At 70.9% G+C, this 40,508-nt stretch carries 29 protein-coding genes and 1 pseudogene (1 of these 30 cut by a window edge); 25 read left to right on the forward strand and 5 right to left on the reverse strand.

Annotated elements, in window-relative coordinates; translation table 11 throughout:
- The 8 genes from ABTY62_RS30105 to ABTY62_RS30140 form a co-directional block, all read left to right on the forward strand.
- Window positions 1–880 carry the final stretch of a hybrid non-ribosomal peptide synthetase/type I polyketide synthase gene (locus ABTY62_RS30105; RefSeq protein WP_352132565.1) on the forward strand. Its footprint begins 6,251 nt before the window's first position, so 880 of the gene's 7,131 nt are visible here — the last part of the coding sequence; its start codon lies off the left edge, out of view; the stop codon is at window positions 878–880.
- Window positions 877–1,908: a MupA/Atu3671 family FMN-dependent luciferase-like monooxygenase gene (locus ABTY62_RS30110; RefSeq protein WP_352132566.1), complete on the forward strand. Its 1,032-nt coding sequence runs from the start codon at window positions 877–879 to the stop codon at window positions 1,906–1,908. The genes ABTY62_RS30105 and ABTY62_RS30110 overlap by 4 nt, the downstream gene beginning before the upstream one ends.
- 56 nt (window positions 1,909–1,964) lie before the next feature.
- Entirely contained in the window at window positions 1,965–2,711 is a 747-nt protein-coding gene (locus tag ABTY62_RS30115) for a thioesterase II family protein (protein ID WP_352132567.1), read from the forward strand.
- A 10-nt stretch (window positions 2,712–2,721) separates the two neighbouring features.
- Window positions 2,722–4,104, forward strand: a complete 1,383-nt coding sequence (locus ABTY62_RS30120; RefSeq protein ID WP_352132568.1) for an MATE family efflux transporter — start codon at window positions 2,722–2,724, stop codon at window positions 4,102–4,104.
- Window positions 4,105–4,223: 119 nt separating this feature from the next.
- On the forward strand, window positions 4,224–5,969 hold the full coding sequence (locus tag ABTY62_RS30125; protein ID WP_352132569.1) for a non-ribosomal peptide synthetase: 1,746 nt from the start codon (window positions 4,224–4,226) through the stop codon (window positions 5,967–5,969).
- Window positions 5,970–5,995: 26 nt separating this feature from the next.
- The gene (locus tag ABTY62_RS30130) at window positions 5,996–7,207 is read left to right on the forward strand and encodes an ATP-grasp domain-containing protein (protein WP_352132570.1); all 1,212 of its coding nucleotides are present in this window, start codon (window positions 5,996–5,998) and stop codon (window positions 7,205–7,207) included.
- Window positions 7,208–7,227: 20 nt separating this feature from the next.
- Window positions 7,228–8,406, forward strand: coding sequence for an argininosuccinate synthase-related protein (locus ABTY62_RS30135; RefSeq protein ID WP_352132571.1), 1,179 nt, complete (start codon window positions 7,228–7,230; stop codon window positions 8,404–8,406).
- Between the two features lie 33 nt (window positions 8,407–8,439).
- On the forward strand, window positions 8,440–8,871 hold the full coding sequence (locus ABTY62_RS30140) for a VOC family protein (RefSeq protein ID WP_352132572.1): 432 nt from the start codon (window positions 8,440–8,442) through the stop codon (window positions 8,869–8,871).
- 18 nt (window positions 8,872–8,889) lie between these two features.
- On the opposite strand, the gene ABTY62_RS30145 is transcribed toward ABTY62_RS30140, so the two are convergent.
- Window positions 8,890–9,642, reverse strand: coding sequence for a TetR/AcrR family transcriptional regulator (locus ABTY62_RS30145; RefSeq protein WP_352132573.1), 753 nt, complete (start codon window positions 9,640–9,642; stop codon window positions 8,890–8,892).
- A gap of 87 nt (window positions 9,643–9,729) precedes the next feature.
- Between ABTY62_RS30145 and ABTY62_RS30150 the strand changes: the two genes are divergently transcribed.
- Both ABTY62_RS30150 and ABTY62_RS30155 read left to right on the forward strand, forming a co-directional pair.
- A complete protein-coding gene (locus tag ABTY62_RS30150; RefSeq protein ID WP_352132574.1) occupies window positions 9,730–10,644 on the forward strand; it encodes an NmrA family NAD(P)-binding protein in 915 nt (304 codons plus the stop codon).
- Window positions 10,645–10,775: 131 nt separating this feature from the next.
- Complete coding sequence (locus ABTY62_RS30155; RefSeq protein ID WP_352132575.1) at window positions 10,776–11,510, forward strand: alpha/beta fold hydrolase; 735 nt, start codon at window positions 10,776–10,778, stop codon at window positions 11,508–11,510.
- 42 nt (window positions 11,511–11,552) lie between these two features.
- Here the strand turns inward: ABTY62_RS30155 and ABTY62_RS30160 are convergent, their stop codons facing one another.
- A complete protein-coding gene (locus ABTY62_RS30160) occupies window positions 11,553–12,071 on the reverse strand; it encodes a GNAT family N-acetyltransferase (protein WP_352132576.1) in 519 nt (172 codons plus the stop codon).
- Between ABTY62_RS30160 and ABTY62_RS30165 the strand changes: the two genes are divergently transcribed.
- The 6 genes from ABTY62_RS30165 (at window position 12,070) to ABTY62_RS30190 (ending at window position 19,312) form a co-directional block, all read left to right on the forward strand.
- Window positions 12,070–12,660: a helix-turn-helix domain-containing protein gene (locus tag ABTY62_RS30165; protein ID WP_352132577.1), complete on the forward strand. Its 591-nt coding sequence runs from the start codon at window positions 12,070–12,072 to the stop codon at window positions 12,658–12,660. The genes ABTY62_RS30160 and ABTY62_RS30165 overlap by 2 nt on opposite strands.
- Window positions 12,657–14,078 (forward strand): MFS transporter, encoded by a 1,422-nt coding sequence (locus tag ABTY62_RS30170; RefSeq protein ID WP_352132578.1) that lies wholly within the window; start codon window positions 12,657–12,659, stop codon window positions 14,076–14,078. Before ABTY62_RS30165 ends, ABTY62_RS30170 begins: the two co-directional genes overlap by 4 nt.
- Window positions 13,984–15,009, forward strand: a complete 1,026-nt coding sequence (locus tag ABTY62_RS30175; RefSeq protein ID WP_352132579.1) for an alpha/beta fold hydrolase — start codon at window positions 13,984–13,986, stop codon at window positions 15,007–15,009. The genes ABTY62_RS30170 and ABTY62_RS30175 overlap by 95 nt, the downstream gene beginning before the upstream one ends.
- A 104-nt stretch (window positions 15,010–15,113) precedes the next feature.
- Window positions 15,114–16,787 carry an NAD-dependent malic enzyme gene (locus tag ABTY62_RS30180; protein WP_352132580.1) on the forward strand — a complete coding sequence of 558 codons (1,674 nt, stop codon included), beginning with the start codon at window positions 15,114–15,116 and terminating at the stop codon, window positions 16,785–16,787.
- A complete protein-coding gene (gene fumC, locus ABTY62_RS30185; protein ID WP_352132581.1) occupies window positions 16,784–18,244 on the forward strand; it encodes a class II fumarate hydratase in 1,461 nt (486 codons plus the stop codon). Before ABTY62_RS30180 ends, fumC begins: the two co-directional genes overlap by 4 nt.
- Window positions 18,245–18,358: 114 nt before the next feature.
- Window positions 18,359–19,312 carry a DUF5996 family protein gene (locus tag ABTY62_RS30190; RefSeq protein ID WP_352132582.1) on the forward strand — a complete coding sequence of 318 codons (954 nt, stop codon included), beginning with the start codon at window positions 18,359–18,361 and terminating at the stop codon, window positions 19,310–19,312.
- On the opposite strand, the gene ABTY62_RS47555 is transcribed toward ABTY62_RS30190, so the two are convergent.
- Complete coding sequence (locus tag ABTY62_RS47555; RefSeq protein WP_502997546.1) at window positions 19,300–19,824, reverse strand: alpha-L-rhamnosidase N-terminal domain-containing protein; 525 nt, start codon at window positions 19,822–19,824, stop codon at window positions 19,300–19,302. The genes ABTY62_RS30190 and ABTY62_RS47555 overlap by 13 nt on opposite strands.
- Here ABTY62_RS47555 and ABTY62_RS30205 point away from each other — a divergent pair.
- The 7 genes and pseudogenes from ABTY62_RS30205 (at window position 19,816) to ABTY62_RS30235 (ending at window position 27,317) form a co-directional block, all read left to right on the forward strand.
- The gene (locus ABTY62_RS30205; RefSeq protein ID WP_352132583.1) at window positions 19,816–20,853 is read left to right on the forward strand and encodes a mandelate racemase/muconate lactonizing enzyme family protein; all 1,038 of its coding nucleotides are present in this window, start codon (window positions 19,816–19,818) and stop codon (window positions 20,851–20,853) included. The genes ABTY62_RS47555 and ABTY62_RS30205 overlap by 9 nt on opposite strands.
- A gap of 1 nt (window position 20,854) precedes the next feature.
- Entirely contained in the window at window positions 20,855–21,901 is a 1,047-nt protein-coding gene (locus ABTY62_RS30210; RefSeq protein WP_352132584.1) for a LacI family DNA-binding transcriptional regulator, read from the forward strand.
- Window positions 21,902–21,956: 55 nt separating this feature from the next.
- Window positions 21,957–23,327, forward strand: a complete 1,371-nt coding sequence (locus ABTY62_RS30215; RefSeq protein WP_352132585.1) for an MFS transporter — start codon at window positions 21,957–21,959, stop codon at window positions 23,325–23,327.
- A gap of 32 nt (window positions 23,328–23,359) precedes the next feature.
- Window positions 23,360–24,529 carry an aldehyde dehydrogenase family protein gene (locus ABTY62_RS30220; RefSeq protein ID WP_352132586.1) on the forward strand — a complete coding sequence of 390 codons (1,170 nt, stop codon included), beginning with the start codon at window positions 23,360–23,362 and terminating at the stop codon, window positions 24,527–24,529.
- 26 nt (window positions 24,530–24,555) lie between these two features.
- On the forward strand, window positions 24,556–25,479 hold the full coding sequence (locus tag ABTY62_RS30225) for a transketolase (protein ID WP_352132587.1): 924 nt from the start codon (window positions 24,556–24,558) through the stop codon (window positions 25,477–25,479).
- Window positions 25,476–26,417, forward strand: a complete 942-nt coding sequence (locus ABTY62_RS30230; RefSeq protein WP_352132588.1) for a transketolase family protein — start codon at window positions 25,476–25,478, stop codon at window positions 26,415–26,417. The genes ABTY62_RS30225 and ABTY62_RS30230 overlap by 4 nt, the downstream gene beginning before the upstream one ends.
- 118 nt (window positions 26,418–26,535) lie before the next feature.
- Window positions 26,536–27,317 (forward strand): annotated as a pseudogene (locus ABTY62_RS30235) (SDR family NAD(P)-dependent oxidoreductase).
- A gap of 49 nt (window positions 27,318–27,366) precedes the next feature.
- On the opposite strand, the gene ABTY62_RS30240 reads toward ABTY62_RS30235, so the two are convergent.
- Complete coding sequence (locus ABTY62_RS30240) at window positions 27,367–28,533, reverse strand: acyltransferase family protein (protein WP_352132589.1); 1,167 nt, start codon at window positions 28,531–28,533, stop codon at window positions 27,367–27,369.
- Between the two features lie 133 nt (window positions 28,534–28,666).
- On the reverse strand, window positions 28,667–29,425 hold the full coding sequence (locus tag ABTY62_RS30245) for an SDR family NAD(P)-dependent oxidoreductase (protein WP_352132601.1): 759 nt from the start codon (window positions 29,423–29,425) through the stop codon (window positions 28,667–28,669).
- A 764-nt stretch (window positions 29,426–30,189) separates the two neighbouring features.
- Here ABTY62_RS30245 and ABTY62_RS30250 point away from each other — a divergent pair.
- The gene (locus ABTY62_RS30250; protein ID WP_352132590.1) at window positions 30,190–38,694 is read left to right on the forward strand and encodes an SDR family NAD(P)-dependent oxidoreductase; all 8,505 of its coding nucleotides are present in this window, start codon (window positions 30,190–30,192) and stop codon (window positions 38,692–38,694) included.
- Window positions 38,695–38,709: 15 nt separating this feature from the next.
- Window positions 38,710–40,508, forward strand: a 1,799-nt coding sequence (locus tag ABTY62_RS30255) for a condensation domain-containing protein (protein ID WP_352132591.1), incomplete at its 3' end; no start/stop codon positions are given.

The following is a 40,508-nucleotide window of genomic DNA, read 5'->3' on the forward strand; positions in this document are numbered from 1 at the left end:
GTGTCAGGCCCTCGTCGACGCGTACCGGGATCCCGGGGCCCGGCGGCGGCCGGACGACGGGTTCCTGAGGTACCTCGCGTGGCGGAGTACGCTGACCGGCGGCGAGCGCGCGGCCGAGGCGGCGGCCCTGTGGCGGCGGCTGCTGCCGCCGGCTGCGGCGGTCAGCACCGTGCGGCCGCCGGCGCCCGACGGCCCGGTCCGCCGTCGGAGCTGGGTCCCGGGGGAGGCATTGCACCAGGTGCTCCGCGCCCGGTGTGCGGAACACCGGGTCACCCCCTTCGTCCTGCATCTCACCGCCTTCGCCGCGGCCTTGTCGTGGGCCCGGGGCAGCGAGCGCGTGTGCCCGGCGGTGCCGCTGGACGGGCGGCCCGGCCCGTCGCTGGACACCGCGGTCGGCGGCTTCGCCAATGTCGTGCCCCTGCCGCTGAACGTGCGGGCCACGCAGCCACTGATCCGGACACTGGACGCCGTGCGCGAGGTGTTCGACCAGGTGCACAGCGTGCGCACCCTGCCGTACGCCGATCTGGCCGCGGACGATCCGGGCCTCACCGGCTTCGACGACCTGCCCGTGGTGTTCAACTACGCCAGGGACGACGAGGAGACCATCCGCCTGGAGGGACACTCCCTGCGGGCGGTGGGCCCCGATCCGCTCATGCCCGGCCAACGGCTGCACTTCACCGTCGTGGACTCCTCCGCCGCGTTCCGGGCCCTGGTCAAGTACCGGCACGGCACGGCCGGGCCGGACGACTCCCGGCTGCTGGGCCTCTACCGCCATGCCCTGTACGCACTCGCCTTCGAGCCCGAAGCGACCCCCGCGGTACTCGGCGGGATGGCACAGACGCCGGTCGCGGAATCCGACAGCGTCATGGAGCGGATATGAGATTCAGCCTCTTCTTCTTCGCCAACGGCGACGACGCCGCCGAGCAGTACCGGCTGCTGCTGGAAGCGGCCAGATTCGCCGACGCCGAGGGCTTCTCGGCGGTGTGGACCCCCGAGCGGCACTTTCACGACTTCGGGGCCCCCTTCCCCAACCCCGCCGTGACCGGGGCGGCGGTCGCGGCCGTCACCTCCCGCGTGGGCGTCCGGGCGGGGAGCGTGGTGCTCCCGCTGCACGACACCTTGCGCGTCGCCGAGGAATGGGCCGTCGTGGACCAGATCTCCGGCGGCCGGGCCGGCGTCGCGATCGCCTCCGGGTGGAACCCACAGGACTTCGTCCTCGCCCCCGACAACTTCGCCGGTAACAAGCGCGCCATGCGGGAAGGCCTGGCGGAACTGCGGGCCCTGTGGGCCGGGGAGGCGGTGGAGCGCCAGGGGCCGCAGGGGCGGGCGCGACAGGTCCGCACCCATCCCGGGCCGCGCCAGGCGGACATCCCGCTGTGGATCACCGCGGCGGGCTCCGAGGAGACCTTCACCTGGGCGGGCAGCCAGGGCTGCGGCGTGCTGACCCATCTGCTCGGCCAGTCCTGGGAGCGCCTGGAGGACAACCTCGTCGCGTACAGCGAGGCGCTGGAGGCGGCGGGACACGGCATCGCACGGGAGAGGGTCAGCGTCATGCTGCACACCTTCGTCGCCGCTGACCAGCAGGGAGCGCTGGCCACCGCGCGGGGACCGCTGACCGAGTACATGCGGTCCTCCATGAGCCTGTTCGGGCTCAAGTCGCCCGAAAGCGCGCCGGGGGAGGTGGCGCCGGAGGCGCTCGCGGAACTGCTGGACCACGCCTATCAGGAATACGCGCGGACCCGCTGCCTCATCGGTTCCGTCGACAGCTGTGTGCCGCTGGTCGAGTCGCTCGCGGAGCTGGGTGTCGACGAGATCGCCTGTCTCATCGACTTCGGGGTCGGCACGGACCAGGTCCTCGACGGGCTGCGGACGCTGAGCCGGCTCAGGGCGAGGTGCGCGGAACTGTGAATCCCCGGTCTCCGTTCAGAGAGCTGCGCGCTCGGCCCGGGCAAGGCCGGGTCCGGGTGTCGCGGCCGGACGTCACGTGCTTCCTCATTCATCACGCGGGGGGCTCCTCGGCCGGTTTCGCCGATTTCGCCCAGTTCTTTCCACCGTCGTGGCGGCTGTGCGCCGTTGAACTCCCCGGCCGGGGGCTGAGCGCCGGCGACCCGCCGTGCCGGAGCGCGGCCGCGGCGGTTCAGGCGCTGGCGCCCGCCTTCCTGGACGAGAAGATCCGGCCCTATGCCGTCTTCGGGCACAGCATGGGCGGTCTCGTCGCCTATGAACTGGCCCGCGAACTGGAGCGATCCGGCACACCGCCGGTCTGGCTCGGCGTCTCGGGAATCCCCGCCCCGCGGCTGGTGAGCGACTGCTTCACCGAGCGCCGTGATCTGTGGTCACCAGAGCGGCTGGTCGCCTTCATGCGACGGCTGGGCGGCACTCCGGAGGAGTTGCTGGAGAGCCCTGACGTCGTCGAGTACATGGTGGAGGTCCTGCGCGGCGACCTGGCCATCGTGGACACGTACGCATACGCGGACGGCCCCCCTCTGGGAATTCCGCTGTCCGTGTACGCGGGCGAACAGGATCCGCTGACGACACACGACATGCTCGAAGGCTGGCGCGCGCAGACCACCGCGCGGGTGGACTTCCACTCCTGGCCGGGCGGCCACTTCTATCTGTACGAGCGGACCGGAAGTATCGCTCGGCGCATGGCAATGGACATCGATACGGCACTCACCGGAGATCGTGACCCGGCGGGAAGAAAGGCATGAGTGAGCAGCTGTGACTGAGGGAAAAACCGCTCCACGCGACGGCAACGGCGCCGGTAACGGCGAAGGCGGCGGCAAGGCGAGGAAGATCGCGGGCGCCGCCCTTCCGCTCTATCTGACGATGATCGCGTCATCCGCCGGCTCTCTGGTGGACACCGCGTTGCTCGGGCGGCAGGGGGCGACCTCGCTCGCGGCGTTCGCGGTGACCGTGGCGGTCTTCAGCCCCGCCGTCGCCGCCATCTCCGGCGCCATGCGCGGGGTGATGCCGTTCGTGGCCGCCAAGGACGACGATCCGGACGGCCTGTTGCCCGTCGTGCGCAACGGCATGTGGCTGGGGATCTGCGTGGGGCTGCTCGGAGCCCTCGCCGTGGCCTCGGTGCCCTTGATCAGCAGGCTCAGCGGTGTGCCCGACTCCACGCTCGACGCGCTGGGCGGCTTCCCCTACATCCTCGCCTGCAGCGCGCTGGTCACCTCCATCGGTGCCACGGCCACCTCGACACTGGTCGGTCTGGGGCAGGGGAAGCTGGTGATGCGGGCCGGCCTGACCGGCACCGCCGCCGCCGTCGTGCTGTCCCTGATCCTGGTCGGCGGCATCGGGTCGTTCGACGGCCTGGGCCTGCCGGGCGCCGGCATCGCGATGGTGGCATCCAGCCTGACCAACGCCACACTGGCGCATATCGCCCTGCGCCGGTCCACGGTGCTGGCCGGCCGGCCACTGCGCATCGGACGGCCGCACCTGCGCGAGGTGATCAGGCTCGCCGGGGTGGGCATCCCGCTCGCGGCGACCGTGCTCATCAAGTTCGCGGTGCTGGGCGTCCTGTCCATCGCCGTGGCCCGGATCGGCAGCGACGACGCGGCGGTCCACAGCATCTCGGTGTCGCTGGTCAACCTGATGTTCACCGCCGCCGTCGCGGTGGGGCAGGCGACGGTTCCCCTGGCGGCGAAGTACGTCAAGACCGGTGATGTGCCCGAGGTGCGGCGTGGCGTGCTCGCGGGCATCTGGGTGACGTTCTGCGCGGTGTTCGCCCTCGGCACCCTCCTCGTGGTGCTGCGGGACCCCGTGACCTCCCTGTTCACCAAGAACGCCGGCCTCCAGGACGACGTGCTGGCGATGCTTCCGTTGGTGCTCCTCGTGGTGGTGACCGACGCTTTTCAAGCGGTCTTCGGGTTCGGCCTCATCGCGATCAAGCGGACGGTGCCGAGCCTGGTCACCTTCGCGGCGTGCTACGGAGTGCTGGCCCTGGCCGCCGTACCCGTTGCCACCGCGGGCGGAATCCACGCGCTCTGGGCCACGCTGGCCTGCGCCAACGCCCTGCTCGTCGTGGGCCAGGCGTTCTTCTTCCATCAGCGCAGCGGCAGGCTGCGCGCGGTGGAGCCGGAACCGGTGAACGCCTGACCGGACACCGCGCCGTATCCGTCCCGTCACCCGTCACGTCATCCGTCACGTCACGAACCCGGGAGAACCCAGTGCCCGACATCGCCCATGCCCTTGAACCGCCACGCAGCCTCGTCGACATGTTCGAGGCAACGGCAGCACGCCACCCCGATCGGCCCGCGGTCAGCGACGACGAACAGACCCTCACCTACCGCGAGTTGAGCGAGCGGTCCGACGCCCTCGCCGCCTATCTCAGCGAACGCGGGGTGACGAACGAGGACCGTGTGGCGGTGTACCGCCCCCGGTCGGCGGAGCTGTTCGTCGCGCTCCTGGGCATTCTCAAGGCCCGTGCCGCCTATGTGGCGGTGGACATCCGATACCCCGACAAGCGCCGCGACCTGATGATCGAGCGGTCCGGCGCGAAGGCGGTCGTCACCGCCCCCGGCTGGGCCGGCCGCCTGGCACACCTCGGCGCCGACGTCATCGAGTGGAACAGCGAGCCGGGCAGCCCCTCCCGGCCACCCGGCGCGCGGCCCGCGCCCGACAACGCCGCCTGTGTGCTGTTCACCTCGGGATCCACCGGGATACCGAAGGCCTTCATACTCGAACACGGGAACCTGCTGGCCTTCGCGCGCAACCCCGTCATGCCGGAGCTCCTGCCCACCGACCGGACCAGCCAGATAGCCAGCGTCTCCTTCGACGCCTTCCACTTCGAGACCTGGTGCAGCTTCGCCTACGGGGCGCAGATCACCGTGATGCCCTCCATGCCGGAGCTGCTCGCCTCCGATGTGCGGCAGGAGCTGGAGAGCCGCGGCATCAGCGTCATGATCGCCCCGACGATGGCGTTCAACCATGTGGGGCGCGAGACCCCCGAGACCTTCTCCTCGCTGCGTGTGCTCCAGGTCGGCGGTGGCGTCATGCACGCCTCCGCCTGCCGCGATGTGCTGGGCGGGGGCTTCCGGGGGTCGCTGTGGAATCTCTACGGACCGGCCGAGACCACCACCGGGTGCAGCGTCCACCATGTGGAGACGGTCGGTCCCGACGAGGACTCGGTGCCGATCGGGCGCGCGCTGGAGGGCTTCGACCTCTATGTGCTCGACTCCGCCCGACGCCCGGTGCCGACCGGAGAGGCGGGGGAGCTGTACGTCGGCGGCCCCGGCGTCTCGCGCGGCTACATCGACCAGCCGGAACTGACCGAGCAGCGCTATCACCTGGACCCGTTCGCGGCCGACGGCAGCCGGATGTACGCGACCGGGGACCTGGTGCGCGAACGGCCGGACGGAGTGTTCGAGTACATCGGACGCGAGGACGACCAGGTGAAGATCCGCGGCTACCGGGTGGAACCCGCCGATGTGGAGCGCACGCTGTCGAACCATCCCGCCGTCAAGGAGGCCGTGGTCGTCGTCATCGGCACCGGCCTGGATCTGAGCCTGGTCGCCTTCGCGGCGGCCGAGGACGGGGTCACGCCGCAGGAGCTCACCCGGTACGCGGAGCGGGAACTGCCGGACTTCATGGTGCCCAGCCGCGTCCTGGTGCTGCCGATGCTCCCTGCCAACGAGAACGGCAAGCGGGACGTGGCCGTACTGGAGCGGCTGCTCACCGAAGACCTGCACCGGCGTACGGACATGAGCCCTCCGGCCGAGGGGACCCAGCGCTATCTCGCCGATCTGTGGCAGGAGTTGCTGGGGGTCGAAGAGGTCGGCGCGCAGGACGACTTCTTCGGCGTGGGAGGGAACTCCTTGCTCGCCTACCGGACCCGCCAGCGCGTCCAGCGGGATCTGGGGATCTCGATCGGCTTCCGCGAGATCATCAACCACCCGGTCCTGAGCGACCTGGCCGGACGCATCGACGCGGCGCGCGCCGACGATACCGGCCAGGGGGCGTGATGCGACGCGTCGCAGTCGTCCACGACATGGGCGCCGCGAGTGTGCTCGATGTCGCCGCGGCCTTCGAGGGATTCGCGATTCCGGTGTTCGTGTGCCCGGAATCGCAGAACCTGGAACAGCCGAGGGAGCTCATGGACGAGTTCGGCGTCCTGTGCGATATCGCGGGGCTGGACCTGGGCGAAGCGGTCGCCCGGCTGAGAGCATGCGCCCCGGACGCCATCGTGACCTACAACGACTACCAGCTTGAGACGACGGCTGTGCTGGCCGCGGAGCTGGGGCTGCCCTTCCACTCCCTCGACGTCGTACGGGCCCTCACGCGGAAACACCTCCAGCGTGAACTGCTCAATGCGTGCGGAGCCTCCGCGATTCCGACGCGATTGGTCACTGACCGGGCATCGGCTCTGCGCGCCTTTGCGGAAATCGGCGGCCCGGCGGTACTGAAGCCGAACGTGGGCACGGGCAGCCGCAGCACCTACCGGATTCGCGACCCGGAGGAATTACGAGACGCCTGCGCGGAGATCTTTCCGCAGGGGGAAGGGGCCACGCACGAGGACTTCGTTCTGGAGCGGGAGATCCCCGGCGACCGCGGAAGCGGGCCGTGGGGAGACTATGTATCGGTGGAATCCGCGATCCAGGGCGGGCGGATCGAACACATGGCGGTGATAGGGAAATTCCCCCTGGCCAAGCCCTTCCGGGAATCCGGATCCTTCCTTCCCGCGGCACTCGCGGAGCGGGATCGGAAAGCGGTGCTGGACATCGCGACGCTCGCCCTCCAGGGCCTGGGCGTGAGCGTCGGAGTGTGCCACACGGAAATAAAGCTCTCTCCTCAGGGGCCCCAGGTGATCGAGGTCAACGGGCGGCTCGGAGGCCTCGTCAACGATCTGCTGACGCGCACCGGTGAGCTGAACGCCGTGGAGATCGCCGCTCGCCTGGCCCTGGGCGACGAAGACGCGCCGACCGGCATCGACGCGTGGGAACCGAACCAGGTCTCCTTCGTCTTCGCGAAGGCGCCGCCGGTGGAGGCGACACAGCTGCTGAGCCTGCGCGGAGCGGACGATCTCCAGGCCATGCCGGAGATCTCACGCGTGATGGTCCAGCAGGAACCCGGGGCGCGCATCGACTGGAGACAGGGGAGGCTGGCACACACCTATGTGTGCTACGGAGCGACGCGCACCCATGATGATCTGGCCCGATTGCTGACGACAATGGATAACACGGTGCAGGTGGCATACAAGTGACGGGTGGAGAGCTTCAGCCGATGCGCGGCAAGGTCGTGAGATCGTTCTCGGGAATATTCCCGGAGGGTGCCGATCCGGCCCTGCCGGTGGTGACGTTGTTCAGCGGCGGCCTGGACAGCACATACTTACTGAACCGCCTGGTCGCGATGGGCGCGACGCATGTCCACGCGGTCACCGTCGAGCTCGGTGAAGGAGAATCACACGAGGCCAAGCAGGAGATCGCGGACCGGTTGGGAGTCCGGCTGCACGTCATGGACGGCAGACAGGAATTTGTTGATGAATTCATTCGGCCCGCTATAGCCGCCCAGGCGGTCTATCTCGACACTCACCCCATCAGCTCCTCGTTGAGCAGGCCGCTGATCGCCAGGCTGGCCATGGGCCTGGCCGAGGAGCTGGGTGCCCGGACGATACTGCACACCGCCAACCGGTCGCAGAACACGCTGCGCCGCCTCAACGGCGCTTTCGAATTGCTCGGCTTCCCCGGACGGTACGGCAGCCCCTACGACCTGGACCCGGTGGACCGGGAACAGAAGATCCGAGAGCTCAAGGATGTCGGACTGGCACACATGGGCGAGCGCGTGGTCAGCGGCGACTCGAACCTTTGGTGCCGCGAATTCGAGTCGGGATTCCTGGACGACCCCGAGGACTACGAGGTGCCCGAGGACCTCTACCAGTGGAGCAGACCCGGCGACACCGATGTGCGGGAGCGCCTGGAGATCGGCTTCGCCGGCGGCGTCCCGGTCTCCGTCGACGGAAACCCCCTTCCGCTGGCGGAGCTGATCGCGGCGCTGAACCTGCGTGTGGGAGCCCATGGCCTGGGGCGCTACACCGGCCTTGAACACCTCGACAGCGGAGTGAAGGTCCTGGAGATCCGCGAGATGCCGGCGGCATGGCTGCTGCTGCGCTCGTATCGGCATCTGGAGAGCGCTGTTCTGCGAGCCGAGACGATCCGCGAGAAGATGCATATCGAACAGCTGTGGGTGCGCGAGGCCATAGAAGGCCGTTGGTACGGTGAATTGCGGCGCAGCGCCCAGTCGTTCATCGACACCTGCGCGGTGGAGGTGACCGGAACCATTCGGTGGCGGCTGAACGGCGCCCGCGTGGAAACGGACGCCATCATCGCGAAGCGGCCGCTGTATCTGCGAAACCGCGAGGACTGGGAGAAGGCTTCGGTTTCGTGTGAGCGATCCGAAACTTAGGTCAATCCGGGCCGACCAAGGAGAACATCCGCCATGACAACCTCGACCACCGGACCGGCGGACCCCGCCGCCGATGTTCCGCAGTTGTTCAGGCTCACCGTGGAAGTCGGTGATCTCGAAGAGGCCGTCGCCTTCTACGGCAGGCTGCTGGGCCTGGAGGGGAGCAGACAGCCCGGGGCGCGCTGCTACTTCCAGTGCGGACCGGTCACCCTCTCCATCCAGGACGTGTCCGCCCTGGCAGCGCCGCCGCATCCGGCGGCGAAGGCCCTGTACTTCACCGTCACGGACCTCGATGTCGTCTTCGGACGAGCCGAGGCGCTGGACTGCCTGTCCACGGAACTGGTCCACGATGCCCCGGCGGGCGCGATCGCCGTCCGCCCGTGGGGCGAACGATCGTTCTACGTCCAGGACCCCTGGGACAACCCGCTGTGCTTCGTGGAAAACGACACCGTCTACCCCGGCTAGGCACCTCCACTGATGCGCCTAGTCGACGAGACGGCGTCGGCGGGCGCGCTGGCGGCAGGTCGGACCGCAGTAGCGGGGTGGCCGCCCGGTGGCGCGGACACGCAGCCGTGCGCCGCATTCCACGCAGTACCTCAGGGCGGTGTTTTCGTGACGCGGCAGGGGAGACGTGTCACGGAACGCTTCGGCTTTCGTGACGGCCTGCGTGCGCAATCCGTTCAGCAGCAGCCGCACCAGCCATGTGCCGCGTGCCGGGTCCCGATGTGCCGAGCGCAGTGCGACACCGCCGAAGGCCAGCGCGGACAGATCGTCGGCCCGTATGTCGGCGCGTATCGCACCGGCCAGCTTCGCGTCGCGCAGCAAGCGCTCCAGCGCCTCGCGGAACCGCTGCGCCGCGGCGTTCAGCATGGCGCGCGGCCAGCCCTGGTCGGCGTTGAGCACCTCGCAGAAGCGCTGGCGGTCCATCGACCTCTCGGCCACTTCGAGCAGGAACCCGAACAACGCGTCGCCAGGCGCGGTGCGGGCGGCCCACCGCTCGGCGGCGGCCACCAACCGCTCGATGTGTTCGGCGAGCACCGCCTCGACGAGGATCTCTTTGGTCGGGAAGTGCCGGTAGACCGTCCCGGCGCCGACCCCGGCGCGCTGCGCGATCCGGCCGAGTGACACCTCCAACCCCTCCTCGGCGAAGACGCGCATCGCCGTGCTCAGTACGATCTCGCGGTTGCGGCGGGCATCGGCGCGCCCGGCGGGTGCCGCATCTGGTGCTGCTGTCATGTCACGAAATCCTTGCCCGAGGCCTTGAAGCGGGTGGAGCATCCCGGATCACGTCCAGGATCCTCCATCAACCCCGGAGAGGGCACCATGACCACCGCGACACCCGCCAACCCCGACTCCCCGATCCTCGTCACCGGCGCCACCGGCAAGCAGGGCGGCGCCACCGCCCGGCGGCTGCTTGCCGGAGGCTGGCCGGTGCGAGCCCTGGTGCGCGACCTGACCGCGCCCGCCGCTGCCGAGCTGGCCGCCGCGGGCGCCCAACTCGTGCGCGGCGACTTCGACGATCCGGCGAGCCTGCCGTCCGCGCTCGACGGCGCCGCCGCCGTGTTCGGCATCCCGCCCGTGGCCTTCGGGCCGACCGGACCCGAAACAGCTCTCGAAGTGGCCCGCGGCCGGGTGCTGATCGACGCCGCGGCCGCGGCGGGGATCGAGCAGGTCGTGTTCAGCACCGTCGCCTCGGCAGCGGCCGCATCACGGGGCTCGGAGGGGAAAGTGTTGATCGAGGAGTATCTGCGCGACCACATCGCGCTGCCCACCGTGCTGCGCCCGGTCCGGTTCATGACCAACTATCTCGGCGTCGGGGTGACCGGCATCGACGGGATTTCCCACGGCGTACACCGGCATATCTTCCCTCCGCACGAGCCCATGCAGATCATCGCGCTGGAGGACATCGCGGAGTTCGCCGCCCTCGCGTTCGCCGACCCGGCCCGGTTCGCCGGACGAACCCTGGAACTGGCCGGCGACGAGCCGACCCCGGTGGCGGCCGCCGCCACGATCACCGAGGCCACGGGCCTTCCGATCCGGTACGAGCAGCTCACCGACAGCGAGGCCGCCGCGCTCAGCCCGGAGATCGCCGAGACCAAAAAGCGCTGGCAGGCCGGTGACCGCTGGCACGCCGACATCGAGGCACTGCGCGTCATCCACCCCGGCCTGCGCACGCTCGGCGACTGGCTCACCGCATCCGGCGCCGCCGCCATCCGCAGGCGGTTCGCCACCTCCTGATCTCCGCGCTGGTTCAGGTGGCGCGGCGAGTACGTGTGCCATGCCGTCCAGCCGTCACTGGACATTTCCGGACGGGATCTGTCCTGTATCGGCTCTACGCTCCCCGCGGCACCTCACTTCAGGGAGATCACATGGCCACCTTCGTACTCGTTCCCGGCGCCTGGCTCGGGGCCTGGGCCTGGGACGACACCGCCCGCGCTCTGCGGGAGCGCGGTCACACGGCGCTGCCGTTGACGCTGACGGGCCTGGGCGAGCACGCGGACCGGGGCGGACCCCAGACGGACCTGGACACGCACATCGCGGACATCACCGGGTTCGTCGAGCGCCACGGTCTGCGCGATGTCACGCTGGTCGCCCACAGCTATGCGGCTGCCCCGGTGACCGGGGCGGCCGGACGTCTCGGCAACCGGCTGGAGCGCGTGGTCTACGTGGACAGCGCCCCGTTCACCGCGGGCATGTGCATGCTCGACCTCATGCCACCGCAGGCGGCGGACCAACTGCGCCACCAGGTCGCCGCTTCCGGTGACGGGTGGCGGCTGCCGATGCCGCCCTTCGAGGTCCTGGCCTCGTCCAGCAGCCTCGACGGGCTCGACGAGGCCGAGCGGGACGTTCTGCGCGCGCGTGCCACCCCTCAGCCATTCGGCACCTACACTCAGCGCCTCGCCGGCCCGGCCGAGCCTGTTCCCGGCGCGGACCGAGTCCTGGTCGCCTGCCATGACTTCATGGGCCTGCTGGATGCCGGGGTGCCGATGCTGGCCTCACTGAGCATGCCGCCGTGGCGGCGCTTCGACCTGCCGACCGGCCACTGGCCGATGCTGTCGGCGCCCACGGAACTCGCCGACGTCCTCGACACCGCCGTCTCCTGACCTCGCGTCGCAGGGTTCCGCAGGGCCGGCCGACGCGGCGGCTCAGGTCAGGGGCAGCCGCATGATCGTCAGGTCGAGCCATCGGCCGAACTTGGTGCCGACCTCCGGCACCGTCCCGACGTGGTGAAACCCGAACCGTTCATGCAGCCGGATGGAGGGGGCGTTCTCGGCCTCGATATCGGCGATCACGACATGGTGGCCGGCCTCGCGCGCCGAGGTGATGAGGGTGGCCAGCAGTGCCGAGCCGATGCCGAGGCCGTGCCGGCCCTCGCGGACGTAGACGGAGTCCTCCACCGTGTGCCGGTATCCGTCCAGGTTCCGCCACGGGCCGTAGACCGCGAACCCGGCCGGCTCGCCCTCCACCTCGGCCACGAACGCCGATCCGCGCTCCAGGTGCGCGGCCAGCCAGGCGGCCCCCTCGGCAGGGGACTGCGGGGTCTGCGTCCACAGGGCCGTGGAGTGCGCGATCGCGTGGTTGCGGATCGCGCGTATGGCCTCCGCGTCGTCGGGGCGGGCCGGGCGCACCGCCACGGCCCGGTTTCTCTCGTATATTAGATTCATGTCCAACATAGTAGATCCTCTGGTGGGGCAGATCGCGGCCCGTGTCCGCACCGAACGCGAACGCCGCAGGTGGACCCTGGCCCAGCTCGCGGATGCCTCCGGGGTCTCCCGCGCCATGATCAACCGGATCGAGCGCGGCGAGAGCAGCCCCACCGCCGTCGTCCTCGGCAAACTGTCCGCCGCCTTCCAGCTCAGTGTCGCCTCCCTGCTCGCCCTCGCCGAAGGGGCCCCGGACGACACGGACACAACCGCGGGAGTGCGCCGACAGACCGACGCGGCCGAGTGGTCCGACCCCGCCACCGGCTACCGCCGCCGCCAGATCACCGGCCCCCACTTCCCCGCGGAGATCGCCGAGATCCGCCTGCCCCCCGGGGCCCGGGTGCCGTATCCGGCCGCCGCCTTCGCCTTCATCCGCCAGGTCGTCTGGGTCCTCGACGGCCGCCTGACCTTCCACGACGGCGACACCGTCCACGAACTCGAGCCCGGAGACACCATCGAACTCGGCGATCCCACCGAGCGCGTCTTCGCCAACACCACCGACACCGAGTGCCGCTACGCCGTCGTCCTCACCCGTGGCACGACACCGTGACCCGCCCCCTCACCCGGGGCGGCACGCTCCTCCTCGCCTCCATAGCCGGAACGGCGATCGCGAACAACTACGCCATCCAGCCGGCGCTCGCCGAGGTCGCCACCGACCTGGGCGTCCCGCTCTCCGTGATCGGCCTCGTTCCGACCGCCGCGCTCGCCGGCAGCATGGCCGGGTTCGCCCTCCTGCTTCCCTTCACCGACCACCTCGCCGCCAACCGCCTGGTGACCGCACAGCTCACCGCCCTGGCCGCCGCCCTCGCCCTCGGCGCGGCCGCGCCCGGCGCGGGCGTGCTGCTGGCCGCCTACCTGCTCATCGGCGCGGCCGCCGGCGTCGCGGCCCAGGCCGGCAGCATCGCGGGCCGCCACGCCCCGCCCGGGCGCCGTGGAACCGGCGTCGCCACGGTGGCCGCCGGCATGTCGGCCGGCATCCTGCTCAGCCGCCTGGCGGGAGGAACACTCACCACCGTCCTCGGGTGGCGGCGGATGCTCCTCGTCTTCGCCGCTCTCGCCCTGCTCGGCGCGATCGCCGCCGCCACGCTCCTGCCCCGGCAGCGGCCGCACGCCCGCCGCGGTTACCGCGCCACCCTCACCGCGCTTCCCCCGCTCCTGCGCCACCATCCGGAGCTGCGCCGCGCGGTGGCCACCGGTGGGCTGTGGTACTTCGCCTTCAACCTCGTATGGGTCGCTCTCGCGCTGGCCCTGGCCCGGCCGCCCCACTCCCTCGGCCCGACCGCCATCGGCCTGTACAGCCTGGCCGGACTCCTCGGCCTCGCCGCACTCCCGCTCACCGGACGCCTCACCGACCGGTACACCCCCCACACCGTGATCACCACCGGCATGCTGGCCGCCGCGGCCGGGGCCGCCCTGCTGGCCACCGGTCTCGACTCCCCGCCCGCCATCGCGCTCGGGCTCGCCCTCTTCGACGCCGGCTGCTTCGTCGCCCAGGCCGCCAACCAGAGCCGCATCATCGCCCTCGACCCCCAGCGCTCCGGCAGCCTCAGCAGCGTCTACCTGGTGCTGTACTTCACCATCGGCGCCATCGGCACCGCCCTCGCGGCACCCCTCCTCAACACCCTCGGCTGGCAGGGCACCGCCCTCACTGCCCTCGCCGCCCTACTCCTCGCCGCGGCCCTCGGGCGCACCGGCGCGGAACCACTCGGGTGGAGCAGCATACGGCTCGCCAGTGTTGCGCCGTCACTCCGACGGATGTTGAGTGGCGGCGAGAAGCCCGAGTCCGGACGCCGGGCGAACGCGAATCCCCACGCTTTCACTGAGCCACGTCATTCAGGGCCTGCCGTGTCGGCTCGAACGAGGAGATTCGCCGATGGAAACATCCGAGGGAATCACACACAGCCGTCGCCACTTCCTCGGCGCCGCCGCCGCGGCCGCCGTGGCGGCCCAATTCGGCATGACGGGTGACACGCAAGCGCAGTCCGAAACCTCCGGGACTGGCACATCCTTCGGTCCGGTGAAGCAAATCGATGCCGGTGACCTGAACGTGGGATACGTCGAAGCCGGACCTGTGAACGGGAGGCCGGTCATACTGCTCCATGGTTGGCCCTACGACATCCACAGCTATGTTGCGGTCACGCCCCTGCTCGCCGCACAGGGATACAGAGTTGTCGTCCCCTATCTGCGCGGCCATGGCACAACGCGATTCCTTTCGAGTAAAACACCCAGGAACGCCCAGCAATCGGCGTTCGCTCTCGACATCATCGCCCTGATGGACGCTCTCAAGATCGAGAGGGCCATCCTCGCCGGGTACGACTGGGGGGCACGGACGGCCGACATCATCGCGGCTCTCTGGCCGGAGCGCTGCAAGGCGCTGATCTCGGTCACCGGGTATCTGATCGTCAATGTCGAAGCCAACAAGATGCCGACGCCACCGAAGAGTGAATGGGCATGGTGGTACCAGTATTACTTCGCAACGGAAAGAGGCGTGCGGGGCCTCAAGAAGTACCGACACGATTTGGCCGAGCTGGTATGGAGATTCAACTCTCCGACATGGAAGTTCGACAAGGCGACCTTCGACCGCACGGCAGCGGCCTTCGACAATCCCGATTATGTCGGCATCGTGATCGACAATTACCGCTGGCGGCTCGGCCTGGCCAAGGGGGAACCCAGGTACGCGGCCATCGAGAAGCGTCTCGCTGCGGCCCCGGTCATCAAGGTGCCGACGATCACCATTGACGGAGCGTACGATCCATTCACGCCCCCAGGACATGGCTCGGCCTATCGCAAGAAGTTCACGGGCAAATACGCGCACCAGACCTTCAAGGTGGGACACAACGTTCCGCAGGAGGCTCCGCGGGCCTTCGCGAAGGCCGTCGTCACCGTCGATGGATTCTGATCGCGTTCCGCTTCGGCTGAAGTCGCAGGCCGGGCGGCTGGTGGTTAGCCTGAAGTCATACCCCGCGCCGGACATGAGACGGAATTCGCACGGAGGAGAATCTCATGACCGAGAGCCACCCGCGGACCCCGGCCACCCCCGCCGCGCTGGCCGATCCGCTGCGTAACCGCGGTGTCGGCTTCACCCGGGGGCAGCGGGAGGCCCTCGGCCTCACCGGACGGCTGCCGTCCGGAGTTCTCACCCTCGACCAGCAGGCTCAGCGCGCCTACCAGCAGTTGAATGCCCAGGGCAGCGACCTGGCCAAGAACGTCTATCTGGAACAGCTGCACGACCGCAACGAAACCCTGTACTTCAAGGTTCTCGCCGAGCATCTCGTGGAGCTGCTGCCCATCGTTTACGACCCCACCGTGGGCGAGGCCATCGAGAACTACTCCCACGAGTACCGCCGCCCTCGAGGCGTCTACTTGTCCATCGAGCATCCGGACGACATGGAAAGGGCCTTCGCCACGCTCGAACTCGGGCCCGAGGACGTCGACCTGATCGTGTGCACCGACGCGGAGGAGATCCTGGGCATCGGCGACTGGGGCGTCGGGGGAATCCAGATCTCGGTCGGCAAGCTGGCGGTGTACACGGCGGCCGCGGGCGTGGACCCGCGCCGGGCCGTACCCGTGTCGCTGGATGTGGGCACGGACCGGAAGTCGCTGCTGGACGACCCGCTGTACCTGGGCAACCGGAGCCCTCGCGCCCGCGGCGCCGACTACGACGCGTTCGTGGAGAAGTACCTGGAGACCGCGTCGTCCATGTTCCCCAACGCGTTGCTGCACTTCGAGGACTTCGGCCCCAGCAACGCGCGACGGATCCTGGAGCAGTACGGCGGACGCTACCGGATCTTCAACGACGACATGCAGGGCACGGGCGCCATCACGCTCGCTGCCGTGCTGTCGGCCGTCGAAGTGAGCGGTGTGCGCATGCGGGACCAGAAGCTGGTCGTCTTCGGGGCGGGTACCGCGGGGGTGGGCATCGCCGACCAGCTGCGTGACGCCATGATCCGCGACGGCGCGGACCCGGAGTCGGCCGCGGCCCACGTGTGGCTGATCGACAAGCAGGGGCTGCTCACCCGGGACATGGACGACCTGCGTGACTTCCAGCGGCCCTACGCGCACGATCCTGTCCGGGTCGCGGACTGGGCGAGGGACGACGGCGCGATCTCGCTGCTGGAGACCGTGCGCCGGGTCAAACCCACGATCCTGCTGGGCACTTCCACCGTGCACGGGGCGTTCACACGCGAGGTCGTCGAGGCCATGTCCGAGGGCACCGAGCGGCCGATCATCCTTCCGATCTCCAACCCCACCTCCCGGATCGAGGCCATGCCCGCCGATGTCGTCGCCTGGTCCGGGGGCAAGGCACTGGTGGCCACCGGCATCCCCGTCCCCCCCGTGGAGTACGACGGCGTGACGTACCACATCGGGCAGGCGAACAACGCCCTGCTCTACCCGGGGCTGGGCCTGGGCACGATCGTCTCCGGAGCGTCCCAGGTGACCCCGGGCATGCTGCTCGCGGCGGCACGTGCGGTCGCGGACCAGGTCGACGCGACCGGGCCGGGCGCCTCACTGCTGCCACCCGTGGAGAACCTCCGGGAGTCCTCGGCGATCACCGCGACCGCCGTGGTCGAGGCGGCGCTCGACGAGGGAGTGGCCACCTGCAAGCCGACCGACCCCGCGGAAACCGTCCGCGATGCCATGTGGCAGCCCGTCTACACCGACGGAGTGAGTTCATGACCACCCGTCAGGACGGGGACGGCAAGGCCCCGAAGATCCTCGACATCCCCGTCGGCCTGGCCGCGACCGGCACCCGGCGGGAGACCGACTCGATGGGTGCCATCGACGTTCCCGCCGATCGCTACTGGGGTGCGCAGACCCAACGGTCCCTGATCCACTTCTCCATCGGCGACGACCGGATGCCCGCAGCGGTCTACCACGCCTACGGCCACGTCAAGAAGGCCGCCGCCGCCGTCAACGGACGCGCCGGACGACTGCCGGCCTGGAAGAGCGGCGTGATCCAGCGGGTGGCCGACGAAGTCATCGCGGGCGAGCTGGACCAGCACTTCCCGCTGTATGTGTGGCAGACGGGCTCCGGGACCCAGTCCAACATGAACACCAACGAGGTGATCAGCAACCGCGCCATTCAACTGGTCGGCGGCGAACTGGGCAGCAAGTCCCCCGTCCACCCCAACGACCACGTCAACATGGGGCAGTCATCCAATGACACCTTCCCCACCGCCATGCACATCGCCGCGGTCAAGGAGATCCACGAGCACCTGCTGCCCAGCGTGCGCGCGCTGCACCGGGCCATCGAGGCCAAAGCCCGGCAGTGGCACGACGTGGTGAAGATCGGCCGCACCCACCTGGAGGACGCGGTCCCGCTCACCGTGGGGCAGGAGTGGTCCGGCTACGCCCACCAGCTCAAACAGGCGATCGACCGGGTCACCGGATCCGCCGAGGGACTGTACGAGCTGGCCATGGGCGGCACCGCGGTCGGCACCGGGCTCAACGCCCCGCCCGGATTCGGCGAGCAGGTCGCCGCCGAGATCGCCTCCGCGACCGGCTTCCCGTTCACCACGGCCGCGAACAAGTTCGCGGCCCAGGGCGGTCTGGACGCCGTGGTCGGCGCCTCCGCCGGGCTGAGGGCGCTTGCCGTGCCGCTGATGAAGATTGCCAACGACATCCGCTGGCTGGCCTCCGGACCCCGCTGCGGCCTGGCGGAACTGGACCTCCCGGCGAACGAGCCCGGCTCCTCGATCATGCCGGGCAAGGTCAATCCGACCCAGTGCGAGGCGATGGTCATGGTCTGCATCCAGGCGCTGTCCGAGGACTCCGCCATCGCTTTCGCCGGCTCACAAGGCAACTTCGAGCTCAACGCCATGCGCCCGGTCATCATCAACAACTTCCTGCACGCGGCCACGATCCTCGCCGACGCCTGCACCAAGATGCGGGAGTACTGCGTCGAGGACGCCGAACTCAACCGGGACCGGATCGACAGCTATGTCGACCGGTCACTCATGCTGGTCACCGCGCTCTCTCCGGTGATCGGCTACGACAAGGCCTCGGCGATCGCCCACAAGGCCGACGACGAGGCCACCACCCTGCGCGACGCGGCGCTGGCCTCCGGCTACATCAGCGCCGAGGACTTCGACCAGATCGTCAGACCCGCCACCATGGTCGGCCAGAAGCCCTGAGGCGCCGCCTGAGCGAGCAGGAGAAAACGCGGTCGGCGTACAAGAATGAGGAGAGGGCATCACGGTGTTTCCAAGCGCGCCCGGTGTTCCCATCGAGAGGCTGGGAGGTTCGTCGTGAGCACGTCTCTCCACGTGTGGCCAAGGCTGGTCTACGAGGACCTGGCTCCCATGGTCGCCTACGTCAACCGGTTTGTGCAGGTCGGCGGCAAGTACACACTCGACGAGCCGTTCGAGGTCGGCTGGGGGAACATCGTCCTCGAAGTCACGCCCCGTGGGCTCAGGACGCCGACGCTGCGGATGCGGGACGTGACCTTCACCGTGCACTACCGACTCCTCGACGGCGACGTGGTCATCGAGTCGGACTCGGGCTCACGGACCGTGCCGCTGTTCGACGAATCACTGGCCGCGTTCTACACATCGTTCTGCACCGCGGTGAGCGAACTCGGCATTCGCAGGCCGGGCTCCTCGCTGATCTGCGAGATTCCCGATGCCCCGACGACCTTCCGAGACGATCGCGTCGAACGCCACTGGGATCGCCAGGCCGCTCGGCTGATGTGGAGCGCGCTGAACCTCGCCGCCGGCGGGCTCGAGGAGTGGCAGGCGCCGTTCCAGGGTCACCGCCCCCGGGTGGGAGTGATGTGGGGCGGCTTCGACCTCTCCGCCACGCGGCATCGCGCACGGCCCACCGCGCCGCCGGCCCACGCTCCGGCGTTCATGCAGAACGCCCAGCTCGAGGAGTATGTGGCGGTGGGATTCACCTTCGGCAGTCCCGAGGCGCCGGATGTGAGCATGTACGCCTACATCTGGCCTCAGCCGGACGGCCTCGAGGGCCGGTCCTGGGGGGTCGACGGAGCGGCCTGGAATCCTGATGCCGGTCTGGTTCTGCTGCCGTGGGCCACGCTCAGGCAGACAGCCGACCCGCACCAGGCCATCGTCGCGTTCGGGGACGCCGTCTACGACGCCGCCGTGGAGACGGCGGGCTGGCCGTCGGACCTCATGGGGCCCCGCTGCGACGGCTGGTACATGAGCAGGACACCACCTTCCCCGGTCCACGCTCAGCAGCGCTGATCGCCGAAGGCCTGCCCTAGACGGCGGGTGGCACGGAACCTGCCTGCCGTGGCGGTCTCGGTGGCGCCGTCGCCTGCGGGACGGGCGCGACCTCCCAGTCCTCCCAGATGGTCGTCGCGCCGCGGTCGGGCATGTACAGCCAGGACGGTGCGGTGCGCCGGAAGAGCAGGTCGTAGGCGGTATCGGCGTGGCCGGTGTCGCAGAGCACGGGGAGCAGGTCGCCGGTGGCGAGGAAGCCGGCACCAGCCGTCCGAGAGGACGATCTCGATCCGGTTGCCGCCCGCCCGCACGGCGGCCGTGACGTCCGAGGCCTGGGCGTAGAGGGTGCGGTCGTAGGAGGTGGCGCCTGGCGAGAGTTCGGCGGTGCCGGCCCGCTCGCCGTTCACATACGCCTCGTACACACCGAGCGCCGTCGCGTACAGCCGCGCCGAGCGCGCCCCGGGCTGCGCCTCGAACCGGGTCGTCAGGGTGTGAGCCGGACGCCTGCCGTAGGCTTCTACCGGATGACCCATCGGGCGACGCTGATCACTCGGGTGCGCACCGAGGAGGGCATCGTCGGCGAGGCCTATGTGGGCGACGAGGACGGCGCCCTCGCCGAGATCGCCGCGATCACCATGCGCGAGATCGCCCCGCGCCTGATCGGCGAGGACGCCTTCGCCACCGAACGCTGCTGGGACCTCGCCTATCCGGTCACCTATGACATCCTGCGGGACCGCCGTCACGGCCTGGTGGCGCTGGCCGGTGTCGACACCGCGATATGGGACGCCGTCGGCAAGGCGCTGCGGATGCCGCTGCACCGGCTGTGGGGCGGCTACCGCCGCGAGATCCCCCTGATGGCGATCGGCGGATACTACGGAGAACCGCTGGGCGCCATCGAGGACGAGATCGCCTTCTACAAGGACCGCGGGCTGGCCGGTATGAAGTTCAAGGTCGGCGGCGCCTCGCCCGAGGTCGACGCCAAGCGGGTCGCGGCCGCGCGGGAGGCGGCCGGCGACGACTTCGTCATCACGGTGGACGCCAACCAGGGCTACACCGTGGCCGAGGCGCTGGAGTTCGCCTGGCGCGTCGAGGATCTCGGTATCCGCTGGTTCGAGGAGCCGGTGCGCTGGCACAACGACCGTCGTTCGCTGCGTGACGTCCGTATGCGCACCCGCATTCCGGTCGCCGCGGGCCAGAGCGAGTACAGCGCCAGCGGCTGCCGGGACCTGATGGAGGCCGGGGCCATCGATGTCTGCAACTTCGACGCCTCCTGGTCCGGGAGGCCGACGGCATGGCGCCGTGCCGCCGCCATCGCCACCTCGTACGACGTGCAGATGGGACACCACGAGGAGCCGCAGGTCGCCGCCCATCTGCTGGCCAGCCAGTCACACGGCACCTACGCCGAGTGTTTTCATCCCGACCGGGATCCGTTCTGGTGGCATCTGATAGCCACGGAGCGGCGGCTGGTGGACGGCAAGCTCCAGCTCTCCGACGCCCCCGGCCTCGGCTGGGAGCTGGACGAGGACTACATCGCCGGGCACTGCCTCGAGCTGGGGGCGTGACATGCCGACCGATCCCAGCTTCGGGATGCGTGGCAGCCGGCCGCACCGCGTGGCGATCCGCGAGGTCGCCGAGTACGCCGGAGTGGCGGTGTCCTCCGTCTCCCGCGTCATCTCCGGGCATCCCGACGTCAGCGAGAAGATGCGCCGGAAGGTGCTGAAGGCCATCGACGAGCTGGGCTTCGTCCCGGATCTGGCGGCGCAGAGCATCCGCACCGGCGCGACGAAGACCATCGGCTTCGTCATCAGCGACATACGCAACCCGCTGCTCGCCGAGATCGCGCACGCGGCCGAGACCCGCCTGCGCGAACGCGGTTACACGCTGTTCATGATGAGCTCTCTGCACGACCCCGAGCTGGAGGCCGAGCATCTGCGCCGGCTCGCCCAGCACCGGGTGGACGGGCTGCTGGTGTCCGTCACCGACGAGAAGAACCAGGAAACCGCCGAGCTGCTCTCCAAGGCCGGCGTCCCCATCGTGCTGATCGACCGTGACATCCCCGACCTGCCCGCCGCCTCCGCCGCCCGCTTCGACCACGCCGGCGGACTGACCGCCGCGGTGCGGCACCTCGTCGAGCTCGGCCACCGTTCGATCGGCCTGGTCAGCGGCTCGGCCAACACCCGCCCCTCCCGGGAGCGCGAGCAGGCGCTGTACCGGATCGCGGCACAGCTGGGTGTCACGGCCCACGCCCACAGCGGGGACTTCGCCAAGGAACACGGGGCCAAGGCCACCCACGCGCTGCTGAGCGGCGAGGACCGACCGACGGCGCTGATCGCGGGCTCCAACCAGATCCTGGTCGGCGTGCTCTCGGCCCTCGCCGAGCTCCCGTACCAGGTCCCCCGGGATCTCTCGCTCGTCACCTGTGACGACGCGCCGATGGCGGCCTTCCTCCAGCCCCGGCTGGCGACGATCCGCCGGGACGTCGCCCGGATCGGGCGCGTCAGCGCCGATCTGCTGCTGGAAGCCCTGGCCGGCGAGGCGGCCCGGTCCGTCGAGCTGCCGACCCGATTCGACCACGCGGAGTCCTGCGCCGCTCCGTCCCCGAACCGGTGACCGCCACCGGTCACCTCAACGAGCCGCCGCTTCGATGAAGAAGCAAGGAGAAGCCATGTCCTCCCCCTCGGCACCGGGCGCCACCACAGGCGCCGCAACCGCACCCTCCTCCGCCACCGAAGACCGCGCCAATCTGCGCCGCGCCCGCTGGGGCGGCCTGGTGGGCACCGCCCTCGAGCAGTACGACTTCGTGATCTACGGGACCGCGTCCGCGCTGGTCTTCAACTCGGTGTTCTTCCCCGACCTGAGCCCGGCCGTGGGCTACCTCGGCAGCTTCGGGGCGTATGCCGTCGGCTTTCTCGCCCGGCCGCTGGGCGGCCTGTTCTTCTCCCGCTTCGGGGACCGGCTCGGCCGCAAGTGGGTGCTGGTCACCACGCTGTATCTGATGGGCATCGCCACCTTCCTGATCGGCCTGCTGCCGACGTACGAGACCATCGGGTTCTTCGCGCCCCTGCTGCTGGTTCTGCTGCGCTGTCTCCAGGGCTTCGGAGCCGGTGCCGAAATGGCCGGTGGCACCGTGCTGTTGACCGAGGCGGCGCCGCCCGGCAGACGCGGCTACACCGCCTCGCTGGTGTGGGTCGGGGCCTCGGGGGGCACCGCGCTGGGCGCCGTGGTGTGGCTCGCGGTCCAGCAACTGCCCGAGGACGCGATGCTGAGTTACGGCTGGCGGCTGGTGTTCCTCAGCTCCATCGTCGTCACGGCCATGGCGTACCTGCTGCGGCGCAAGCTCCAGGACTCCCATGTCTTCACCGAAACCGCGAAGGAGAAGGCCAAGGAGGACGCGGCGGACCCACGGCCCTCGCCGATCAAGGACGTGTGGACCAACAGCCGCCGGAACGTGCTGCGGGTCTTTCTGATGGTGGCCGGGGTCAGCCTCAACTCGTACACCTACCAGGTGTTCATGGGCAGCTATCTGGTGTCGAACGTCGACGTGGACAAGGCCGTGTTCACCCCCGCGCTGCTGATCGGCGTGGTCTGCGGAATGGGCGCGGCGGTGTTCTTCGGCCGGCTGTCGGATCGGCTCGGCCGGAGGCCCGTGTACACGATCGCGGCCCTGGGGATGATGATCCTTCCGGTTTCGGCCTTCGCGATGCTGAACACCGGGAGCCCCGTGCTGATCACGATAGTGATCATCCTGGGCTTCATCTTCGCGGCCGAGGGCTCGGTGAGCGCCCAGGCGGCGTTTCTGCCGGAGATCTTCGGCAGCCGCTATCGCTACGCCGGGGTCACCATGGGGCGCGAGCTGGCCTCCATGGTCGGCGGTGCCGGGCCGCTGGTCTGCTCGGCCCTGATCACCTGGGCGAGCGGCAGCTGGATCCCGGTGGCGGTGCTGATGATCGCCACCGTCGCGGTCAGCCTGGCCGTCACCCTGCGCACACCGGAGACCCGGGACCGGGACCTGTACTCCGAGGCCGACGCGGCCTGACCACAGAACCACCACAGCCGAAGGACCCCTCCATGCACACGCCCGCGTTCATCGGCGGCAAGCACATCGACGGCGCCGAGACCTACGACAACATCGACCCGGCCGACGGCCGTTCGCTCGGCACCGTGATCCGCTCCGGCCGGCGCGAGATCGACCTGGCCGTCGAGTCGGCCCGGGCCGCCCAGGCCGACTGGTACGCCACACCGGTCGCCGACCGCGCCGTCGCCCTCACCCGCCTCGCCGACGCCATCACCGCGGACTCCGAGAACCTGGCCCGGCTGGAGAGCGAGGACACCGGCAAGCCGATCGGCCAGGCCCGTGCCGACGCGGCCGTCTGCGCCCGCTACTTCCAGTTCTACGGCCACGCCATCGACACCTACTACGGCGACACCATTCCGGTGCGACCCGATATCCAGGCGTACACCACGCGCGAACCGTTCGGTGTCACCGGACACATCGTCGCCTGGAACTACCCCATGCAGCTGTTCGCCCGAGGGGTCGCACCGGCCATCGCCACCGGCAACTGCGGGGTGGTCAAACCGGCCGACGAGACTCCGCGCACCTCCGTACGGCTGGCGGAACTGGCGGTGGCGGCCGGCATCCCCGACGGGGTGGTCAACGTCGTGCCCGGCATCGGCGCCGAGGCGGGGGCCGCGCTCACCGCCCATCCGGACATACGCCAGATCGGCTTCGTCGGCTCGACGGCCGTCGGCGCCCGGGTCGCGCACGCCGCCGCCGACCGGGTCGTGCCCACCACGCTCGAACTGGGCGGCAAGTCCGCGCATGTGGTCTTCCCCGACGCCGACCTCGAAGCCGCCGCCGAGGCCGTCACCAAGGGGATCCTCCAGAACGCCGGTCAGACCTGCTCGGCCGGATCCCGGCTGATCGTGCACCGCGACGCGCACACCGAGATGGTGGCGCGGCTGACCGCGGCCTTCTCCGCGGTGCGCATCGGCCCCGGTGCCACCGATCCCGACCTGGGGCCCCTGGTGTCGAGGAAACAGCAGGCCAGGGTCGCCGACTTCATCGACACCCTCACCTCGGGCGAGGTCCTGGTCGGCGGCACGGCCCCGGCCGACCCGGAGCTCGGCTCCGGCGCGTACTACGCACCCACCCTCGTCGGATCCGGCTACGGACGGGAGAAGGGGGTGGCGGCGCTGGACGCCTGCACCCAGAGCAAGACCTTCATCATCAAGCTCTGATCGGCGGTCGTACGCCGGAAAGGACCATGCGAGCAACCATGACCGTCGCCTCCCGTACGGCGCCGCCGACCGACCGGCAGCGCCCGACCGACGAGCAACTCGGCCACCTGGCCACCCGGGCCCGAGAGCTCATCCTGCGCACCGCTCACCAGGCCGGAGCCGGCCACGTCGGCGGCTCCCTGTCCGCCGCCGACCTGCTGGTGACCCTCTACTTCGACGAGCTGCGGATCGACCCGGCCCGGCCCGACGCGCCGGAGCGGGACCGTTTCATCCTCTCCAAGGGGCACTGCGCACTCGGCCTCTACGCCGTCCTCGCGATGCGGGGCTACTTCGACATCGCCGAACTCGCCGACTTCGACAAGGGCGGTTCACGGCTCCAGATGCACCCGGACATGACCAGGCTGCCCGGGGTCGAGATGTCGACCGGATCGCTCGGCCAGGGCCTGTCCGCCGGTGTGGGCATGGCGCTGGGCGCGCGGCTGGGCGGCTTCGCCTCGGCCCCGGACTCACGTACGTATGTGCTGCTCGGAGACGGGGAGCTCCAGGAGGGCATGACCTGGGAGGCGGTGCATGTGGCCCCCCGCTACCGGCTCGGCCACCTGGTCGTGGTCCTCGACCACAACGGCCTCCAGCAGTACGGCCGGCCGCGCGGCGCCGACGACCGCGGTGACCGGCGTGACCCGTGGGCGGGCGTCGACCTGCGCGCCACCTTCACCGGCCTCGGCTGGCGGGTGCTGGAGATCGACGGCAACGACATCGCCGCGATCCGGGCCGCGTTCGCCGAGGCCAGGCAGGCCGAAGCCATCGACCGGCCCACGATGATCCTCGCCACCACCCGCAAGGGCCGCGGCGTCTCCTTCGCGGAGATGACCATCAAGTGGCACACCGGTGCGCCGAATGACGAGCAACTCGCGGCGGCGCCCGCCGAGTTGGGTGCGGAATCCGGATGACCACCCCGACGACATCGATGCGTGGGACATGGGGCGCCACCCTGGTCGCGCTCGGCGACGAGGACCCCAGGACCGTGGTGCTCGACGGCGATCTGGCCACCAGCACCAAGGCCGACGCCTTCGCCCAGGCGCACCCGGAGCGGTTCCTCCAGATGGGCATCGCCGAGCAGAACCTGGTCGGCGTCGCCGTGGGGCTGGCGACCACCGGACTGGTGCCGTGGCTGTCCTCCTTCGGGGTGTTCATCTCCCACCGCGCCGTGGACCCGATCCGGATGCTCGTCGCGCAGACCGACGCCAATGTCAAGATCGCGGCGGCATACACCGGGGTGTGCTTCGGCATGGCCGGCAAATCACACCACGACCACGCCGACCTCGCCGTGATGCGGGCGATGCCCCGCATGACCGTGCTGGCGCCGGGCGATGCCACCGAATGCGAGGTGTTCACCCGCTGGGCACACGAACACGAGGGCCCGGTCTATCTCCGGCTCGCCCGCGACGCCGGCCCCGACCTGCCGCCCGGAGAGGTCGCGGTCGGAACCCTGCGCGTGCTGCGCGACGGGCCGGACGGCGCGCTGGTTTCGACCGGCGCGCAGACGGCCCGCACCCTGGAGGCCGCCGAACGGCTGGCCGCGGACGGGCTCGACCTGCGCGTTGTGCACGCCCCGACGATCAAGCCGTTCGACGACCGGCGCCTGATCGAGCTGTGCGCGGACCAGCCGTTCGTCGTCACCGTCGAGGAACACTCCACCTACGGCGGACTCGGCGGCATGGTCGCCGAGATCACCTCGGCCGGGCCGCGTCCCCTGCCGGTGCACCGCATCGCGCTGGAGGACACCTGGGTCGAGACCGGCTCCAACGACTACCTCCTGGAGAAGTACGGGCTGTCCGCACGCGCCCTCGCGGCGCGTGTCGCCCGCCTGGCAGGCGTGTCCGAGTAACAGTCGGCCGTACCGCCACGCCGCGTCGGACATCGCCGACGCGGCGTGGCGGCGCCCAGTCGCCCCGCCGCTGGACACATCGCCCGACAGACAACCGGACACCTGAAAGGAAGGCAGCATGTCCGCCACACCCACCGCAGTGATCTCCGGAGGGGCACAGGGCATCGGAGCCGCCACCGCCGAACACCTCGCCGGCCACGGCTGGCGCGTCGTCGTACTCGATCTCAACGGCCCCGGCGCCGAGACGGTGGCCGCCGTGCTCGACGCCGAACATCCGGTGTCCGGCGGCCACCTCGGGCTGGCGTGCGACGTGTCCGACGAGAGCGCGGTCGCCTCGGCCGTGGCACGCGCGGCCGAGGCGGGCGGCCGGATCGACGGCGTGGTCGCGGGCGCCGGGAACCTGGTGCGGCGCCCGGCGGCCGAACTGGACCTCGGCTCCTGGCAACGGCACCTCGACATCCACCTCACCGGCACCTTCCTGCTGGCCCGTGCCGCGTTCCCCTGGCTGAAGGACACCCACGGCTCCGTGGTGACCATCGCGTGGGGTCGTCCTTCGGCATACCGCGCCGGGTCGCCTACTCCGCCGCCAAGAGCGGCATCGTCGGGCTGACACGGACGCTGGCCGCCGAATGGGGGCCGTACGGGGTGCGGGCCAACGCCGTCGCGCCGGGTTATGTCAACACCGAGATGGTCCGCTCGGGCCTGGAGGCCGGCACCCTGGACCGGGACACCCTGGTGGCGCGCACCCCGCTGCGCCGGCTGGCCGAGCCGGAGGAGATCGCCGCGGCCATCGGCTTTCTGCTCTCGCCCGGTGCCGGCTTTGTGAACGGAGCGGTGCTGCCGGTCGACGGCGGCCTGACGATCGACGGCACCTTCGACCTTCCCTCGCTCACCGAGTGAACCGCCCCCGCCGGGTGTGAGCCCGCACGGCGCGCCCCGGGCCGGCCGGCTACGCCGAGGAAGCGGGAGTGGGGGCCGGGGCGGGCTGGAGCGGGGGCGGGGTTCGGCGGCTGCCGGACCAGCGGCGCAGCAGCGGGAGTTCGAAGTACCGGTAGACGACCAGGGACACGAGAAACGCGAGGGCGATCACTCCGAGAACCCACGCGAAGCCCACCCCGGGCGCCAGGTCGGGGTCGGGTCCGATCAGATAGCGGGCGGCCATCATCAGCGGGGCGTGGGTGATGTAGAGGGCGTAGGAGGACTCGCCCAGGGTGAGCAGGGCCGGGCGGTGCAGGCGTCGTGAGCGGCCCTCCAGGTCGGCCAGGGCCAGCCGCGCGATGATCACCGCGAGGGCGGGCGCCGTCGCCGAGCCCATCGCGTACTGCGGGGGCAGCGAGGGCAGGGCGGCGAAGAACAGGAACATGGCGATACCGAGGTACCGGCGGCGGATGTGGGGCCAGGAACTGGTCTGGATCAGGCGGGCGGTGACGATGCCGAGCATGAACTCCAGCAGCCGGACGGGCGGGAAGACATAGGCGAACCACAGGCTGCGTTCGTTGATGGGCAGCCAGACGTAGAGCTCCGTTCCGGGGATCGCGGAGGACACCAGCGGCATCAGGACGATCATCCCGGCCAGCGCCGCCCACACCGACCGCAGCCGCCGCGTGGGGATCCTGCGCGCCACGAGGATGAGCGCGGGGAAGAGCGCGTAGAAGAACACCTCGCAGGAGATCGACCACGCCGGTGTGTTGAAGCCCGAATACAGGTGGTAGTCGGGTATCCAGTCCTGGACCAGGAACAGGTTGGTGAGCGCGGCTCCCGTCCCGTCCCCGGGCGGCGCCGGCATGGGCATCTCGGCGGTGGCGACGGCGAAGAGCACCAGGGTCGCCGTCCAGGCGAGCAGATGATTGGGGAGGATCTTCCAGCACCGGCGCCGCCAGAACGTGCGGGCCCGGTCGCCGGGTCTGTACACCCAGGTCACCACGAATCCGGAGAGGACGAAGAAGCCGCTCACCGCCCCGGCGGCGAAGGGCGCACCGATGGCGAGCGACTTGTGCAGGGAACCGTCGAAGATCCCTGAAACGTAGCTGACGTGGTACCAGATGACGGGGATGGCCAAGACGAAACGCAGGCTCGTCAACGACGGTAGACGGCGGGACGAGAGCTCGTCGGACATGGGCTTTCCTTGCCTCCTTGATGCGAAGAAGCCAGAACAGGTGGATCGGGCAACCGGCCGGATCGGTACGGAAAGCCGGGCGGGCACACACGGCGTCGCCGCGTTCCGGCCGCGCGCGGGCGCCGTGCTCCGGTCACCTCGGTGCCATCCTCAGGGCGCCGTCGAGCCGGATCGTCTCGCCGTTGAGCATCGGGTTCTCCACGACGTGCGCGACGAGCGAGGCGTATTCCGAGGGGTCGCCGAGCCGGGCCGGATGCGGCACTTGGCGGCCGAGGGCCTCGACCGCGGAGTCGGGGAAGACATCGAACATGGGGGTGTGGAACAGCCCTGGTGCGATGGTGACCACCCGGATCCTGGACGGCGCGAGATCCCGGGCGATCGGCAGGGTCATGCCCACGATGCCGGCCTTGGACGCCGCGTAGGCGGCCTGTCCGATCTGGCCGTCGAACGCGGCGATCGAGGCGGTGTTGATGACGACACCGCGCTCGGTGCCGTCGTCCTCGGCCTGGCTCATCCGGGCCACGGCGAGGCGGATGACGTTGAAGCTGCCGATGAGGTTGACCTGGACGACCTTGCTGAAGGCGTCCAGAGGGAACGGGCCGTTCTTGCCGATGGTCTTGAAGGCGTTGCCGATTCCCGCGCAGTTCACCGCGATGCGCAGGGTGCCCAGGCTCGCGGCCAGTTCGACCGCGGCGGTGACCGCTTCCTCGCTCGTCACGTCGCCGGGGGAGAAGTGGACGCGCTCACCCAGCTCCTCCGCGACTTCCTTGCCCCGCGAGGACCGGCCGAGGATCACCACGGACGCGCCGCGGTCGCGCAGTTCACGTACCGACGCCAGGCCCAGGCCGGACCCTCCGCCGGTGACCAGGGCGACACTTCCTTCGATCCGCACGTGCTGCTCCAGTTCTGTCATGGGGCGAAGTGGCCGTGCTGCGCCGGGCCCGGCGGACGAGCGGACTGCTGAGAGGTGACTGGTGCCGGCTCCGTGTCGTGAGTGCCCGTGCGCGTGGGGATGCACGGCGATATCGATGCGGCCGGAGTGGGCCGGGTCGCGCGATTACGCGCTCACCGGCCGGGTGCGACACGAGCACCATAAGCGAGGTCGTCCGTCTCTCGCGACGGGTTCGAGGAATTCCGAGCTTCCGCCCTTTGTTGCTGCGCTTGACCGAAAAGGGCGAATCCGAAGTCACGCTCCGCTCTCCGAATCGAGTGGGTGATCACACTGTGCTCATTGCCTCGCGCTGTCGGCCTGGGTAGCGTTGCGTTCAGTCGCAGGAGCGAACAACTGAGTTCGTTTTCGGGGTACGTTGCGACCACGGGGCTTGAGGTCACACTGTGGCCGGAATCACGGGGGAAAGATGCATACATGCAGTGATTCTCTGTGTATACAACGAGGCTGTTCCTCGCCATTTCACGGTCGGCGCGCCATGGGGTAAGTCTGTCCGGCCAGGACTTTACGACACCCTTCTCCGGGCGTAATCCCGCGATTCGGTCGTATGGTAATTCTTTGCGCCCTCGACAGGGCGGCCGATTGGCGTTGCGAATCCGTTTGCGCTGACTCACGAATCTCAAACCCAGGTTTTCCTTGAGCCCCGGAACTTTTCTGTGGGCTGGACCCCGGGCCGGGCTCCACCGCCGGTTCGACGCTGTTCTGCGATGGATACCGACTCACTGGGACGGAAATCGATGGCCGAGTCGCCGACGTTCAACGAGACCTTCACGGTAACCGCCGACAACCCCCTGTTACGCGGGCACCTGGTGCACGGGCGTCATCTTCTGCCCGGCGTCGGCTACGTCGACCTGGTGTTACAGGTCCTCGCCCGGCACGGCCACGCCATGGCGGACGTCGAACTGCGGAACTTCACCATCCTCGCGCCGCTCGTCGCCGCCCCGGGCGAGCAGATCCTGACCACCGTGGAGGGGCGCCCCGCGCCCGCGGGCGGCTGCCGGGTCGAAGTCCGCAGCCGACGCGGCCAGGACACCACGGAGGTCCTGCACGCGGTGGTGACGGCCCACCGACACGCCCCGCCCGCCTTCACGGACCGGCTGTCGTTACCCGTCCGGGGCGGGGACCGGATCACCCCGCTCGCCGACATCTATACCTGGCTCCGCCAACGCGACCTGGTCCACTCCGGCCTGATGAAGATCGACGGCGTCGTCCACCGCCGCGCCGAGGACTGGGTTGTGGAGCTGGAACTCGATCCGGCACACGACGGCGGCGCGGACGGTTTCCTCTTCCACCCCGCGCTGTTCGAGGCAGGTCTGCTCGGGGGCAGCGTGGGCAGCCACATGCTGTACGAGGGGGAGCCGGGCGAAGGGCTCTATCTGCCGCTCGTGTTCGAGTCGTTCCGGGCGGTGGCGCCGCTGGGCAGACGCTGCTTCGCCAGGGTCCCGGCCACGTCGCCGCGCAGGGACGACGAGCTCATCCGGCTGGCGGTTGAGTTCTACGACGCGAACGGGGCCAAGGTCGCCGAGGTCGGCCGGCTCGTGGCCAAGCGGGTCCGGGCCGTGTCGGACCTCGACGTCCGCGGCGGGCCCGCCACGAACGGAGCGTCCCCGGGCGCCGCTTCACCGGCGGCCGCAGCGGCCGCGGCAGCCGGGAGCGGAGCTCGACCCGGCCCGGCCACTGGGGGCCGGGACGTGGTGGCCGTGCTGCGGGAGCTGGTCGCGGCGCGTCTGGAGGTCCCCGCGGCGCACGTCGATGTCGAGGGCGGCTTCTACGAGTTGGGCCTGGCCTCCGCGGACATGGTGTCCCTGGTGCCCGACCTGGAGGACCGGCTGTCACTGTCGCTTTCGCCGACCATCATGTTCGAGTACAAGTCGATCGCCGATGTGGCCGCCTCGCTCGACGAGCGGCTCGCGGCACAGCCCGCGGCACATCCCTCGGAGCAGCCCGCGGAACACCCCTCGGCACAGGCGACCCGGGCCGCGCTGGTCGACGAGATCTCCGCGTTGCTGAACGTGCCGGCCCAGGAGGTGGACCCGGACGCCGAGTTCGGGGAGTTCGGGTTCGACCGGACCAGCCTCGCCCACCTCGCCGCCCGGCTGAACGACCGCTACGGGCACGAGCTCACCCCCGCCGTCTTCTCCGCACACCGGACCGTAAGGGCGGTCGCGGAATACCTCGTCGGCGCCCAGCGCGAACCGGAGGCGGCCCCAAACCGCTCCGCGACCCGAGCCCCCCGGGCGGAGCCGCGCCCGCACTCCATGCTGCACCGCGCCGTGCCGGACACCGACGGCATCACGTACCGGACGCGTTTCCACGGCGACGAGCCGTTCCTCCGAGACCACCAGGTGCGCGGTTCGCGCGTACTGCCCGCGGTCGCACAGCTGGAGATGGCACGCGCGGCGGTGGCACAGGCCCTGGGCGACGGGCCCGCGGGCAGCGTCCGCCTGGACGACGTGGTGTGGCTGCGACCGGCAGTCTGCGGCCCGGACGGTCTGGAGCTCAGCGTGAGCGTACGGACGCTGCCCGGACCGCGCTGGGAGTACACGATCCACTGCGTGGGCGACGACGGCGAGCCCACGCTGTGCGGCCAGGGCCGCGCCGGCCTGCCGGAGACCGCGGAGCGGAGCCTGCCCCGCCTGGACGAACTGCGCGCGGCCTGCGCCGGGCGGACGCTCTCCGCGGCCGCCGTCTACGAGCTGTACGCCGGCATGGGCATGGACTACGGCCCCGCGCAGCGGTCCCTCGTGGAGCTGCGCCTGGCCACGGACGAGACGGGGCGGCCACAGGCGCTGGCCGAGCTGCGCCTGCCCACGTCGGCGGAGGCGGTGGGGGACTGCCTCCTGCACCCGAGCATCGTGGACGGTGCCCTCCAGGCCACCCTCGGTGTGCGGTTGCCGGCCGGGCGGCTCGGCGGACAGCCCGTCCGCCCCGCCCTGCCGTTCGCCCTGAGCCACCTCACGGCGGCCGCCGCGACCGGCGCGACGGCGTACGCCTGGATACGCCACCAGCCGGGCAGCGCCCCCGACGCCGCGGCCGCGCGGCTGGACATCACCGTGTTCGACGCGGACGGCCGGGTGTGCGTGGAGCTGACCGGGCTGAACACCCGCGCGCTGGCGGACGCCCCGCGGGCCACGGACCGGACCGTGCGGATGGCGGACCGGGCCGCGGCGCCCCCGTACGCCGGAACCGACATCGCGATCATCGGCCTCGGCGGGCGCTACCCCGAGTCGCCGGACCTGGACACCTTCTGGCGGAATCTCCGGGCCGGCCGCGACTGCATCCGGGAGGTGCCCGCCCAGCGCTGGGACCACCGCCGGTACGCCGACGCCGGTGGCTCCTCGTCGGGCAGGTGGGGCGGGTTCCTCGACGAGATCGACCGGTTCGACCCGCTGTTCTTCCAGATCTCGTTGCACGAGGCCGAGCTCCTCGACCCGCAGGAGCGCCTCTTCCTCCAGTGCGCCCACCACACGCTCGAAGACGCCGGATACGCCGGTTCGCCAACGCGCGGGACGGGTGTCTTCGTCGGAGTGATGTACCAGGAGTACCAGCTCCATGGCGCGCAGGCGCAGGATCGCGGCCTGCCGGTGGCGCTGTCCGGCAGCGCCTCCACGGTCGCCAACCGGGTGTCGTACTTCTACGACTTCCACGGGCCGAGCATCGCCGTGGACACCATGTGCTCGTCCTCCCTGACCGCCATCCACCTGGCCTGTGAGGCCATCAGGAGCGGCCAGTGCGACACGGCACTCGCCGGAGGGGTGAACCTCCACTCCCACCCGAACAAGTTCCTCATGCTGAGCCAGCGCCGGTTCCTCTCCAGCGACGGCCGCTGCCGCAGCTTCGGCGAAGGCGGTGACGGCTACGTACCCGGCGAGGGCGTCGGCGCGGTGCTGCTCAAGCCCCTGGAGCGGGCCGTCGCCGACCGGGACCACATCTACGGGGTGATCAAGGGAACGGCGCTCAACCACGGCGGCCGGACCTCGGGCTACTCGGTGCCGTCCCCGGCGGCGCAGGGCGAGGTCATCGCGCAGGCGCTCGCCGCTGCGGGCACCGACCCGCGCGCGCTCGGCTACCTCGAGGCGCACGGCACCGGCACGGCCCTGGGCGACCCGCTGGAAATCGCCGGCCTGACCAAGGCGTTCCAGGCCCAGGGCGCACTGCCGGACCAACTGGCGATCGGCTCCGTCAAGTCGAACATCGGGCACTGCGAGAGTGCGGCCGGCATCGCCGGGCTCACCAAGGTGCTGCTCCAGATGCGGCACGGAGAGCTGGTGCCCAGCCTCCATGCCGACACGCTCAACCCGCATATCGACTTCGGCGGCACTCCGCTGCGGGTCCAGCGGCGACTGGAGCCGTGGCACCGGCCGACGCTGGAGATCGACGGGGAGCGCCGGACCCTCCCACGGATCGCGGGCGTGTCCGGCTTCGGCGCGGGCGGCTCCAACGCCCACGTCGTCATCTCCGAGTACGAGCCGCAGGACGCCGGCCCGAGGCCGTCCGACACGGTCGGCCGGCCCGCGCTGCTGGTGCTCTCCGCGCGGACGGAGACCCAGCTCGTGGAGCAGGCCCGGCGGCTGCACACACGGCTGGCGGAGCTGACCGACGACGCTCTTCCCGATGTGGCGTGGACCCTCCAGACGGGTCGCATGGCACTGGAAGAGCGACTGGCCTTCGCCGCGACCTCGACGGCCGCCGCCCGGGCACAGTTGGAGGCGTTCACCGCCGAGCCGCGGCGGCCGGGCGCGTGGGTGCGGGGCACCGCCCGCACCGGCCGGGAGAAGCCCGCCGGGACGGATCCGGACGCGCTGCGGGCGGCCCGGGCGGAGTGGACCGAGCACGGCGCGCCCGGCGAACTCCTGCGTCTGTGGGCCGAGGGAGCCGCGGTGACGTGGGAGGACCTTCACCCCTCGTCCCCGCCCGCGCGGCGCGTCAGCCTGCCCGGATACCCCTTCGCCCGCGAGCGGTGCTGGTACGACCTGGAACCCGGCGGCGCGGTGCACGGGCTGCCCGCTCCCGCACCCGCCGCCCCGGCCCCGGCCCCGACCCCGACCCCGGCGCCGCACCGGCCGGACGAGGGCGCCGCGGAGCGGGACGAGATGGTGCTGCTGCGCCCCGAGTGGGTAGTGCGGGACACCGCGGTAACCGGTGGGCCCGTGCCGCCCGTCACGGAGACCTTCTCCGCGCACCACGTCCTGGTGATCGGCGAGCTCGAGGAAAGGGAGCGCGAAGCCCTTCGGACTGCCCTGCCCGCCGACACCGCCTGCCAGTTCCTGTCACCCGCGGACGGCCCGCTGGACCACCAGTACGCCCAGGTCGCGGAGCGCGTGTTCACACTGGCCCAAGGGATTCTGCGGGACGGGCCGCGACGGCCGGTGCTGCTCCAGGCCGTTCTGGTCGGCGCCGCCGGCGCGGACGCCGAACGGGAGCGCCTCGCCTGCTTCGGCGGGCTGTCGGGCCTGCTGAAGACGGCCCACCAGGAGAACCCGCTGCTGCGCACCCAGTACGTCGAGTGCCTCGACGGGGCGACACCCGCCACCGTCGCCGCCCGACTGGTGGACGAGGCGGTGTCCGACCCCGAACCGGAGGTGCGCCATCGCGACGGCCGGCGGCTCGTCGCACGGCCCGCGGAGATCGGCTCCGCCCGCCCCGCGGCCGCGCCCTGGCAGGAGGACGGTGTCTACCTCATCACCGGTGGCGCCGGGGGGCTCGGCCTGATCGTGGCGCGGGAGATCGCCGCGTCGGTCGGCCACGCCACCGTGGTGCTCACCGGACGGTCGCCGCTGACCGCGGAGCGTCGCGACTCGTTGCGGGCCCTGCGCGCGGCAGGGCTGACGGTGGACTACCAGCGCGCTGACGTGGCCGACCGGGACGCGGTCCGCCACCTGCTGGCCCATGTGGCGGACAACCACGGGCCGCTGACGGGCATCCTGCACGGCGCGGGGGTGATCGACGACAACTTCCTCCTGCGCAAGAGCACCGAGGACGTGGCGCGCGTCCTGGCACCCAAGGTCGCCGGGCTGGTCAACCTCGACGAGCTGACCCAGGACCACCACCTTGACCTCTTCGTGTGCTTCTCGTCGATCGCCGGGGCCTTCGGCAATGCCGGGCAGGCCGACTACGCCGCGGGCAACGCGTTCATGGACGCCTACGCGGCCTACCGCGACCGGCTCGCCGACGCCGGTCTGCGCAGCGGGCGGACCGTCTCCGTCAACTGGCCGCTGTGGGACGAGGGCGGCATGGGGGGCGGTGCCGTCAGGGACAACCTGCGCAGCGTCGGCCTGGCACCCCTGGACACCGTCCGCGGGCTGACGGCGCTGCGGTGCGCCCTGGCCCCGGCGGAGAACGGACTGACCGACGCCAGGCTGCTCGTCCTCGTGGGCAGGCGCGAAAGGTTGCTGCCGCTGCTCACGGACCGCCCCGCACCCACCCCCGACCCGGTCGCCGCACCCACCCCCGACCCGGTCGCCGAGACGGCCACGGGAGCCGGCGCGGTCGGCGAGCCCGACGGCGCCGCGGCCCGCGCACTGGAGGACAGAGCGGTCGGCTATCTGCGGCGTCTTCTGGCGTCGTCCCTCAAGCTCGGCCCCGAGCGCCTCGCCGTCGACGCGCCGCTGGAGCGGTACGGCATGGACTCCGTCATCGCGGTGAACGTCATCTCCCGGCTGGAGGAGTCCTTCGGCCCGCTGTCCCGGACGCTTCTCTTCGAGGTGGAGACGGTCCGAGAGCTGGCGCGGCACTTCGCCACCGAGCACCCGCGTGCGCTGCGCACGCTGGTCGGCGAGCCCGCCGAGCCCCCGCCCGCCACCCGGCCCGCACCGCCGACCCCGGCGGCCCCCGTGCCGCCCCTCGCGGCTGCCGGGGAAGGACCCGCGGAGACCCGGCCCCCCGCCCCCGGCCGCACCGCGGCTTCCGCGGCGCCCCGGACCGGCCGCGGCCGGGACATCGCGGTCATCGGCCTGAGCGGGCGCTATCCGCAGGCCGAGGATCTCGACGCGCTGTGGGCGAACCTCCGCGGGGGCAAGGACTGTGTCACCGAGGTCCCGGCCGACCGCTGGGACCCCGAGACCGCCTACGGCACCGCTCCGCATGACGCGGACGGCACGCGGCCGGGCCGGTGGGGCGGTTTCCTCGACGGGATCGACCGGTTCGACCCGCTGCTCTTCGGTGTCTCGCCGCGGGAGGCGGCGGCCATGGATCCGCAGCAGCGGCTGTTCCTGGAGACCGTGTGGCACCTGCTGGAGCAGAGCGGCACGACCCAGGAGGCCCTGGAGCGGCGCTACGGGCGGCGCGTCGGTGTCTATGTCGGCGCGGCCTACCAGCTGTACCGGGCGGAGGAGTCGGACCAGGCCCTCGCGGCCCTCACCTCCGCGGCCTCGTACAACATGATCGCGAACCGCGTCTCGCACTTCTTCGGGCTGGAGGGGCCCAGCCTCGCCGTGGACAGCATGTGCGCGTCGTCGGCCATGGCCATCCACCTCGCCTGTGCCGACCTGCGCGGCGGTGAGACCGAACTCGCCGTCGCCGGGGGCATCAACCTCACCGTCCACCCGGACAAGTACCTGGCGCTGGCGGAGTTGCAGCTGCTCGGCAGCCACCCGGGCAGCCGCAGCTTCCGCGACGGGGACGGCTACCTCCCGGCCGAGGCCGTGGGCGCCGTGCTGCTCAAGCCGCTGGACGTGGCGGTACGCGACGGCGACCGGATCCACGCCGTCATCAAGGGCACGTCCTCCCTGCACGGCGGCCGGTCCAACGGTTTCATGATGCCGAGCCACCGGACCCAGGTGAACGTCATGCGCCGGGCCCTGGAGCAGGCCGGCGTGGGGCCGGAGTCCATCGGGTACGTCGAGGCCGCGGCTAACGGGACGACCCTCTCCGACGAGGTCGAGTTCCGCGCACTGCGGGAGGTGTTCGGCGGCGTGACCGAGCCCGTGGCGCTCGGCACCGTGAAGTCGAACCTCGGGCACCCGGAGGCCGCGTCCGGCATCGCCCAGCTGACCAAAGTCGTCCTGCAACTGCGCCACCAGCAGCTCACGCCCCTGGTGGAAGCGGGCTCCCCCAACCCCAACCTGGACTTCGACGGCACGGCGCTGAGCCTGACCGACCGCCTGACGGCCTGGGAGCCGGGCGGCACGGACCGAGCCGACGGCGCCCCGGCACCCCGCCGCGCCCTTATCAACTCGGTGGCCGCGGGCGGCAGCCACGTCAGCCTGGTTGTCGAGGCCCCGCCGCCGGCCGAACCCGTCGCCCACGACGTCCAGGGCGCCCAGGACACCGGAGCCCAGCTGGTGGTGGTGTCCGCCAGGACCCCCGAGCGGCTGCGCACGGCCGTACAGCGGCTGCACGACTTCCTCGACCGCGACAACTCGGTGCGCCTGGCGGACGTCGCCTACACCTCCCAGCTGGGCCGTGAGCCACAGCCCGAGCGGCTCGCCGTGGTGGCGCGCTCCCTGGACGAGCTGATCCACGCGCTGGCGGAGCATCTGGCGCGCGGCTCCGGGGCCGGGAACCCGCCCCCGGAGCCGGCGGTACCGGCCACGCCGGTCCACCTCGGCAACGCCGAGGAGGGCGCGGGCCCGCTGGGCACGGTGCTCGCCGGCGCGCGGGGCGAGGAGTTCTTGGACGGGCTCGTCGCGGACGGGGACCTGGAGCGCCTCGCCGAGCTGTGGGTGTGCGGGGTGGACGTGCCGTGGAACGGGCTCCACCACGGGCCGCGCCGCCTGGTGCCGCTCCCGCCGACGGTGTTCGAGCAGGGAAGCCACTGGGTGGGCCGCAGGCCCGGGGCGCCGAGCCCCGCGCCTGCCGCGACGCCCCCGCCCCCCGAGGGCCCGGCCGCCACCGGCCCCGACCACGCCGAACGGCCGCGCGACCGGGACCGGACCCTCACCGACGCCGAGCGGACCATGGTCGCCGCCTGGTCGGAATTGCTGGAGATCGACGCCGGCCGGCTCGGCACGGCGAGCAACTTCCTCTCGCTGGGCGGCAACTCGCTGCTCGTCACCCGCCTGGTCAACCTGGTCAGGCGGCAGACCGGCGTGGAACTCCCCGTCAAGTCCGTCTTCAACGCTCCCCGGCTCGCGGACATGGCCGCCGAACTGGAGCGCCGCACCCCCTCCGGGCCCACCGGAGCCCTCGACACGGAGCAGATCCTCCAGAGCATCGCCCTCATCGAAGGCATGAGCGACGAGGAACTGGACGCGCTGGACGTCGCGCACTAGGCAGACAGGACGACGATGACCATCCTCAACCACGACGGCGGTCCGGACCTGCTCCACAAGATCCGGTCCCTTCCGCCCAAGCGGCAGCGGGCCCTGATCGCACTGCTCAGGAAGCGGGGCGTCGACCTCTCCGCGCTCGACGCGCTCGATGCGATCCCGCTGTTACCCCGGGCCGCGGACGAGCCGGTCCCGCTGTCCTTCACCCAGCAGCGCCTGTGGTTCCTGGCGCAGCTGGACGGGGCCAGCGCGGCCTACAACATCCCGATGGCGGTACGGCTGCGCGGGCGGCTGGACCGGGCCGCGCTGGTGCGCGCACTGGAAGCGGTGGTACGGCGGCACGAGGCCCTGCGTACCCGCTTCGTGGACCACGACGGCGTCCCGTACCAGCACATCGGCGACGGCCGGGACTTCGCGGTCCGGGAGGAGGAGCCCGCGGACCCCGCGGAGCTGCCCCTGATCTGCGCACGGGAGGCGGCCGCCCCCTTCGACCTGGAGCACGACTCGCTGATCCGGGCCCGGCTGCTGCGCGAGTCCGAGCAGGAGCACGTCCTGCTGGTGACGATGCACCACAGCGTGTCCGACGGCTGGTCGGTCGGCGTCCTCTTCCGCGACCTCGTCGCCCTCTACGAGGCGTTCCGCGCGGGACGCCCCGCCGACCTGGCGCCACTGCCCGTCCAGTACCCGGACTACGCGCAGTGGCAGCGCCGGTGGCTGGTGGACGAGGTGCAGGCGCGGCAGGTGGCGTACTGGAGGAAGCAGCTCGACGGTGTCGATCCGAGGCTGTCGCTGCCCGCGGACCGGGAGCGGCCGCCGGTCAAGACGTACAACGGGGCGCGCGAGAGCTTCCGCTGCCCGGCCGGTCTGCTGGACCGGCTGCGGGCGCTCAGCACGGAGCACGACGCCACCTTGTACATGACGCTGCTGGCGGCCTACGCCATCGTGCTGCACCGCCACACCCAGCAGACCGATATCGCGGTCGGCACCGTGGTGGCGAACCGCAACCGGCCGGAGGTGGAGGGGCTCATCGGCTTCTTCGCCAACACCCTGGTGATGCGCACCGACCTCTCCGGTGACCCGGCCCTGCCCGAACTGCTGGCCCAGGTGAAGAGGACCGCGCTGGCGGCCTACGACCACCAGGACGTCCCCTTCGAGGCCGTGGTGGACGCGCTGCGACTGGAGCGCAGCCTCAGCCACTCACCCGTCTTCCAGACGATGTTCGTGCTCCAGGAGGCACAGACCGCCCAGGAGACCAGGTTCGGCGAGCTCGAGGTGTCCCCGGTCGCCTTCGACGTCGATGTCACCAAGTTCGACGTCACGCTCGACCTCAGGGAGACACCGGACGGGCTCGCCGGGACCGTCGAGTACAACACCGACCTGTTCGACCCGGAGACCATCCAGCGCTTCGTCCGCCACTACACCACCCTGCTCGCCGCCATCGCCGACAGCCCGCGGGAGAGGATCTCCCGGCTGCCCATGCTGCCGGAGGACGAGCGCCGGCGGGTCCTCGTGGAGTGGAACGAGCCGCCGTCGGCTCTGCGGCCGGAGCGGCGGTGCCTCCACGAGTGGTTCGAGGAGACGGCGGCCGGGGCACCGGACGCGACGGCGGTGGTTTTCCAGGGCAGATCTCTTTCCTACGGCGAATTGAACAGCCGGGCGAATCGCCTGGCGCGTCATCTGCGCGGGCTGGGCGTCGGCCCAGATGTGCCGGTGGCCCTGTGTCTGCCGCGCAGCGAGCAGATCGTGGTCGGGGTGCTGGCGGTGCTGAAGGCGGGCGGCGCCTATGTGCCGCTCGACCCCGCCGTCCCCGTCGAGCG

Source organism: Streptomyces sp. NPDC097640, assembly GCF_040302705.1.
Taxonomy (GTDB): domain Bacteria; phylum Actinomycetota; class Actinomycetes; order Streptomycetales; family Streptomycetaceae; genus Streptomyces.

What these genes read in the sequence shown, in the direction of transcription:
- ABTY62_RS30110 (WP_352132566.1), top strand. Translation starts at nt 877, where the DNA reads ATGAGATTCAGCCTCTTCTTCTTCGCCAACGGCGACGACGCCGCCGAG.
- ABTY62_RS30125 (WP_352132569.1), top strand. Translation starts at nt 4,224, where the DNA reads ATGTTCGAGGCAACGGCAGCACGCCACCCCGATCGGCCCGCGGTCAGC.
- ABTY62_RS30130 (WP_352132570.1), top strand. Translation starts at nt 5,996, where the DNA reads ATGGGCGCCGCGAGTGTGCTCGATGTCGCCGCGGCCTTCGAGGGATTC.
- ABTY62_RS30135 (WP_352132571.1), top strand. Translation starts at nt 7,228, where the DNA reads ATGCGCGGCAAGGTCGTGAGATCGTTCTCGGGAATATTCCCGGAGGGT.
- ABTY62_RS30140 (WP_352132572.1), top strand. Translation starts at nt 8,440, where the DNA reads ATGACAACCTCGACCACCGGACCGGCGGACCCCGCCGCCGATGTTCCG.
- ABTY62_RS30145 (WP_352132573.1), bottom strand. Translation starts at nt 9,642, where the DNA reads ATGACAGCAGCACCAGATGCGGCACCCGCCGGGCGCGCCGATGCCCGC.
- ABTY62_RS30150 (WP_352132574.1), top strand. Translation starts at nt 9,730, where the DNA reads ATGACCACCGCGACACCCGCCAACCCCGACTCCCCGATCCTCGTCACC.
- ABTY62_RS30155 (WP_352132575.1), top strand. Translation starts at nt 10,776, where the DNA reads ATGGCCACCTTCGTACTCGTTCCCGGCGCCTGGCTCGGGGCCTGGGCC.
- ABTY62_RS30165 (WP_352132577.1), top strand. Translation starts at nt 12,070, where the DNA reads ATGTCCAACATAGTAGATCCTCTGGTGGGGCAGATCGCGGCCCGTGTC.
- ABTY62_RS30160 (WP_352132576.1), bottom strand. Translation starts at nt 12,071, where the DNA reads ATGAATCTAATATACGAGAGAAACCGGGCCGTGGCGGTGCGCCCGGCC.
- ABTY62_RS30175 (WP_352132579.1), top strand. Translation starts at nt 13,984, where the DNA reads ATGGAAACATCCGAGGGAATCACACACAGCCGTCGCCACTTCCTCGGC.
- ABTY62_RS30180 (WP_352132580.1), top strand. Translation starts at nt 15,114, where the DNA reads ATGACCGAGAGCCACCCGCGGACCCCGGCCACCCCCGCCGCGCTGGCC.
- fumC (WP_352132581.1), top strand. Translation starts at nt 16,784, where the DNA reads ATGACCACCCGTCAGGACGGGGACGGCAAGGCCCCGAAGATCCTCGAC.
- ABTY62_RS30205 (WP_352132583.1), top strand. Translation starts at nt 19,816, where the DNA reads ATGACCCATCGGGCGACGCTGATCACTCGGGTGCGCACCGAGGAGGGC.
- ABTY62_RS47555 (WP_502997546.1), bottom strand. Translation starts at nt 19,824, where the DNA reads ATGGGTCATCCGGTAGAAGCCTACGGCAGGCGTCCGGCTCACACCCTG.
- ABTY62_RS30210 (WP_352132584.1), top strand. Translation starts at nt 20,855, where the DNA reads ATGCCGACCGATCCCAGCTTCGGGATGCGTGGCAGCCGGCCGCACCGC.
- ABTY62_RS30215 (WP_352132585.1), top strand. Translation starts at nt 21,957, where the DNA reads ATGTCCTCCCCCTCGGCACCGGGCGCCACCACAGGCGCCGCAACCGCA.
- ABTY62_RS30220 (WP_352132586.1), top strand. Translation starts at nt 23,360, where the DNA reads ATGCACACGCCCGCGTTCATCGGCGGCAAGCACATCGACGGCGCCGAG.
- ABTY62_RS30225 (WP_352132587.1), top strand. Translation starts at nt 24,556, where the DNA reads ATGCGAGCAACCATGACCGTCGCCTCCCGTACGGCGCCGCCGACCGAC.
- ABTY62_RS30230 (WP_352132588.1), top strand. Translation starts at nt 25,476, where the DNA reads ATGACCACCCCGACGACATCGATGCGTGGGACATGGGGCGCCACCCTG.
- ABTY62_RS30240 (WP_352132589.1), bottom strand. Translation starts at nt 28,533, where the DNA reads ATGTCCGACGAGCTCTCGTCCCGCCGTCTACCGTCGTTGACGAGCCTG.
- ABTY62_RS30250 (WP_352132590.1), top strand. Translation starts at nt 30,190, where the DNA reads ATGGATACCGACTCACTGGGACGGAAATCGATGGCCGAGTCGCCGACG.